Genomic DNA, 50774 nt, shown 5'->3' with positions numbered 1-50774 from the left:
CTCAAGCGGTTATTCCGCCTAAAAGGAATAGAAAGACGCAGCGGCATTATGACAAGCATCTGTATCAAGAGAGGCATTTAATCGAATGCTTTTTTCATAAGTTAAAGCAGTACCGGCATCTATGTTCTCGTTTTGACAAATTGGCCAGGAACTTCTTGAGTTTTCTCTATCTCGTCAGTGCTCTCTTTTGGCTCAAATGAAAGATCAACACAACCTAAGGAAAAAGTTTCATTCCCGCTTAAAAATGACTATGCGGATTGTCCTCGAACCCCAGGGTGCAGAACTTTAAGGTTCGGCAGTTTTCCGCTACCGTGCGCCTCACGCTCTCCGGTAAGCCTTCCGGTATTTCCGCGTCGATTTCCAGGGTAATTTTGACAGTGGCTCCTGGCAGATTGGTCAGGTGCCGGATGACCTCGTCGGCAAGGGTTGCAACATCTCTGTTGACCCGCAGGGGATCCATTTCCACCCTGCCGTAAAATCGCCTCGGCAACGCCGGCTGGGAAACTTGATTTCCTTGATTCGTAACTGGGGAATCCTCCTCGCCGGGGCCAGGAAGAGGCGGAGTGCTGTCTGGGAAGATGCAGGGCGCCTTTGGGGAAGGAACTTGAAGGGCTTCCAATTGACGGCGGGCAACCTCTGGCTTGACCAGCAGGCTGTTGGAACCGATGCTGGGCTTGACTATGGCTGCCACTTGCAAGCCGAGGTATTTGCCTTTGGACTCATCGAAGGCCTCTGCGTAGGCAAAGCTATCCTCCCAAGCAGTTGAGGCTACCCCGTCTTCTACAGCTCTTAGAAGAACGGATGGGTCTTTCAAGCGGGGTAGGTAGAGGTACTGGGCCAGGCATTCCCACAGTCGTTTGAGATCGATGTGATCAGCCTCGCGCCAGAGGAATCTATCCAGCGTATCCAGGCGGAGGGTGATGGCAGAGTAAGCGGTAACCAGATCCCCCTCGTGGACAGCTTTGCGGCTGGCTTGCAAAATGGGGGAATCTTGCCCCTGCAGTCGGCATTCTTTCCACTCTAGACTGCCTTGGGGATCAGGCTGGGCTGGGATCAGCAGCCATTGATAGGTTTCCCGCAGAGCAGCCTCAACAGCAGCCTCGGATTGGTGCAGCTTGGTATCGGCTTGGTCGGTTTGGAAGGCATCTAGGTTGAGGAGATCTTTGTCTTCCAGGATCCCTTTCCAAGCTAGGTATTGGGCGGTATTGCGTTCTAGGCTTTCCAGGCGGGTTTTGTCGGGCGCCAAAAACAGCAGCATGTTCCTGTAGTAGCGGAGGCCGCTGCCGCGACGCTGGAGGGCCTGCTCAGCCCAGACTCGCCCAGGGCTATCCTGGCTACCCCGGCTATGGGAATACTGAGGATGCAGGATCACCAGCCGCACGCCTAAAGTGGGATCGTCGGGAATATCGGCAGTGGAGTCGGGGGCAACGTGAACGGCGCTGAACTCACCGCGATTTCTGTCGGCTTTGAGGCGCCGGATGATCTCTTGGCAGAGGGTGTGGGGCTCGTCCCTCAACAGTTGCTCGGCTCGCTCCTGAGCAGTGCGGTTGACGTTGGGCTGGGTGGAAATCCAGTAGCGACTGCCATCTCCGTATAGGTAAGTTGCCTGGTCGGATAGCCGCCGCAGGGCATCGCCGAAGGTGATGGGGTGTTCTCCCGGTTGCACGCAGCCCAGCTTGATGCGGCGCTCCTCAATGCCGCGGTTGGCGGCCCGCAGGGTGGGGGCGGATCCCATGTAGATGGTGCGGGCAACCCGGCGACAGGCGGAATACCGGCCCAGGTTGGGGTGATCTCGGTCGAGAGTCAGGGGCAGGGAAGTGGGGCCATCCACGTCTTTGTCGATTACCGGCAGCCAGTTGTCGTCTAGGTAGCGGGTCAGCTCTGCTTGTACCTGTTGATCGTCCATGGGGATGTGGGCGGGCAGGATCATCAGGCTGCGGTCATTTCGCTCCCAGAGGGTGTGGATGACCCTGGCCATCAGCCGTAGCACACCGCGGGTGCGTTGAAACTTGTCGAGAGTAGACCAGTCGGAGTAAAGGCGGTCAAACAGCTCTGGGTGAATGGGATAAGCAGCCTTGAGGCGGCGTTCGTAGTCACTTTCTTTGCACTCGCTGGGAAATTCCTGGCTTTGGCTGCGATAGAGATCCATGAACGCTTTCACCACGGCATCCCGCTGCACAAATAGCTCGGGATTGGTGAGGGGCTGAAACAGGCGGCGGCGGACAATTTCAAAGCTTTCTTCAGCGCTCGCGGGCCGCCAAGGGGATTCCACCCGGCCAATGGCATTTCTCAGGCGAACCAGAGCTTCTTTGCCCCGCTCCCCGCCAATTTCGATATCCGAAGAAGGAAGGCTCACCACCAGCAGTGTATCTTTTGCGTTCTTGGCCGATTCGCTCAGGGTTTGGGCAAAGGTAAACTGGGTGTCGAAACTGCCGCCGGCTAGGTCAGGGCTGTCGTGGAGTTGGCGAGCATAGGCCACCCACTCATCGATTAGGATCAGGCAAGGGGCATAGCGGTTGAACAAGACTTTAAGCGCATCGCCGGGGTTGGTGGAAGTTGCGTCGGCCTGCTGCACCCGCGCATAGCCTTCGGCACCTCCCAGTTGCCAGGCCAACTCCCCCCAAAGGGTGCGGATCAGGGGGCGGTTTTGCTGGGCGTGCTCAGGCTTGTAGGAGGGAATGCCGCTGGGCTGGAGCTTGTTCCCCACCAGGACGGCTATCCTGACGTTTTGAGGTGGTCTCTGCAGGCCGACGGCTTGGAGAAGAGACTCTGTGCCGGGTAGGGGGCCCTCACCCCTAGCCCTTCTTCCAAAGAGGTGGTAGAGGGCAAGCATGGCGTGGGTTTTGCCGCCGCCAAAGTTGGTCTGCAACTCTATCACGGGATCCCCCCCTTGGCCGCTGAGGCGCTTCAGGGCATTGGTGAGCAGTTGTTGCAATCCCTCGGTAAGGTAGGTGCGGCGGTAGAACTCGACGGGATCCCGGTACTCATCCGAACCTTCGCCCAGGTAGACTTCCCAAAGATCGGCGGCAAATTCGGCTTGTTGGAAGCGACCTGAAGCCACATCGGGGTGGGGAGTGGCAACCTCGCGCCAGGGCTTGAGGCCAGCCTGGGGCTGACCTTCTGTAGGGGATCCCATAGCGCGACGGCTTTCCCGCTTGGCCTGTTCTTCGAAGCGCAGTCGCAGTAGCTCTTGTTTTTGTTTTTCAACTTCGGCAGCTTGGGGGGCAGCAATGGCGCTCAGCAGTCGGGCAACGCTATCGAGGGCGCGATAGGCATCGTCAAAACCAAAAGTGCAGGTGTGGGCCCAGGTGTTGCGGGTATTGCGCAGCTCGCTGACTAGGGTGCGCTCCGCTTGTCCCAGAGTTTGCCTGAAGACGGTGTTCCACTGCTCCCACATGAGAGTCAGCAGCGCCAAAACATCTTCCTCCAGGATCTGCTCAGGACTTTTGAATTTGGGAGAGCTCTCGGGCAGGTTGTCGGCGACAACTGTCAGCCACTTCTCTCCATGGAAGGCTTGCATCTCCCGCACGACAAAAGGATAAAGCCCCTGCCGCAGAAGGTTGAGGGCGCGTCCAACTCGTTCGTGGTTGCTGATAGCCATAAGTGATTGAATGAAGTTGAAGTTAGGGGGTGGGTCGATTATTTCCAGATTAAAGTGAGATCCACAACAAAGCCAGGGAGAACCGGATCCCCAGACAAGCTAGTAGGCCGCTCCAAAACTTGCACCAGCTGACCTGGGCGGTAGACGTAAACCCGCTGGCTTTCTGGATCGATCAGCCAGCCCAGTTGGGATCCGTTGTCTAGGTACTCCTGCAGCTTGGCCTGAAGGATAGCCAGCTCGTCAGTAGGAGACTTTAGTTCCAGCACAAAGTCAGGGCAAAGAGGAGCAAAGCGACGACGCTGCTCCGGGGTAAGCTGCTGCCAGCGCTCTTTGGCAATCCAAGCGGCATCGGGAGAGCGGATGGCCCCATTGGGCAGGGCAAAGCCCGCGGAAGAGTCAAAGACAAAACCTAAGTTCTTGCCTCGATTCCACTGCCACAGTTGGCCCAGCAGGTCGGCATTGCGGAATCCAGTTTCGCTGCCTGCAGGGGCCATGGCAATCAGTTCTCCTTGGGCGGTGCGTTCCAGGCGCAGCTCAGGATTTTGCCGGCAAAGCTGTTCGAAAACTTCATCGGTTAAATTCAAAGCCGGTTGCAGGTTGAGGGCAATCATGAGCTCATCCTGGTGGGCAGTTTTAGAGCGTGGGGAGCACTATTCCCAGATTAAGGTGAGATCCACCACAAAGCCAGGGAGAACGGGATCCCCAGACAAGCTGGTAGGTCGCTCCAAAACCTGTACCGGCTGACCTGGGCGATAGACGTAAACTTGGCCCTTTTCTGGGTCAATTAACCAGCCCAGTTGGGATCCGTTGTCTAGGTACTCCTGCAGCTTGGCCTGAAGGATAGCCAGCTCGTCAGTAGGAGACTTTAGTTCCAGCACAAAGTCAGGGCAAAGAGGAGCAAAGCGACGGCGCTGCTCTGGGGTGAGCTGCTGCCAGCGCTCTTTGGGCATCCAAGCGGCATCGGGAGAGCGAATGGCCCCATTGGGCAAGGCAAAACCGGCGGAAGAGTCAAAGGCCACACCAAGCTGAGTTTGCCGGTTCCACTGCCAGAGCTGGGCGCTGAGGCTCAAGTTTTGACGGCTGCTTTCGCTGCCTGCAGGGGCCATGGCAATCAGTTCTCCTTGGGCGGTGCGTTCCAGGCGCAGCTCAGGATTTTGCCGGCAAAGCTGTTCGAAAACTTCATCGGTTAAATTCAAAGCCGGTTGCAGGTTGAGGGCAAGCATCATCTTCTTTGGGCAAAACTCTCAGAGTACGTGGCCTATGGCTCGTATTAATTCCCTAAGATGGAGCGTATTTTTTGGCGAAGGGCACGAAGGGCTGGACTTCTACCCAGATCTCGACTTTGGGCCAAGACTTCTGGCACCCACTCTAAAATCGGTAGCTGAGGAAAGGTTGGGCTGGTGGCAGAAGCCTGATATTGGCCGGATTGCAGGATGTAGATGGTTAGCTGGTTGCCTTGATAAACCCAAAGTTCGGGCACTCCTAGGCGGGTGTAAGCCTCAATCTGGGTTTTGGAAGTAACATCCACTTCGATGGCCAGATCCGGAGGCGGGTCAACAGATAGATCCAGCCGATCTTTGCCAATCACGGCCTGGTGATTTTGGATATAGAAGCATTCATCAGGTTCGATCCCGTAGTTCATTGCTTGCTGTTTGAAGGTAGCTGACCCAAAACATTCGCAGTCAACTTCCAGTTCCTCTAGCAAGATTTTGACAATGTCTCCAATGATGGATTTTTCTCGCTCATGCTTGGGTGAGGGCATTCTGATTTCCAATATCCCATCGCTGTAGGCAATGCGGCTGGCTCGCTTTTCGCCCAGCTCATCTAGGATGGCTTCAAAGTCTAACCAATTCAGATTGTGAATCAGCAGGCGCTGGCCGGGTGGGATGGTGAGTTGTCGAAGCTGGAGGGTGACCATCGTCTGGTTGGGTGTAAGGATAGAAACTCTGAGGTCTTTTAGCTTATGGGGGTGTGGGGGTAGCTAAGCCCCGCACTGTACCCGTAGGGTCAGCGATGGGAGTATGTCACGCTTTGCTTCCCCCAGAGGTAGAAGGCTAAAGCAAGCTGGGCTGGAAAGGATCATGCTGCTTTTTCTTCATTTCGGATGCTAGCCGGTTAATTTCCGGCCAGGCAATGACGAGAGTGTTATAGGCTAGGGCTTCTTGAGTCCAGCCTTTCTTTTCGCAGAGGGTATAGAGCCGATAGGCCAGATCGCGGGCAACCGCACCTCTATCTCCCAAGGCAGCCAGGAGAGCGGCGGCTCCCATTTCCCCTTTCCGATCGAGGGTGTGGATGAGGGTCTGGGTGATGAGCCAGGCGGAGGAAGCAAGGAGCAAGGAGAGGGAATCTGCTCCCTTTTCTTTTCTCTGGGCTATTTCCTCTCTTCTCAACAACCGCACCTTGCCGGCCTTGGCTTCTAGGATCCCAAGTTCCTCAAGGGACTCAATGCTGACGTTTCTGGCCTTGCTGAGGACTTCTGCTTCCCCGTAGGGGCCTGGCTCAAATTGATATTGGGCAAACCAAGTGGTGGCCCAGCGGCTGCCCTCATCGAGTTCCCCTTCTTGTTCGCTGAGATATTCATCTAGGTACTGGTTGATCAGTTGCAGGGCCGTGCGGACGGTCAGGGGCGAGCCATCGCTTTCCAAAACTGCAGCGTAGCGGGAATAGATGGCCATGCCGGGGCCGATGCTGGCTTGGGCCAAGTCCACAGGCGCAATGCTGCCCTGCTGCAGAAGCTTGAGAGCCTCAGGCAGTTCGCGCTTCAGCTCGGCAAGGAATTGGCGACGGGTAGCCTTGGGCGCATCGGCGGGGCGGGGACGGCAAACCAAGACAATGGAAGAGGCAAGGGCAGATACATTTTTCTTCAAGTTTCCTGTAAGTTCAGTTCGCATGGGCCAAGTGCCGTTGATGGTTAAGCCGGATTGCATTAACCCTTCCAGCATGGTTTCCCAACCCGTAGAGGCTCTGCCCTCACCCCTCAACCCTCTCCCAGAACGGGAGAGGGGAACTAGATCGTCGATATCATCATCTTCTTCTCCCCATCGCCCCTTTTGGGAGAGGGGGCCGGGGGGTGAGGGGTCTTCCTCCTGTTGTTTGAATGCGTAGAAGATGGTAACGGGATAAGAGTCATGGCTGACGGCTCTCATGCGTGAGAAGGCTTGCTTAATTCCTTCTTCAAAAAAATCCTTAGCTTTTTTTTTGCTACCTTCAAAACGATAGGGATTGGAAACCAGTTCTTGGGTCTTCGGAACCAGTAAGGTAGTGAAAAGATTAGGGTACACACTGCCTAAGGAGCGACGCAACCAGACATAGAAAAAGTCGGACAGATCAGCATAACCAATATTGTCGCAGTTATGCACACAGCCCATCGCTGTAGTGTAGGAATGATCTACAGTTTCGAGATTGTAGACATAACCGATGTAGGGTTTACGCTCAACTTTGCGAATGGGGGCGAGATAGCCGTTGTTCCACCAATAGCCATGTTGGCTAAAGCGCTTTAGCGATAGCGATTCATGCTTGGGTTCACCAATATATTCTGCAAGTTTCAGTAAGGATGGTCCATTGACAGTGATGTTGTGTTGGGGATAACGGGGGATGACAGGGTTGCCGTTGACGATCGTACTCTTAACGGTTCGAGTGTGAAGGCAGGAGCGAATACACAGCTTTTGCAAAATGAGTTGAATTTGTCCGGCTAAAGCCGGAGAGACGGTAACGGCTTTGTAGCCATTGTTCGCGCGATAGCCATCGCCCCACCAATAGCCTTTGACCAGTTCTTCTAAAAATTCAGCAGGAAGCTCTAAAACCCATTGCGGTAAGCACTTGTGCCCCTCTTCTGTGTAAAACCATTTACGAAATAGGGTGGCGATGGGTTTGGAATAGAAGTTGAGACGGAAAGAGTTGTTGTTGTTTTTGCGATTATCCGTGGTTTTACCAGGCGCTAGGCCAAAGCAGGTTTGCATCAATTGGATAATGTCTGCTTTCAGATTTTGCTCTTCCCAATGTAGTGTGAACTGAATGGTGCCGCCATCGGATTCGAGTCTGGCATAGCCTTCGGCAACAAAGAATCCAACTAAACGACAAAGATTGGGGGTGATTTTGAGATGAGCTGGAATAGTGTATTGCCGATCTAGGCACACAGTAGCGGTTTGTTGTTCTCTGCGGCTAAGAGACTTAGAGGTGGCTTTTTGGTAGTGTAGTAAACCATCACGTTCAAGGTAGTTCTCTTCTGGCAACCAATCTTGTAGCGCAATGGATTGATCAAATTTCTCAGTGGTTAGGGTGGGGAGAAAGATTAAATCGCAAGGCTTAGCTTGTGAGGCGGGTATCCAGTCTAGTTGATAGTTAGCAAAGGCTTGGTGTCGGCAGTGTCCTTCGCTCTTGAGGTAGGAACAATCGGGATGGCAATAGCTAAACTGATAACCACAGGGATTCGTTTGAATGCCATAGATTGGATGTTCTCCAGTGATAATTAGAGGATGGTTAATCCCTGCAACGGTAAGGTGGTAAATCTCTCCCTCATACCAGCGTTTTGATGTGTTGATAACAGGCGAAAAGCGCCCTTCATGGGTTAAGACCAAATCACCAATTTGAATGTCTTGAATAGGAACATAGCCCTTTGAAGTCTGGATAAGAGTATCTGGAGCAAGGCAATAAGGCGGATCGGTGGAGATTATTTTTGGGATTGCATCGTCTGAGTGTGTAAGGGTAGCATCATGTTGATCAACTTTCCCATTATCGGGTACTGAATTTTCAAGAACTCTGATCAAATACTCAAGTTGTCCCAAAAAGTTTCCCGATGAGTTTGAAAATGGGTTGCCTTCTGTAAAGTCCCAATTCATAGGTATTGCTTGTCTTGCAAAAACTTGTTGTACTTTTTCCCCTTTGGTATCCCAAAAACATATACTTGAAGACCGGTTTGCCAATCGGCTTACATTCATCCCCAAATAAACGCTAATCGCCTCTCCATAAGCCCTAGCTCCTGTTCCCCCCTCAGCGAGGGGCACATCGTCATTGGGGAGTCCGGCGGCAATGGCATCGGCAATGGCTTTTTCCCGTGCTTCCGCCACCAAATCACTGAAGGTGGTGAGGGCAACCAGTTGCCGGGGGGTGAAGAGGTCGGCGTGTTTGGTCATGCCGTAATTTTGGACGCGAAACCCTAATGCTTCCTTGGGTAACTCGGTATCCGGTTTCCAGGTGGGTTGGGCGGCATGGGCAATGGCTTCCTGCTCTGCCGTGGGATCCAGGTACACTCTGCCGTTTGGCCCCTCTGCCACTATGGCCATCATCTGGGATCCCATGCGTCCGGCCTGACCTTCTTTGCGGATGTACTCCAGCGGCACAGGCGTTCCGCAGGCAATGCAGCGTGCTCCTTTGCGGCCTACGGTTCCCTCCGGCGCTTTGCCCTTACCTGACCTGACCACAAACCGGATTGAGGGAGCAGAAGCGTTCTCTCCCCCATTCACCACCACCGGCTCTACCCAAGCCTCTTTCCCCTTCTTCGTCGAAAGCTGAAACGATCGCACCAACGGCATCTGACAGCGGCAGGCTGGATTTGGACAGGTCACCGTCCGCGCCCACAACCAGGCAATCACCGTCAACTCCTCTGTGCCTAAGGGGTTTGAACAGGGAGGATAGAGATGTCCAATGCGCTCAAAGGCTTGTTCCCGCATCCAAGCCCCGTAATACCGGACATCTGCTGCCAATCCTTGGGCACCCCGCCAGGCTGAGATATGCTTCTTAGCCCGATCTTCAGGGTTGATGGGGGCTTTGTCCTTAAACTTCGGTGGAATCTCGATCAATGCCTTGTTGATCAGCACCGCCACCGGGTTGAGATCGCTGGCATGGGCCTCTAACCCCAAGCGCTGCGCTTCCAACGGGATGGATCCGCCACCGGCAAAGGGATCGTAAACGGGCGGCGCGTACTTGGCGATGTATTCTCTAACTGCTGCCGGATCCGTAGGGGGCTCTTCTCCTCGATCCCAGGCCAGACATCGGGCAATCTCTCGCTGCGCTGCCTCCAGCACGCCGGAGTTTGGATCGTTCACGTCATCCCAGGACACCAGACCCCGCACGACCCGCTTCCCCTGTTCGATCTCTATGCGGCCCAGGATGTTGAACAGCCGCTGCCGCTCTCGCTCTTGGTCGGCCTCGGTGGGGAACTTGTCCGGCCAACTGGAAGGGTCATCGACCAGGGAAGCCCAGAGCACTGCCCGACAGGCTGCTAGGGGTCGCCGCGCCCACCAGAGATGTAGGGTGCTGGGGTGACCATGGCGGATGGATTTCTCGCGAGCCGATTCCAGATTGATGGCTTCGAGGGGCAGGGCAACTTCAATCAGCTTCTTGCGGCGGCTCATTAGACAAGGATCGGTCGGGTTAAACAGGCTGCAGTTTAGAGTTTAGTCTGAGGGGAAGGCGGGCTCAACGAAGAGATGGCCCCAGTCTGTTCAAGAGCAACTGAGGCATCTTGATTTGGGACAAGCCATGTTGGGTGCCGATTGAGTTGCTACTTTTTCTGGACGACGACTGGATTTGTCCTTGTACCCATCGGCGGAATGCTTGAATTGCTTTGTTTCTACCTAAGACTTTGCTCTCCTGTAGGTAATGAGGGATAACTTGCTTTAGGTTTAAGCCTGGGAAAGTTGGGCTTTCATCAACTTCTTGGTAATTGCCAAATCGGAGTACATTAACTTGAAGAATGCCTTGATCAAATCGCCATAGCTCCGGTACCTGAAGTGCTGCGTAAAGATCAAGATGGGTTCGGGATGTGATATCAACTTCAATTGCAAGATCGGGTAGTGGATCGATCATGAGATCTATTCGTTTCTTGCCGCGAATTGCTAGCTCATTCTGAATATAAAAGCACTGGTTAGGCTCCAGGCCATAAGTTGTAGGCTTTCTTAAGGTCACCGAACCTAAACTGCGGAACTCAATATCCAGCTCTTCCAACAGCGCTTTAATTAAATCACCAATGATCTCTTTATCATCCTCATGCTCTAGAAGCGGCATCATGATCTCCAGCAAGCCATGATCGTAAGCCAACCGAGACCCTCGCTGGTTTCCCAATTCGCTCAGTATGGTTTCAAACTCTTGCCAAGAGATGCCCTGCAAGACAACTCTCTGACCTGCTGGAACATGGATTTGCCGCAATTCCAGTAGCATGAATTCATCCTACCAATGAAAGTTAGTATCTATTTGGGATCCCTTCCTCGATTCCACAATTCTTTCCAATCATAGTTGACGCTACTGGCCCCAAAATCCGGCTCCCGTTGAAAAGGCCGCCGCACATACCGCACCTGGCAGCCTTCGCCCGGCACGGTGTAGGTGCCTGCAGGGGTCTTTACCCTGAAGGCATCCCCTTCTGGAAAGGCGGGATCGGCTGGCACTTCTACCAAAGCCAGGATGAAATGGTCGGGTTTGTTGAGAGCTGTCAAGATTTCATTTTTGGTAACGGTTACCGTCTTTGCTCCCTCAACTCTGCCTTTGACTTCAATGAAGCGAAGGCCTTCCCTTCCAGCGGATTCGATATCATAGCCCAGGTTTTCAGCGCTGACATCACGAGGTTCGTAGCCCAACGCCCGCTCTATGGCCATAACGGCAGCCATTGCTGCTTGTTCTACTCGCCGGGTTTCGCGGGCAAAGGTGGTAGGGGTTGACCCTCGCTTGCCCTGTAGCCGCTGCAGCAGTCCGATGGGGATCACCAAGGCTTTCCCGGTTACCACCGGCGGCAAGGAGGATAGCTGGCGCTCCTGCTCCAACTCCGATAGGCGCTTCTGAAGGCGATCCGCCAACTCATCCGCCCGCTGCTGAGCCTTGGCAGAGTTGAGCTTGGCGTTGGGCCTGCCGGCTTGCTCTTGCAGCCGCAACTGTGCAGCTTGATGATCCCAGTAGTTAATTTCTCGGGTGAGGCGATCTTTAACAGCCAGCTCCGTCTTGTTGATCAATTCTTCCCGCTGAGCTTTGATTTCCTGGAAATGCTGGGGAACTAAACGCTCAATGGCGTAAGCGATGGCTTGGCTTTCTACCTCTGAAGCCGAGAGCTGGGGGATGTGGGATCCAGCTTTCGCTTTCACAAGGTCGCGCTCTGCGGGAGTTAGGGGCCGGTAGTCCAAGTAGGGAGCATAGCCGGCGCTTCTTACCCTGACGCTCTCTCCTCCTCCTAGCCCTTGGGGAGCGGGGAGAAAGATCTCCACATATTGCATCCGTCGGGAGATAACCCGTCGCTGGCCATTTCGGTCTAGGCGCCCATCCTGAAGGGCATGCTCTAGGTACACCAGTATCCGTGGTGTTTCGCCGGGATCGTTTTCATCGACGAGGATGGATCCCTGTCTGAGCAAATCTCGGTGTTGCTCCAAAACCAAGTCCAGAGTGGCATCCAGCAGGGGATGGCCTGGGCAGATGAACTCTGCCGGGGGCTTGTTGGGGACGCTGATGAGGTTTTTGTTAAAGGTAATCCGCTCGTATTTTTTTAAGATGGGTGCGCCCAACCCAATCTGGCGGTCGCGATTGCGAATTGCTGCCGGCACATGGGTAATTTCATAGCGTTTGGGTTCCCGCTCTCGAATGGTGCCACCCAAGCGTTGAAAAGCTTCTAGGAAGAAGGAGGCAATGAAATGAGGCTGGAGCTTGCGGGCCTCGGCTCGCTCCATTTCCGCCCGGATTTGCTGCACTTTGGTCGTATCCATCGAGTCGTGGGCCAGGGCGCGTTCTGCCAGGAGTTCCCTGAGCCGCTCGTGGTCTAGGCGATCTGCAATCACTTGATTGAGTCGGGCCTTGACCTCTGGACGATCCCCGTAGCGAATGGCCTCGATCAGCAGCTCTCGCAGTTCTTGACCGGCAATCGCTTTGCCCAGGACATCGAAGACCTTGCCCCCCAAGGCCCTTTGCTCGATTTCTATTTTTTTCAGCAAAGCCAAGTAGACATCTCCTTCCCGCGTTTCCTCGGCCACTAGGTTCCACAGGTGGCAGACCTCGGTTTGACCAATGCGGTGAATTCTCCCAAAGCGCTGCTCCAGGCGGTTGGGGTTCCAAGGCAGGTCGTAGTTCACCATCAGGTGGGCCCGTTGAAGGTTGATCCCTTCTCCCGCAGCATCGGTAGCAATGAGTACTTGAACGGCGGGATCCTGTTTAAAGGCTTCCTCGGCTTTTTTGCGCTCTTCTCGACCCATGCTGCCGTGAATGGTGATCACCGCTTCCGGTTGGCCCAGCAAGTTCCCCACTCGGTCAGCCAGATAGTTGAGGGTATCTCGATGTTCGGTGAAGATAACCAACTTGCGCCGATGTCCGCCGGCATCAAACATCTCCCCTTGATTTTGCAAGAGTTTCGATAGCTCCTCCCACTTGCGGTCTTTGCCGCTACGTCTCACTTGCAAGGCTAATTTTTCCAGCTCCTGCAGCCGCTGAATTTCTGCCTGCAGCTCGACAATTGTGCGGGCGGCAGTTGCCTGATCTACCAGCTCTTCTTCTCGCGGTTCCCGCTCTTCAGCAGGGCAGTCTTCAAAATCCTCATCCCAGCCTTCTTCGTCTAGCAGGGAAGTGGTAAAAGCAAGGTTGTCTCCCCGGCTGCGCAATTGTTCTTCCTTTAGCTTCCGCTGCAGTCTCTCTCGTCTTCGCAGCAAGGATTGGTAGATCGCTTCTGGAGAAGAGGCTAGCCGACGTTGCAGGATGGTTAAAGCAAAACCGACCGTCCTTTTGCGGCTACCTTGCTCTAAAGCTTCCGCGCGGTTAAACTCTTCGCGCACGTAATCGGTCACTTCCTTATAGAGCCTGGCTTCCAGGTCAGACAAGACGTACTGGACGGTGTAAGCTCGCCGTTCGGGAAAGAGAGGCTTGCCATCGAACTTGAGCAGGTCTTCTTTCACCAGCCGCCGCATCAAATCCGAGGCATCACAGGTATGAACTCCATCTCGGAATCTCCCCTCAAAGCGATCCCCATCCAGCAAAGCCAAAAAAAGCTGAAAGTCTTCTTCTCTACCGTTGTGGGGAGTGGCTGTCATCAGTAAAAAGTGGCGTGTTAGCTGCGAGAGCAACTTGCCCAGCTTGTAACGCTTGGTTTCTTTGATTTCTCCCCCAAAGAAGGATGCGGAGAGTTTGTGGGCCTCATCAACAATAACCAGATCCCAATCAGTTTGCCTCAGTTTCTCCTGCAGGGCCTCATCTCGGCTGAGCTTATCGAGGCGGGCAATGAGAAGAGGTATCTCCAGGAAAGGGTTGCCAGTTCGGGCGGCTTGAATGCGATCGTTGGTCAAGATCTCAAAGGGCAAATGAAACTTTTGCACCATCTCATCTTGCCACTGCAGCGTTAGACTCCCCGGGCAAACGATGAGACAGCGGTGCAAGTCACCTCGAATCAATAGCTCTCTAACCAAAAGCCCTGCCATGATGGTTTTGCCGGCACCTGGGTCATCGGCCAGCAAAAACCGCAGCGGCTGCCGCGTGAGCATTTCCCCATAGACGGCGCTGATCTGGTGGGGCAGGGGTTCTACCAGAGAGGTGTGAACGGCCAGCAAGGGATCAAACAGGTGCGCCAGCCGAATCCGATAGGCCTCTGAAGCTAGGCGAAATAAGGCGCCGTCTCCCTCGAAGTTGCCAAGGGATCCCTCGGCTACCACCTCTAGGGTTGGCTCTTTATCCCGAAACAGAAGCTCTGAATGGAGACGCCCCTGAGTGTCTTTGTAGATGGCCTCGATGGTGCTGCTGCCGTACCACCTCACACTCACGATGGCAACGGTTTGATTGGGCAGGATCCCTTTGACCTTGGCGCCAGGGGTGAGATCTTCCAGTCGAGCCATAAACTGCGGGTTTCCAGAGCTGCGAGCGGAGCCTGTTCCAGCTCCCCATTGCTATGTTGCGCTCACTTCCAGCTCTTTTCCCACAGCAAAAGTCCCCTTCTTCCATAAAAGGAGACAGCAGTTTGGAGTTGGCAAGCGGCTTCACGACGGTTTTAAGCCGGTTTTAAGTCCTGATACATTTACGCTGAACACTGCTGAACATCACTGTTCAACTATGCAGCGATAGCATTCTGTTTGTTTCCAACCAGAATGGCGGTATCCCGCAAAGCTTTGAGTAGAATACCCAAAGCGCAGTTTCCGTGTCGTCTTACTACCAATTTTCTGCTTTGCTTTGGCTACCATGTTGGCAGACTCGAAAGTAAACAGAAAGATCAACTGGTAGTAATCCGTACTGAACATATTATACATTATTTTCAGTATAGTTGAGCTTATTATTGACTAGAGTCATGCTCCTATCAGGGATCCCTGTGGGCAGCCAGAATGGCCTGAGCAGCCAGGTGGCCGGAGAGGGTGGCCCCTTCCATGCTGTCGATGTAGTCTTGGGCGGTGTAGCTGCCGGCAAAAAAGAAGTTGGGTATTGGGGTCTTTTGCTGCGGGCGATAGGGATCCATGCCCGGCGCTTCTCGATAGAGGGAGTGGGCCAGTTTCACCACGCTGTACCAGGTCATGTTCAGTTGCCGGGATGAAGGAAACAGCTCGTGGACTTGGTGCAACACGTGCTGGGCAATTTGCTCGTTGGGCATGGAAATGAAGGGATCCCCCGGCGTGAGCACGCATTGTAGCAGGGATCCCTGGCCCGGCTTGTAGTAGTCGGCGGGGCTGGTGAGGGCCAGATCGGCAAAACAGGAAAAATCGGCATCGGCGGTGTAGAGGAGATTGTCGATACCCAGAGCCTCTGGGTGTTCGCTGGCTCGCTTGGCCTGGCCTTGGGGGGCCAGCTCCGTCACCCAGCCATCGAAGCGCAATTGCACTGTTGCCACCGGTACGGATTCCAGCTTGTAGAGGTTGTCGAATTGTGGCCACTGCCGCCACACTTCCGGGATCAGCCGCTTGGCCCCTTCCACTGCCGTTGCACACACATACACATCTGCCTCCACCCGCTCTCCATTGGCCAAGAGCAAGCCGGTCACCGCGTAGGGAGGAGAGTCGTTCACTTCAATGCGGCTGACCCCTCTGCGGGTGTGGATCTGGCCCCCACGGGCTTGGATGTAGCGGACGATAGGCTGAGTGAGATAGGTGTCCGGGGATCCCTTGAGGAGATTGAGCTTGGAAGCCTCTGTTTTGCTGGCAAACATCTGAAAGATCGTCAGCATGCAGCGGGCAGAAATCTGTTCTGTATCGATAAAGCCCAAGGCATAGGCAATCGGGTTCCACATCCGCTTCAGGCTACCTTCGGATCCCCCATGCCGCCGAAACCAATCGGCAAAGCTCATCCGATCCAAGGCGCGAATTTGCCGCATTGCCCCTTCATAGTCCAGCAAGCCGCGAATCAAAGGGCTGGTGCCCAGCGCCAAGGCGTTGCGCAGCTTGTCCGCCCAAGAGAGCTGCTCGGTGGTGAAAAAAGCTTTGAGGCCGTTGAAAGGCGCCCCCAGGGGAAAGCGAAAATCCAGACTGGCCGTTTGCCCACCTCGGTTGACAAAGGTGTGGGTGTGTTGCTTGGGCAGCAGGTTCTCGTAGGCCCCCACCTTTTTCATCAGGGCAAACAAATTGCTGTAGTTGCAGAAAAAAACGTGCAGCCCCATCTCGATGTGGTTGCCATCGGCATCCTGCCAGGATCCCACCTTGCCGCCGACAAAAGGCCGCGCCTCGTAGAGCTGCACCTCGTGTCCTGCTTCAACCAAATCGACTGCCGTCACCAACCCGGCCAATCCGGCCCCAATAATGGCTACCCGCATAGCAATACCCTCAAACAGGCGCTGCCCGGGATCCCGCCCAGACTTTGCGCAACTGCAAAGAAAGATGAACTTCTCTCATTCTGGAACAAAATGCGCCAGGGATCCCTGACTTGACAAACCACCGCAAAACTTGCCATCATAAATTTCCCGACGCGGATGTAGCTCAGTGGTAGAGCTTCTCGTTGCCAACGAGACGGTCGCGCGTTCGAATCGCGTCATCCGCTCTTTGGGCCCTCACCCCCAGCCCCCCTCCCCTCAGAAGAAGGGAGTTGGCTAGCGCTTGTAAAAGGTCTCTAGGCTATGGCGGTCGCCCACAAAGCGCCAGTGCCAGGGCTCGTAGCTTACCCCCTGAGGGTTGTTTCTGGGGAAAGACAGCTCAAAGCCAAAGCGGGCCGCGTTGCTCTGCAGCCACTGGAAGGCCGGGGTGGTCTCAAAGGCTTCTTGAGTATCCCACTGCGGAAACCCGGCATCCCCAAGGTCGATGGCATAGCCAGTGTGGTGCTCGCTATAGCCAGGGGGAGCACTGACAGCAGCTCGTTCCTCGGGTCGCAAGGCTCGGGATTGAGCCAATTGAAAAAACAAGAATTCCTGATCCGCAATGGAGCGAAACCCGGAAATAGGGACAAGGCGGATCCCGGCAGCTTGAGCTGCTTCGCTCATGCGAAGGTAACTTTCGGCAGCCGCCTGGCGCAGGCGCACCTCTCGACCACGGTAGCTGCCCACCACCCGCAAGCTGTCTGCAGGGGCTTCGGAATAGGCATAGTGCCCCAACAGAGAAGGTCGCCCATTCTGCACAGTTGGCTGCGGCAGAGAGGGCTGACCGGCTTCCTCCAGAACTTGGGGATCCGCCGCCTGCTGGGATCCCGGTAACTTCTCTATCCCCCAACCCGCCAGGAGCACTAGCCCAACCAGCACCAGGCCCAAGACTAGACGGGACCTCAGGGCAGGCACCGAACTTTGCGCTTTTTTCGCCGGAGTGGACTGGCGACGGGCGACCGGAATGTCGTCGTTCATGCGCAAAGGCCGGGATCTAGCGAGGAGTACTGAAAAGAGGCAGCGTTTCTACAAACCCAAATCCGCCAAAATATCGCGGGCATGGGTTTCGGTATTGATGTTCTGGTAGACTTTGGCAATTTTGCCCTCGCCATCAATGACGTAGGTCACCCGCTTGGCATAGCCGCCCCCATCCACATCGTAGGCGCGGGTAATCACCCCACTGCTATCCACCAGTAGGGGGAAAGGCAAGTTGTACTTTTCGGTGAACTTTTGGTGAGAAGCTTGGTCGTCCATGCTCACCCCCAGCACCACCACGTCCTTGCTTTGGTAGTCGGCGTAGGCGTCGCGGAATCCACAGGCTTCTTTGGTACAGCCAGGGGTGTCGTCTTTGGGGTAAAAATAGAGGACAACGGTTTTGCCGGCAAAATCAGCCAGCGAAACCTGGTTGCCTTGGGTGTCAGTGGTGTTGAACCCAGGAGCAGGGGTGCCAACAGTGAGAACCATAGGTGCGTGACCCAAAAAGTGTGATGAATAGGGCTGCCCTCAGCATTTTCTTCAGCCCTGCTTGTCTCTGTCAAGGCATTACCGCTCCAGCTTGGCATTGCAACTCAGCCACCAGCTCTTGAAGCTCCGCCGATAGATTGCCGGGCAGCCGTCGCCTCAGAATCTCTGCCAACGATCGATAATACCACAGGGATCCCTCTTTTCCGGCGGAAAACCGCTGCCAGAGTTCATCCCCCAGTTGGCGAAAATCCCGCAAGATGCAGCGGGCGTTGTGCAGCTTGTCAGAGGCGGCCACCAACAAAACCGAGGCATTTGCCGTTTCCAGGTGCTTCAGGTAGGCGGTTTTGCGCTCTTTCCAGTTTTCTTTGGGCTCGCCTCGGGAGCCATCGCTTTCGGTATCCGTACATCCCAGGATGATCTGCAGCACCCGTTCTCCAAAGTGCTCCCGGATCTGTTGCTCAATCTGGGCCCGGGGCTCGCCTGTGTTGTGGGGGCCGTCCTCTAGGCTGTCGTGGAGCAGAGCGGCAATCGCTTCATCTTCATCCGCCCCATGCTCCAGGGCGATGGCTGCTACGGCCAACAGATGGCTGAGGTAAGGGATCCCGGTTCCCTTGCGGGTCTGAGAAGCATGCCAGCGATGGGCATAGTGCATTGCCTGCACAAACCGCTGTGTAAGTTGCGTTGACATCTGGACTCTCCAATTGGGGTTAAGTTGACTGCTGGGGCAAGGTTGATCCAAGCGAGTCTCAGGCGTTGAGACTGCAAATCAGAAAATGGGATGAGCACTTCTGATCACTTTAAACAAGGTTAAGACGCTGTGCCGCCTACCCTCACCCCCAGCCCCTCTCCCTGCCTTGGGAGAGGGGAGTCAGGGATCGATGTAACTGTGCTGAGTAACTGTGCTGAGATGGCAAGGTTTAGCCGGTGGCCGGAGTCTGTTTTGCAGGCAGCGGCACCAGCGTTCCTGTCCCCTGCCAAGCGCACAAATCCACGAACTGGTCGGCTATCCGAATTAACTCCGAGTTCGTGTCCGGCCTGTAGGCGGCTACCTCCAGCCGGCAGCCTTGGCGGCGGATATGCTCGAGGGCCGGCACAAAATCTCCATCCCCGCTCAGCAGCAGCATCGTCTCGTAGCGGGAGCACATCGCCATCATATCCACAATCAGCTTCCCATCCAGGTTGGCTTTGCGGCTGCCGTCGGCGTGGATCACCACCGGCTTGGTGACCACCCGATAGCCCTGTTTTCTCAACTCCTGCAGAAAGCGATGCTGAGCTAGGTTGCGGGGATCCACCCCACTGTAGACATGCACTTCCATTTCGGATCTGCCCTGGGCCAGCCAGCTGAGCAGACTGGGATAGTCGAGATGGGATCCCCACTGCTGGGCGCTGGCGTGGAGATTGGCCGCGTCGATGAACACCCCCAGGGCTTTGCGGGGAAAAGCAGGGTTCGGCTGGGATGCCACCAGCTGCTGCAGGTGTTGGAGTTGCGCCTGCACCAACTCCAGTTGCTCCAAAGTCACTTGGGGCTGGGATACCGGCAGAGCATTCAACCGCAGCTCCACGGCTTTTAACCGCTGCTGGATTTGCTGGATGGCCTGGGTGATGGGGGCCAGCTGTTGCCGCACGGACAGATGAGACGTGGGCCGAGCTTCGAGGGCGTCGATCCGCCCTTGTAATGTTTCCAGTTGGGCCGCCGTCTGCTGCTGCTGTACCCAGATGGGCTCCAAAACCTTTACTTTCTGCTCGAGCTCTTGAATGGCTTCAGCCGGGGAAGCCAAGGTCTGCTGCAGAAGGGACGGTTCAGCAGTGAGCCGAGCGTCCAGCACCTCGAAACGCGCTTGCAGGGTCTCCAGTTGGGTTGCTGTCTGTTGCTGCTGTGTCCAGGTCTGTTCCAGAACTTGGCCAAGCTGTTCTTCGCGGCGGCGGATGGCAGGGTAGGCTGCTGCCAAAGGTAAGAGCCCCCAGATCACTTGGCGGGTCACCAGGGCCGTCACCCCCAGGGCCAGGGATCCCGTCCACAGCCAGGTTAAGGGGAAGGCAGAAGCCCTATTCATACTCATACTCATAGTCAGCTCTCCTCAGTTTGGGTTATCGATCTGCTCGGTTGCCAGGATTTCACCTCACTCACATGGGCCACCTCAGGGATCCCTCTCGAAGATCGAGATGCCCAGAACTCCCAGAGGCATCGAAGAGGAGCAATTCAGCAACTGCAGTATGCCGGCTGTTGGAAGGGGGAGCTTCCAATCGTTGGACACACCCATTCCCCTTGGTATCAAACGGATCGGTTATCGAAAGCGGGCTTAAACTTGTTCCTCTTAGCCGACGGGCTCCGTGCTCAGCTTTGAGGGGCAGGAACCTCCGACGGAGCAAGCTCAGTTGGGGATCTCGATGGTTACATTGGCCAACTGCACATCGTCATGATCCACCCAGGCTCCACCGTGCCGGATGACTGTATCACCTCCCAGCGGCACCGAGATGTGCAGGGATCCCCCGAAAAGGGGAATGCTGATCGGCACTTGGGGACCACGGGTGACCAGGGGGGGCTGAATCAGGGTTTTGCCAGTGCGCAGGGTAACAGTGTTCAGGCCCAGGCGCAGAGGTTGCAGCGGCAGGGGAATCTGTAGGTTATCTCCCCCCAGGTGAATCTGTTCGACTTCCACTCCGTTCAGGATGACCTGCATGGGAGACATGTTGGCACTGGGGATCCGGGATTGACCGGCCCGATAGGCGGCAGCTGTATCCAACCCAATCAGGGATCCAATCCGCAAAACCGGTGGGCGCGAAGGCAGGCGTTGCAAAGTGAAAGAGCGGGTCATCTCCACCCCTTGGGCAGGGCCCAAAAATTGCCCGGCGGCAGCCGATTCCGGTGAGTACTGGTTATCCCCCAGGCGGATGACATTCGCCTCCAGTACCAAAGTTGTGTTGGGATCCCAGCGCTCCAACTGCAGTTGCCAAGGCCGATCCCCGCTGGCTTGACCGTTGCCTGTACTTTGGGAATAGGGCAAGTAATTTTCCAGCCGCGCCACCAAAATTTCTTCTGCCGGCAGCGGCCCTGGCAGGCGAAACCGACCCTGGGCATCGGTGCGCACCGAAATACCCGCCCCCGGAATGGCCACCTCCGCCCCGGCCAAGGGCTGCCCTGTCAGCCGATCCACCACCTGTCCCGAATAGGCGGAATCCAACTGCACCTGTCCTGTGGGCACATCCGTTGCTGCCTGAATGCGCTGCTGCAACACTTGCCAGTCGGCTTCTGTGATCCGTCCATCCTGGTCGACATCGGCAGCTCGGATCTGGTCGTCGGTCAATCCCCGTTCTCCCCGCAAGTAGGCCCCCAACAGGTTGAGATCCTGCACCGTCAAACGGCCATCCCCATCCAGGTCGCCCGCCTGAAAGGGCTGCGCGTGGGCAAAAGACACGCCTATCCAACCCAGGCCCAGGGATCCCAGTAGCAAGAGAGAATGAGCCAAACAGGAGACCCTAAACATGGCAACTCTCCTGGGAGTTGTTCATGTTCTAACGTAATTCACCTCCTCGCAGCAGGGCTAACCGAGCCGGTGTAGAGTACTCTTGAGCGCAATTCTGCCGGTTCGCCTTTGGCTGCAGGAGCCGAAAACTTGATGGTAGGATAACCGTGGTGACTTGCTTGTCCTATGGCTCGATACTCCTGCGTTACCCAGCTTGTGGGCTCAGCCGAGCAGCTCAGCGAGTCGATCCGCGCTGTTTTGGAGCGCTGCCAACTCAATATCCTCCACAACAGCCTTGATTATTGGGTGGCCGGCGAGCCTCCCGGAAAAAATCCCCACACCAAACTGGTGACGGTGGAAGTGTTTGTGGATCGCACCCGTCAGGCTGCCGACGGCTCTGTACAGGTGACCTGCATTGCCAAAAATGAAGAGCTGCCCCTAAAAAGCGTTAACCACTGCCAACAAACCTTTGACCGACTGAAGGCAGAGCTAGCCCAGTTGCAAAGTCAACTTCAGCTTGCTGCCCAACAAAAAGATGCCTTACGATAGCTAGGCTGAGTTTGCTTTGATCCCATGGCGCGTCGCTGCCAACTAACCAACAAGAAACGCAACAACGCTTTTGCCATCTCCCACTCCCACCGGCGCACCAAGCGTCTGCAGGAAGTCAATTTGCAGTGGAAGCGCATCTGGTGGGAAGAGGGTAAGCGGTTTGTTCGTCTGCGCCTTTCCACCAAGGCCCTGAAGACCCTCAAGGCCAAAGGGATAGGAGCCATGGCCCGGGAAGCTGGGATCGACCTCAGCCGGTTTTGAGCTTTCTCCTCAGCCCAGTTGTGTCTGACAGCTCCAACCTCACAGCAAGCCAAAAAGCTTACGCGACTTGGGCTGCAAACCCGCCAGCAAGGTGTTGAGGGTATCCCGTTGGGTAAGCTCGTTGGTGCCGCTGGCCCGCTCAATCAAGAGCTTGCGCATTTCGTCGGAGAGTTTGGCATCGGTAAAATCGGCTCCACTGAAGAGCGTATCTTCAATCTGAGCATCCTGTAGGTTGGCCCCCACCAAAATGGCCTGTTCCAGGTTGGCAAACTGAAGCTGGCAACTCACCAAGGCGGCCTGGGAGAGGTTGCAGCGAGATAGGTTAGCCTGGCGGAAGTCGGCGGCAAAGAAGTTCCCCTCCACTAGGTTGGCAGCCACCAAGCTGGCTTCGCGAAAGATGGCATGGCTGAAACGGCCCCCCTGAAAGCTGCTTTTGTCCAGTTTGGCGGCGGTAAAGTTGCTGTAGTCCCCCAGAGCCTGGCTAAAGCTGGATCCCCGTAGATCTGAGGCGGTAAAATTGGCCCGCTCTAGCTCAGCGCGGCGAAAGTTGCACAGACGTAGGTCGGCTTGCTGCAGGCTGATCGAGCGCAGGTTAGCCCGCGTCAAATTGGATTTGGGCATCTGAATGCGGTCGAACAGGCCCCGCGAGAGATAGGCATTCTCCAGGTTGGCACCCACCAGGGAGCGCCCCTCACGCAAGGCTTCCAGCAAGTCCCGCGTGGTTTCAATGCGAACCGGATTCGAGGGTTGAGAAGGGGGAGCACTCACGGATGGAGCATTCCTCACAGTTAGGCCAGAAACCCGGCCAACCCAGCCGTAAACTGGGGGCCAACAGGGATCCCACCTATCAAGCTAACGTTTGCGCCGCCTGCCGAGGTTAAGAGGATGTTAAAAAGACAACCCTGCATCGAGCTTTCCAGAGGGGGCCTTCTCTTGTGGAAACAGCCTACCGGGGGAGAGCCATCGGCTCCGATTTGTTGCATACTCGGGGCAGCCTTTCGTGAGTGAACCGCACCTCCCATGCAGGTAGCTTTCATTGTTGACCCGTTGCCCCAGTTGCAGGTGAGCCACGATACCAGCGTTGCCCTAATGGAAGCCCTGCAGAAACGGGGGCACCGCATTTTCTGCCTGGGCCTGGCGGATCTCTACTGGGATCAAGGGGAAACTTGGGGATCCCTTGAGGAAATCCGGTTGGATCTGCAAGCGGATCCCTGGTATGAGGTCAAAGACCAAAAACTGCTGCCCCTGAGCCAAATGCAGGCGGTGTGGATGCGCAAGGATCCGCCGGTAGATGCGGCCTATCTCTATGCCACTTACCTTTTGGATCGTCTCTCTCCCAGCCGCACACTGGTGCTCAATCATCCTGCCGGGATCCGCTCGGCCAACGAAAAGCTCTATGCCCTGCAATTCCAAGAGTGGATCCCGCGCACCCGCGTCAGCAGCAACAAGCGTCTGCTGCGTCAGTTTGTTGAACAGGAAGGACAGGCGGTGCTCAAGCCCTTGGGTGGCAAAGGTGGGGAAGGGATCCTGAGGGTCAATGCCGGGGATCCAAACCTCAACTCGTTGATTGAAATGAGCACCCAATTTGGTCGGCTGCCCGTGATGGTGCAAGAGTATTTGCCACAGGCGGCGGCAGGAGATAAACGCATTTTGTTGCTGGAAGGAGAACCTTTGGGCGCCGTCAATCGGATCCCTGGAGAGGGCGATTTTCGGGGCAATGTTGCTGCCGGCGGTCGAGTGGAAAAAACCAAGATTACCGAAAAAGAACGGGCTCTCTGCGGGGCTTTGGCACCGGTGCTCAGGCAGGAGAAGCTGTATTTTGTCGGGATTGATGTTATCGGGGAACGACTAACCGAAGTGAACGTGACCAGCCCAACAATGCTGCGAGAACTCTGTCAGTTGGAAGGAGTTGACCTGGCAGATCAAGTGGCTCAGTGGCTGGAAAAGAAGGTGCCCGTCAAGGGCTGAATGACTACCCACCAGGATGTTTCTGGGATCCGGCGCGTCTGTTGCCTGACGGGGTTCCCGTCTATTTAGGGAGTCTATAGAGATCAAATTATAGCTTGGAATGACCATAGTAGGTTGAGTTCAACTTTTTCCGGTCGGCAGATAGAAAATAAAAAGCCCCACAAGGGGGCTCTGCCGCGACCAGTCAGCGACTTATAAAACTCTAGAGCAATATAAAGAAAAGCTCCATGAATAGGCCGTATTGAACATCGCATTGAGCACAGTTTTTAGAATCTCAGAAAAAAGGCCAAATCCTCGGAGCTGTTATCTTTTTTTTAGATTTTCCGACCCGAGGCTAATCCCAGGCCCCTTCTGCTTTGCCGGAGCGGTCTTTAGAGTTGCTGCTCTTGCCCAGTGGGCTAGGAGTCTGCCGGTGGCCTTTCCCGACCCACCCGGCGCCAGATGGTGGGCAGCAGCACTGCCGCCAGTCCGCACTTCACCAAGTCTCCTGGGATAAAAGGGAAGACCCCTTTGTTGAGGACGGCCAAGATCGAGGTGGGCTCAACATTCTGGTTCAGCCACACCCCCAGCCAAGTGGCTCCCAGCAAAAAAATCAGAGCTGAGCAGGATAACATCGCCAGCGCCATCTTCCAGGGGTTGCGATCCACGCCCCAGCGCTCCACCAACCAGCCCATCAGCCCTGCAGCCAGGGGAAAAGCCAACAGGTAGCCCCCCGTCGCCCCGGCCAAGTGGCCAAGCCCGGATCTGCCACCGCTGAAGAAGGGCAATCCCAGGATCCCTTCCAGCAGGTACACCAGCAACGTGAGAAAGCCCAGCCGTGCCCCAAAGCCTGCCCCCACCAGCATTACTCCAAAGGTTTGTCCGGTAATCGGTACCGGCGTGAAGGGCAGAGGGATCCGCACCTGAGCCAGGGCAGCTACGAACAAACTTCCCCCCAAAATCAGCAGGAGATCCCGAGTTCGGGAAGGGCGAGGCAGAACAGTTTGCGCCAAGGGTGTGTGAACAAAGGTAGCAGTCATGAGAGGTTTGCACTCCTGTTTACCCGAAGACTGAGCTTAAGGCCCCGTCCCATCGCTGCGCGGAAGCAAGCCAGTAGGGCGGGGAGTATGTCAGGGTTTCAGAATACAAGAATTCGGTTACCGAAAAACTGGGTTTGAAGCCCCGCCCTTTAAAGCGGCTTTGTGCTACGCTGCCTGCAGTGCCAGGGTAGTCAGCCGCTCTCGCCCACAGCAGCACAGGGCGCATTGTTCGCGTAAACGGGCTGTAGGCCCTAAACCCGACAGCCTGACGGTTGGATCCGACCTCAGTGGGTTTTGTGGTTGTTGTTTACAACGGCACCTAAAGGCACTCGGGAACCACCCTGTGTGCTGGCGAGTACGTAGCGCTGGGGAGCTGCGTGGCAGCAACGTTGAGGTCGAGGATGATCCCACGCTGCTCATTTTGCACCCTGTGCATCGGAAAGAGCCATAAAGCCAAGCAGGGGCTAGATGGATTCTTGCGGCACTTCTGAGCCTTTTTCAGGTTGAGCAACACTGGGCCGGTTCTGGCGAGTTGCTTGTACAATCGCCACCGTAAGCAAATGGGAGAGCAGACCCACAGGCCCGGCAAACAAGCACAAAATCAGAGAATGGGTTGTCCATACTCGCTTATCCCACCCTTCCAAAAAGATCCAGCGGCCCACAAACAAATCCATGACGATGTAGTGGACCCATCCCGTCGCCATAACGGCGGGTTGACTGAATAGGTCGGTTAGGCTGGTCAGAGACAGTTGAGGGTTGGAAAATTCCTTGAGAACATCGGCATTAAACCCGGTGACCAAAAGATACAAATAAACCGCCGCCAGAAGAGCGATGGGCAAAAGCGATTCCATCACTTTGCGGGTTACCTTCCAACCCGGCAGCAGAATCATCAAGGCCCAAAAGGGCAGAGCAAACCAGTTGGCCCCGTTAAAGATCATCTCCAGCATGCTTGGAACCCCCAACGCTACCTGTCCATTATCGGCCCAATGCCCCCTGGGGATCCCTGCAGTAGCGGGTGGAAATGGATGGGAGTTATTCCTAACTTGCCCTGAAGTTTTTTTCTGGAGCCAGAGGGATCCCGGTCGCTATTCCGGTTGGCGGAGCCTAGCAGTCGCAATGGAGCTGACCGCACGGCCACTGTCGGTGGTGGCAGCAATGCAGGAAATCCGGGATCCAGTGTCGGTCATGGCCCAGAAGCTGCTGATGCTTTTGGCTGTAGAGGTGGGTTGAGCCGGGCCGATGGGGGATTCTACTGCCACAGAGTCTGGGGATTTCTCCTGAGAAGGGAGCAACACCACAGGTTCCTCACCCCGTTGAGCTACTGCAACTTTTGGGGCGGGATGTTCTGGTGTGGGCTCAGGGGCTTCTTCTTTGCGGGCGGCCTCTGCAGCAGGGACATTCCGGGGAGAGGGCTGCTGAACCAGCCTCTTGTCAAGGGGTGGTCGTGGCGCGGCAGCGGGGGGTGCAGGGGGGGCTTGGCCGGCGATCTTTCCCCATAAGGCTTTGAGGAGTTGCCACATGGCTGGGTTAACTTCTGAGCGATAGAGCAGTGAGGAATGGTGTTATCCTGCCATGCTCTGGCCTGAGAATCCATCCCCTCTGCCAGTCTTGATAGAGCAAAGTCATAACGAGTATGATTAAGTAGCTTGCTTAGGGAGAAAGTTCAACATGGCGCAGATTCGCGAGATTCCCCTTGCCCAAATTCGCCGCCCTTTGCCGCGGCAAACGGATCCGGATAAGGTGCAGGCGCTGATGGCTTCCATTGAAGCAGTCGGCCTACAGGAGCCCATTGAGGTTTTGGAAGTGGAAGGGGAGTACTACGGGTTCTCCGGCTGCCATCGCTACGAGGCATTTGTCCGCTTGGGCAAGGAGCGGATCCCCTGCCGGGTGCGAAAAGCGCCACGTGCTGTTTTGAGGCTACACCTGGCCTGAAAGGGATCCCTTCTGGCCCGGCTCCTCTTCGGCGGTGTAGCCCCGTTCGTAGGCAAAACGCACCAGTTGCGAGCGATTTTCCAAAGAAAGCTTGCTGAGAATGTTGGTCAGGTGAGTTTGCACGGTGCGCGGGCTGATGAACAGCTTCTCGCCGATTTGCTTGTTGGTGAAGCCGCGAATGACTTCCCGAAAGACCCGCTCCTCAGCAGGGGTCAGGGGCAATTCGGGTGGAGTGGGTCGGGGGGCCGCTTCCGGTTTTGGCTGGGACTGCTGTTGGATCAGCCGCAGAATTTCCGATTGGGTGCGGCGGGAGCGTTCAATCTGGGCCTCGATTTTGGCCACCAGTTCCAGGGGTTCAAAGGGCTTGATGATGTAGTCATCCGCCCCCCGCTCGTAGCCCTGAACTCGGTCATCGATCTCTCCCCGCGAAGAGAGAAAAATGAAGGGGACGAGCTCGCCGCCGCGCTGTTGGCGCAGCTGTCGGCAAAACTCGAAGCCGTCCATTTCCGGCATCACCACATCTGAAACCACCACATCCGGCTGCTCTTGGGCAAACAGACGCAACCCTTCTACACCCGAAGCGCCTGTACAAACCCGATAGCCATGCTGAGTCAGGTGGCGGCTCAGCACCTTCAGGGAGAGGGGATCGTCATCTACGACCAGTACACGCTTCATGAGGACTCGAGGAGGCTGTTAGGGAAAAGGGTAAAGCGCTATTCACCTGTTATCTGTCGCTATTTTAGGGAGACGGACAGGATTCGTCATTTGGCTGGGGTGCCTTGACCCATAATAGTGGTTTCAAGGGTGGCCTGGTTGAAAGCTGAACCTGGCCCTCTAAGCTCCCATTCCCGAGTACTGTTGCAAGCCTTTGCGCCACAACCAGCGGTTAGCCAGCCAAAGCAGGCCCGTCCAGGCCAGGCCCATGCCAAAGCCGCCCAGAATATCCACCGGGATCCCTGCCCAGAGGCTGGCGGGAAAATGCACCAGGTAGGGGAAGGGTGTCCAGGCCAAGACCTGGCGCACGGGGGGTGGGAACACCTCAAGAGGAGCAATCACCCCCGAGAAAAACAAGTACATCAAAAAATGGAACTGCTCCAAGGCCGTCACCCGCTCCACCCAAAAGGCCAGCAGCGCCAAGGTGTACTGCATGAGAAAGCGCAGGGCAAAAGCCAGGAGAATGGCCAGGGATCCCAGCCCCACCTGTGCCCAAGAGGGGATCCAAAAGGCACGGGGGTAGAGGACGAAGAAAAGGGCGATTAAAACCAGGGTAAAGGGGAGACGGGCCAAGCGCTCCATCAGGTGGCTGGCCACATGGTGCCAAGCGGGATCCAGAGGCTGCAACAGGAGGGGAGATAATCTGCCTTCGACCACCTCTCGCTCAAAGTCCCAGATGACCCAGACGATGGTGAACTGGCGCACCAGGAACACCGCCAGAAAGTAGCGGATGAACTCCAGAGCAGACAGCGAGAAGTCTCCTGAGCGGGCTGCCTCGCCCCACACCCCCATCATGATCAGGGGCAGGGATCCGGCCAACACCCACAGGATCAGCTCGGCCCGGTACTCCAGCATGTAGGCGTAGTAGGCGGAGAAGAGGGCACCCAACTTGCGAAAGAAGGCGTTCATGGAGATTCCGGTTGCGCAAGCGCTGCGGAGCAATACGAGACTGGCGGACGCAAAGTGGGCAACAAGCTGGCCAGGCTGACCACCGCTCCCACCACGACAATCGAGGGCGGTGCTACGGGTGAGGGCTGTCCAACCAGAGTCTCCAGACGGAGCAGATGAATCTCTTGCTCAGGGGTGGTGCCCCAGCGGATCAGGGCAACCGGGGTATCGGGAGCTTTCCCTCCGGCCAACAATTCGGCGGCAATGTGGCTGAGGTTGTGCATGCCCATGTAGATCACCAGGGTTTCCACCGCCCCGGCCAAAGCCCGCCAATTGACCTGAGGGCGGTATTTCCCTGCCGCCTCATGTCCGGTAACAAAAGCAACTGAGGAGCTGAGGTCGCGATGGGTGAGAGGGATCCCGGCATAGGCGCTGGCGGCAATGCCCGCCGTAATTCCCGGCACCACCTCCACTGGGATCCCGGCCTGCACCAGAGCCAACATCTCCTCGCCGCCTCGCCCAAAGATGAAGGGATCCCCCCCTTTGAGCCGCACCACCACGGCTGCCGTCCGAGCTTTCTCCATCAGCAAGGCTGTGATCTGCTCCTGGGGCAAGGTGTGAGCGCCGCAGTGTTTGCCAGCATAGATCCGTTCTGCCGTCGGCGGGATCAGCTCCAGGATGGAGGATCCCACCAGAGCATCGTAGATGACCACATCCGCGTGGGCGAGTAGCGCCTTTCCCTTCACCGTCAGCAGCCCTGGATCCCCAGGCCCTGCCCCCACCAAATACACTTTGCCCATCTCAAGTCCTGGTCGCGTCATTGCTGTTGGAAATATCCATTTTGAGGGAACGGGAAAGATTCGGCTATTCCAGCGCCGGGCTAAAAGCCTGGAGTGTCTCCACAATGGCCTGCATCAGTTGAGGATCCCGCCAGAGGGGCGGCTCCACCTGGATTTGGAGCAGAGGCCATTCCCGCTGTAATCGCTGAGCCTGTTCTTGTAGGGCGCGCAGCAGACCGCCTGGAAAGAGAAAAAACGGCAGCACCCGTAGACGGCACTGGCTAAGGCGCAAGCAATGGATCACGACCGCTTCTAAGGTGGGGGACTGGGCAGCAAAAGCCACATGCAAGGGGATCTCGGGCAAGCGCCGTTGCACAGTTTGGATCCCTGCTTGGAGCTGGGCGGCAAACCCCGGCAGACGGCTGCCATGGCCAAGCACAATCCAGGCATCTGCCCGTTCGCCGGATTGCCCGAGCGTTGCAGAGCAAGAGGGCTGTGGAGCCAGAATGCGAGCCACCAACAGATCCAGGAGGGCCGGGTGCTGGCCAATGGGGGGTGTTAACCGGATGGGCAGGCGCGGCCAGCGAGCTTGAACCTGCTTCACCGCAGCCGGTAAATCCTCTTCCACATGGGATCCCTCGCCCATAAACAGCGACAGCAGCACCACTTGATCGGGAGATCGGCCTGCGCCCAGCCAAGCTGCCAGCCGTCCTTGAATCTGTTCGGCCAGAGTGAGAGGCTGACCTTCCAACTGGGCCAGCTCCACCGGCTGGGGAGCCAGCTGCTGCTGCACCCGGGCCAACAAATCTGCCAAAGCCTGCTGATAATCGGGATCCCGGCTGCCGTGACAGACCAAAAACACCAGGGGATTGGAGGACATGGCAGAGGTCAGGGATCCGAGCGGAAGGGTTCCATTTTGCTACTTTAGGGGATCCCGCCAACTTCTCGCGTAGGATCTGCGCGTATGATTTGAAGAGTACACACCCTCTTTCCCAGCTTCGTCAGCCCTTTCCCAGGTTTTCATGTCATTTGAGAATCGTTCCACCGCCCCTGAACTCTTAATCCATGTCTTGCGGGAGGGGTTGACCGAATCTATCCATCATTGCCAAGCTGTCGTGGCCGATAGCCGCGGGCGTTCTCTGGCCATGGCCGGCAACAGCACCACCCCTGTTTTTGCCCGTTCTGCCCTCAAACCTTTCCAAGCACTGGCCATGCTCTCCACCGGCATCCGCGAGCGCTACCGCCTCAGCGAGAAAGATATTGCCATCATGTGCGGATCCCATCAGGGCACCACGGCTCATGCGCGGCAGGTGTTCAGTATACTGTGGCGGGCCGATCTGTCTCCCGATTTGCTGGTCTGCCCCACCCCACCCGGCAAGCCCAGCCCCCTGTGCCACAACTGCTCCGGCAAACATGCCGGCATGCTCGTGGCCAGCCGCGCCCAGAACTGGACTTTGCAGGACTACGCCCAGCGGCAACACCCCGTCCAGGCCCTGGTGCGGGCCAAGTTGGCCGACTTGTTGCAAATGCCCTCAGAAGAGTTTTTGTTTGCTCGTGACGACTGTGGCGTGCCCACCTACCAGCTACAACTCAACCACCTGGCTTCCCTATATGCCCAACTGACCGCCGGCGAGCGGCCGGACTTGGAGGCCATCGCCCGCGCCATGACCCACCACCCCGAAATGGTGGCTGGTGAGGGATGTTTCGACACCGAATTGATGCGGGCCACCCAGGGAGAGTTGGTCAGCAAGTCCGGCGCCGAAGGGATCCAGTGCATCGGGCGCGTCGGAGAGGGGATGGGCCTGGCCATCAAGGTACAAGACGGGGCCGCGCGGGCCAAATATGCCCTGGCCCTGCACCTGCTGCAGCGTATGGGCTGGATTCAGCCTGCTGCTGCCGAAATGTTAGGGGAGCGCTTCCTCTCCATTGGCCCTTACACCCGCCTTGAGGTGGAAGGGGAACTGCGTATGCCTTGAAGAGCCGGAGGTGGGAAGGCCTTGCACCCAAACTCTTGGTGATGCTAGTTTTCTAGAAGAAAAGGCCCAAAAACTAATGATTGAAGCCCTCTTCAAGACTCTTGACGACGAGCTAGGCAAGCTATTTGCCCTGACTAAGAAAGCAAAGGAGACCGCAGGGAAAGCCCAAGTCGCTTGTAAAGGAGGGCAAGTTCCAGCCCTGAGCCGCCAGCTACAAGGCTGTAGCTCTGTCCTCAGCGAGGCTCTTTCCCAGGTGGAGACGGTAAGACAAGCCCTTGAACAAACCCAGCAGGTTTTGGAGAGAACTTCTCTTGAAGAACTTGCTAGCGAGGTAGGGGAACGAGTCGGCCAGCCTTGGCTGCCTACGGAAAGCCCCCATGTCTTTGTAGCTTTCCCCGCCTTAGTGCGCTTTTCCAGGGAGGGAGTGCGCATAGATCGCAAGCTTCTACGCTCTCAACGGCCCAGTGCCATTGCAGAGAAGATTCTCCGAGCAAGAATGACCAAAGGGAAAGAAACTAATCCAGAGGTAGTTCTTGAACGCATCTGGAAAGCGGCAAAAATTGCAGCGGGTTACTTGAGAAAGTCAAGCGCAGAGCTGCCTCGTTCTCTTCAAGTACCTGCTCGCGATGTCTTCGAGGTGCTCCACCTCAACAACCCAGACTACACCGAAGTGGAGTTTACGCGGCATCTTTACCTCTTGGATCGAAATGGCACCAACCATGTGGAGGGCTACCGCTTGATCTTCTCCGCGTCTACAGGCACGCGCTCGGGTCGCTACTACCGCATTCGAGACGAAGCTGGGGTGGAGCACGCCTACTATCTTTTGGAGTTTGAGAAGCTATGAGCAAAGAGGGCCAGGGTCGGCTAGAGCCTGATTTGTGGCTGCGCTGTCTGGAAGAAGACTACTTGCGTTCTTTTATCCCTGAAGGTGGTGCCACTGTCAAGCTGGCCGTTGTTCCGAAAGATTCCTACTCTTGGGTGCGGAAAGCGCTGCTGGAAAAGCTTAACCAGTATTCCTTTCATATTTTTGATTTGACAGAGGAGTGCTTAAAGCTGCATTCAGTCGAACAGCTTTGGTTTGCCCTTGCTCAGAGAGTAGATTGGGAGACTTTTGCCAAAGATCTGCGCTTCAACATTCTCCAAAAAATTGGATACCCTCCCAGGCTAGATCTGCAGGACTGCACTTTAGAGCAGTTGGCCGAATTCTATCAGATTGAAGCCCGTGAGATCAAACTAGAGTTTCAGCGGGAAATTAAGAGAGGTATTTTTCTGGATTACTCACTAGCCCTTGACTTTCGCAAAGCCATAGTCCGACTTGTCTACGAACCCCTTCAAAGCCCAGGCACTCTGGAAGGTCTATGCTCTGCAATTCAAGAGTGGCTTAAAGGTACGCTGAGCTCTATCAGCCGGGTGCGTGAAGCGGCTATTTTTCGAAAGATTGACAGGACAAATGCTCGAGAGATTCTACTTTCTTTCTTAAGACTATTTACACGACGATCCGGCTTAGTAGCAGTCCTTGTCAGCTTGCTTCACTACTACGAGCGGACCCCCAGTGGACGCCCTAACTTTACCAGTCGACAAATCCTTGAGCTCTACGAGACTTTGCGTGAGTTTATCGATGCGGAGAGTGAACTAGAAAAAACTGTGTTAATTTTCTTAGCTCCTCCAGAGTTTATTGAATCTGAGCGTCTGTCTTATCATAGATATCGAGCTTTGCAAACTCGAATTGAGAATGAGGTTTCTTCTCTTCAAAAGCCTAATCCATGCACAGCTATGGTGCAGCTTCTATGAATGTAGCGATTGCAGCTAGGCGGGCCATTGAAGCCCTACGAAATGGCGTTCCTAACCGGTTCGCAGTTGCAGAACTTGGCTCTTGGCAGTATCAGATTGAGGAGCGTTTTCAAGAGCTGTGCAAGGGTGCTAGTTCAGGCCCTGCAGGAATGCTGATAAAGGGGGATTTTGGGACAGGCAAGTCCCATCTTCTACTAACCCTGCAGGAGCGAGCAAGGAAGAATAATTTTGCCACCTCCCTAGTTGTCGTCTCCAAAGAGTTGCCCCTCGGTAACCCCAATCGCCTGATTCCCCGCCTCCTTGCCCAGGTCGAGCTCCCTGACATGGTTGAGCGTGGGATCCAAGGCATGGCAGCCCGGCTACAGGACTCCTCGCCTTCTTTCCAGAAGTTCCAGCTTTGGGTTAACCAGTGGCAGTTTGGGTCAGACTGGTGGCCGGCCACCTTGGCTCTGTACCAAAGGTTAGGAGGCGATGACGAGAAGCTAGACGCCATTGTCCGCTTTTGGGCTGGTGAGCCCACTCTGAAGTCCTCAGAGGTAAGGCGAAGCCTACGGGATCACGGCTTGGCAGGTGCTTATCCCATTGGCAAGCTACCCCCTGCAGAAAGCCTACACTGGCAGCGCCTGGCCTTCTGTGCCCAGCTATGTCGGGCCATAGGGTTTGGGGGCTTGGTGGTTTTGGTGGATGAGATTGAGCTTATTGCCCAGTACAGTCTTCTTCAGCGGGTCAAGTCGTACCGCGTTCTTGGGCACTTGTTTGGTACAACAACCCTGCCTGAAGAAATAAAGAAAGCTCCGCTGGTTTTCGTAGGAGCAGTAACCCGCGATTTCGAGAGGGTCATTCTACAAGAAAAAGGAGATTGGGAGAAAGCACCTAAGATAGCTCTCCAGAAGCACATGTCTGAGGAAGTCGTAAAGGCCGGCATGGAGGCTATTAGCCAAGCTACCCCTCTCTGTTCCTGCTTAGAAGCCCGCGAGGCCATTCAATCCATGTGGCATAGGGTAGCGGATCTCTACCAGAAAGCTTATCCCGATTGGGTACGCCCATCGCTGCCACAGCTTCCTGAGCTCTACAGCACAACCACTGTGCGGTCAATTATTCGCCGCTGGATTACGGAGTGGGATGTGCGTCGGTATTACAGCCCCGATACAGAAATTGTGATTGTAGAAGATGAGGCGATCAAGTCTACCCCAACTGAGGAGCTTCCAGAGTTGGAAGAGGACGAAGAATAAGCCCAGTCAATCCCTAACTAGCTTTGAGAGGCCTCAGCGCTGGAAGGGGTTTTGGTAAGGATTGGGGTTGGAGCTCTGGCCTTTGTTGCGGTACTTGGGGTTGATGGTTAGAGTGCCGGATCCCAAACCCCGCTGCGCCAAGAACTCCAGGTTGCGGCGGCGCATGGTGGTGTCGTAGTCGTTCTTGACGCGATCTTCGAGGATGGCCACCTGCTGCAGCGCGCTCAGCAAGATAGCAGCAGCTTGCTCGGAGGTGTAGCCATTCTGGGAGGCATAGCGCACGGCAAACTCGTCGGCTGCTACCTGGGCCTTCTGGCCCTTCTCCGCTTTGCGCAACAGAAACACCGCTGACGCGGCCAAGCCTGCTGCTAAGCCAACGCCGAGGTTATCTCCCATCTGCAGCTCTACCAAAATGCCCATGCTGCCGGCCCCGATCAAGGCGGGATACAGCAACAACGCCGACCAGTTATCCCCCAAAGCCAGCTCTGTGGCCATCACCGCTTCTCGCAAGAAGTAGATCTTCTGCTGGTCAGGGCTCAGCTTCTGCCAACGGCTGAGGTCAATGGCAAAGCGAGAGTATTTCTGCCAGGGGAAGCGCCACAGCGGCTGCACAATCCGAGACTGGTCAGGGGTGCCGATCTCGATCTGCACTTCAGGGCGGATCTCCACTGGGAGAAACTGGATCAGGCGGTCAAAGTCGGAAATGGTATACATGCTGGCACAGTGCGGCTAAGGGAGCGGCTGGAGAGGATTACCCATAGTAAGGGATTCTAGCCTTCCTTGCAGGCCAGCTCCAAGCAAGCTTTTTGCAATAGGGCTGGCGGCAGAGCATGCCTCTAACCCCCAAAACCCTGAACTTTGCTGAATTTACTGAGCTTTAGGCGGTTTGGCAAAAGTCATTGAGAGGGATATAGTAGACCAAGTTTCCCCCTGATCCTTGAGTCCACCGCAACGGTTGCCGGGAAGTGAAGGGGGAAAGCGCTCGGGGGGTATTCCTCAGGGCTTTGCGGGATACCGCCTTCCTGCTCAGAGATACGCAGGATGCGATCGCTTCTTTCCTGAACCATGTTCAGGAGAGTTCAGCGTGAATGTATCAGGGACAAGCCTGAGCCTAGATGGAAAGGGGGTATGCCGCGTAACATACTCCCGACCCTGTAGCTAGCTTCCCGCAGGGTTGCTACGCATACAGCGCGGGGCTTCTCGGCGGTTTAGCTAAACCTGAGGTGAGCAATCTATTTGGCGGATTGCCCAAGGGACTGAATTTATCATCCCAGTCAAACCCTTGAGGACCAAGACAGCCGTTATCTTAGTTTGAAGAGGGATCCCTGCTGGAGTGTTTGAGATTGATCAAATCGTTGAGGCGGCGCAGGATCCCCCATCCCTGTAGGGCCTCCAGCAGGGCTTCCCGCACAACCGCTACCGTCTCTTGGTCGAGGGCCAACCGCAGATAATCCACCGCCAGCCGGGTTTGCTCGGGATCCAGGTGGGACATTAAGCTCTGCAAGCGGCGAACGCCCGCCAGCCGTCGGAAGGGATCGGGAGAAGCAATGTCGCTGAGGTCGCGCTCCAATTGAGACCGTTGCCGCTCTTGTCGGCCCCTGAGCCACTCCCCAAACAGCAGCGACAACAAGGCTAGAGTGGCCAATCCCTGTAGAATGGCACCGGTGGCCAGCCAGCGTTGGGTGGATTCTGCCCAGATGGAGATGAGGGTGTAGGTGCCCAAGGTGGCGGCTGCTCCCGAACCAATTGCCAGCAAAAGCCAGCGATCCGCCTGCCGAAACCAAGCTTGCCACTCCTGCCAGCGGCGGTTGAACTCAGGGCTGCGCACCCCCTGTAGCCCCAACATCACCAAGGTGCCCACCCCCAGAGAGAGCGCCAGCCGCCCATTCCAGAAGGCCAGCCCTGCCAACGCCAAGGCCGACAGAGCCAAAACCCGCCACTGTGGCCCCGATAGGATCCACAGAGCAACTTGGGATCCCGTCTCCACTGCCCCACGCCCCACCCGCTGCAGATATTCTGGCCAGGATCCCTGGCCGGAAGAAGGGCGACCCGATTGATGCTTCACCGATGGCAACTCCCAAAACTCGGCCCTATCTGGCCCTTTGCAAGCGGCAAGATAGATCAACGCTCCTTAAATTATGCTCTTATGCTTTATAGAGTCGAGGTAGGCTTTCCACCCTTGGGTTTGCAACTGGTCGTTTTTCTCCTGCACCGCCTGTTTTAGGCTTTCCCGATAGGCGATCACCCGCCGGAGCAGATCGGGATCCCCACTGGCTAGGATCTGCACCGCCAACAGACCCGCGTTGTAGCCGTTGCCAATGGCCACCGTGGCCACCGGGATCCCTTTGGGCATTTGCACAATCGAGTATAAGGAGTCGATCCCCTGCAGGGATGGGCTGAGCACCGGCACCCCGATCACCGGCAGAGGGGTGAGGGACGCCACCATCCCCGGCAAATGGGCTGCTCCCCCTGCCCCGGCAATGATGACGCGGATCCCTTGGGTATGGGCGCAGCGGGCAAACTCTACCATCGCCTCGGGAGTGCGATGGGCGCTGAGGATCTGCAATTGGTAAGGGATCCCAAACTCCTCACACACCTGGGCGGCAGGTGCAAGGGTGGGCAAATCGGAATCGCTACCCATTACGATGGCAACGAGGGGGGAGAGTTCCATATCGCTAAGCGACGCTAACGCGAAAGGCTGCTGGCCCGGCGTAGCCGATCCATCATCGCATAGCCCAACCCCGTCGAGATGGGTGGGGGCTCTGCCAGCAGGAGCGTAGCATCTCCCTCATCCAGTCGGCGCAGGCTGGCAAAGAGGGCGCGGGCGGCTGCCTTGGGATCCGAACCCAAACACTCCAAACTGAAAGTGATCCCCGGCCAATGGCGGGAGAGGGTGTTCAGCAGAGCCTGCGGATCCGTGGCAAAGCTGAGGATGCCCAGGTGGGAATGACCGGTTGTCAGGTGCTGCACCTGTTGCCAATCGCCGGGCTGAAGCTGGGCAAAAGGGGTGGGCAAAAGCCGGAGGGGCTTACTGGGGGCATAGTGGCTGCTCAGTCGTCCCGGCGCTTCTGGCGGGCCCGTTGTGCCATCCTTGGGGGCCTGTTCTGGGGGCAACCGGATGGGCAACCCCAGGTGGGCCTCCAGGGCTTCCAGTGGGATCCCTCCTGGGCGCAGCAGCGTTGGGATCCCTTCGGGGCTGAGCTTTAGCACGGTGGACTCCAGGCCCACAGCACACTCTCCCCCATCCAAGATGTAAGGGATCCGCCCTCCCAACTCTGCATAGACGGCCTGGGCTGAGGTGGGGCTGATGCGGCCAAAGCGATTGGCACTGGGGGCAGCCAGAGGGGTTTGCACCGCCTGCAACAAAGCTTGAGCCACCGGGTGAGCAGGCACCCGCAGGGCAACAGTAGGCAACCCGCTGCTCACCAGATCCGGCACGGTGGGACACTTGGGCAGCACCAAGGTTAGGGGCCCCGGCCAGAAGGTGTCGATCAGGGATCCCAGCAGAGCACGGGCGGCGGGAGTAAAAGCCGACACATCCACCAGCCACCCCTGCAGCTGCTCTAGGGTCACCCCAGCCGGCAGATGCAGGATCAGGGGATCGAAGCGGGGGCGCTCCTTGGCGGCAAAAATGTTTGCCACTGCCTGCTCATCCAAGCCATTGCCCGCCAGGCCGTAAACCGTCTCCGTGGGGATGGCCACCAACTGGCCCTGCAGCAAGGCCGCAGCCGCTACGGCAATGTGCTCAGGAGTGGGCGAAAGAATTTCCGTCTGCATCCATAACTCGGATTTGGGGTGGGGCTAGGGATCCCGTTCTGCAATCCATTTTTGCGCCTGGTAGAGGGCGATGTTGATTTGATCCCCAAACAGCAGCGCCAAGGAAGTGAGCCAAACCCAGAGCAGCAGCACAATAACTGCCCCCACCGCCCCGTAGACTTGGTTGAACTGCCCAAAGTGCTCCACGTAAATCCGCAGCCCCCAAGACACCCCAACCCACAGTAGGCTGGCCACGATGGCTCCCGGCCAAATCGGCATTTGGGGTCGGCGCAGGCTGGGGCCAAATCGATACAGCACCCAGCAGGAGAAGACGACCAGCCCCAAGGAAATTGGCCAAGTGAGGATCCCCCACAAGTTCAACCCCAGCTCTCGCAAGGGATCCAACTGAGTCGGCCCGCCAACCTCCTGGGCTAAGGATCTCGCTTTCATGGCCAAGAAGCGCAAAAGCTGGCACTGAACAAAAAGATCAAGCTGGCCAGTCCGGTCAACCCCAGGGTGGCGAGCATCCAAACCAGCGAGATCAGCTTGCGTCTCCAGAAGGGACGGCGCCTATCTTGAGGGATCTCATGGCTGAGATCCAAAGCTGTCATCACCGCCCCCATGGCTCCAGAAGCAGCCCACAGGGTGCCCAAAAAGCTGAGGGACAACAGCCCCCGTTCGCGTCAGCGGTGCGGATCACTTTTTTGCCCGAAGCGGAGCTCGCGCACATACCGATCCAAAAGCGCCAGAGCCTCATGGGGAGCAATTTGGCTCAACTGCTCCATCAAGCGCTCGAAGGCTTGCTCAGAGGAGCCGACAAACAGCCCAACCCCGGTCAGGAGCGTGAGGATGAAGGGGAACAGCGCCAACATCGAGCTATAGGCCATTTCAGAGGCCAGGCCAATCGCGTAAGCGGGACGGAGTCCTTACAGCCGGTAGCGCATCGCGTTTTCCCAGGCCAACCGCAGGGTTAGCCAGACCAACTCTCGCCGGGAACGCCGTCCTGACGACGCGAACGGGATCCCCAGCGCCCGCAGCTGCTCAACCAGTTGCTCCAACAGCCTCATGGTTCAGCACTTCAGCCCACTGCGGTAGGTACTGGGAAAAATCTTGCTTTTTGACAAACCGAAAAGGCCCGGATAGGGATCCCCAGATCACTTGATCGGTCTCCGGATCCCGACCTTGATCCAAGCTGTGAAAGTAGTCGGCTCCGATCTCAAACTCGCTGTACAAATAGGTGGTTCTGCCTTTGCGTTCAACAATACAGCCTTTGCCGGGCAGGCTGCGGCCCCGATAGCAGGATCCCGTCCATTCCACCTGGGTGACACAGCCGGGCAAGAGTTCCAACTCCGCTGCTGTCAGACCGGCCAATTTCCCCTTCGCGTAAGCGTTGCTTAGCAACAACTCCCGACCGGCGCACCTGTAGGAGTCAGGAGCTGTCAGAGCATAGTTTTGAATCCGGATCCCATCTGGAGTATCGAAGAGGTGGATCACCCGCTGTCGGTAAGGCTGCTCAGGATAAATGTCGTACAGTTGCTCCACGTAAAACCCCACCCCCTGCAACACCGACCAAGGCAAGGGGCATTGGTACACATGAATGTTGGCAAACCAGACGGGCTCTGCGAGCGCCTGCTGCAGGTTGTTGAAGTGCCCTGCCATCCAGGTGGCCAGTTGGGCCAGTTGGGGGGAAACAGACATAGGTTCAGATGGATTCAATGGATTGAAATCGAGAAGATTCAGATCGAGCGCTCCTGATCCTGCAGACTTTGTCCAACTGTCAGGGACTCCGTCCCGATGGCGCACTCCATAACACACTCTACAAAACTACACCAGGGAATAGCTTGGTAGCCCTGTACTTGAGTGCGGGGTGGAAAAGCCCTTGGGCAACTTGATTTAAGGGAATTTAAGGGATTTAAGAGAGCATTGTTGCTTACCGTCACCCGCCCTGTCTCTGGCGGAGTTGTTGCCATGGGCAGGGGAACCGCAACCCTGTGGCGACGAGGCCGTTCGCGCCACTCGGACGGAGTTCTTGAAGGGGATTGGGTTGCAGGGACAGGCTAGAGTAGAGGAGCCGGACTCCTGTGCCTGATACATTTACGCTGAACACTGCTGAACATCACTGTTCAACTATGCAGCGATAGCATTCTGCTTGTTTCCATTCGCGTTAGCGGGACGGAGTCCAAACAGAATGGCGGTATCCCGCAAAGCTTTGAGTAGAATACCCAAAGCGCAGTTTCCGTGTCGTCTTACTACCAATTTTCTGCTTTGCTTTGGCTACCATGTTGGCAGACTCGAAAGTAAACAGAAAGATCAACTGGTAGTAATCCGTACTGAACATATTATACATTATTTTCAGTATAGTTGAGCTTATTATTGACTAGAGTCATGCTCTTGAGATCTCGTCTAAGATGGTATTGATGTCGGCCCTACCCATTCCGCTGCTGGGGCAATCCTTGTCTGCTCTGAAAGACTGGGCGGTTGCCCAAGGACAGCCGGCCTATCGCGGGCAACAACTGCATGCTTGGATCTACCAAAAAGGGATCCGCTCCCTGGAACAGGTGACGGTGTTTCCTAGGGCTTGGCGAGAGGCGGTGCAAAGCTACCCAGTGGGACGCTCGCGCATTGTGCAGCGGACAGAGGCCCGCGATGGTACTGTGAAGTTTCTGCTGGGGTTGGCGGATGGGCAGTTGATCGAAACGGTAGGGATCCCAACGGCCAAGCGTCTGACGGTCTGTGTCTCTTCTCAGGTGGGCTGCCCGATGGCCTGCGATTTCTGTGCCACCGGCAAGATGGGCTACCGGCGCAACCTAGAGCTGCACGAGATTCTGGATCAGGTGTTGACGGTGCAGGAAGATTTTGGCCGTCGCGTCAGCCATGTGGTCTTTATGGGCATGGGGGAACCCCTGCTCAACCGCGATACGGTGGTGCAAGCCATCCGTAGCCTGAATCGAGATATCGGCATCGGCCAACGGCACATCACCCTCTCGACGGTGGGCGTACCCCGGCAAATTGCCTGGCTGGCGCAGCAGGATCTGCAAGTTACCCTGGCCGTCAGCTTGCATGCCCCCAATCAAGACCTGCGGCAACGGTTGATCCCTTCGGCAGCCCACTACCCTCTGGACACTCTGATCCAGGATTGCCGCGACTACATGCTGCGCACCGGGCGGCGAGTCAGTTTTGAATATACCCTGCTATCGGGGGTCAACGACCTGCCCATTCATGCCCGCCAACTGGCGCAATTGCTGCAGCAGGCCAGCCGGTCAGGGGTGCAACTGCACGTGAACCTGATCCCTTACAACCCTATCTCTGGAGCCGACTATCAACGCCCCCACCCGGCACGAGTCAAAGCGTTCGTCCGCCAGCTTGAGCAACACCAGGTGCGGGCCACCGTGCGCCAAACCCGTGGTTTGGATGGCAATGCCGCATGTGGTCAACTGCGGGGATCCTTCCTGCGTTCTTTGCCAGGGGATTTGTAATCGCCGCGCAACGCTTGCGCGAGTACATCAGCTCAGTCCGCAGGCGCGTCGTAACCAGGCGGCATCCTGTTCTGGCAAGGTGGCGTGGTGCATGGCGTAAACCTGCTGGTGATACTCGTCCAGCCAGGCTCGCTGCGCCTCGTTCAACAGTTCCCAATCGATTAAGCGCCCATCAAAAGGGATCCAAGTCAGGGAGCGAAAGCCCATCCAGCCCTCGGGCTCGGGAATGGCAATCACCTCGTAGAGGTTCTCCAGGCGGATCCCACCCCATCCCGGCTGGTAGTAGCCCGGCTCAATGCTGTTGATCATGCCCACTTTGAGAGGGGTGCTGGCGCGGCGGTGGATCCCGTTGGGCCCCTCGTGGACATTCAAAAAGGCGCCGACACCGTGGCCGGTGCCATGGCCGTAATCCAGCCCGGCCTGCCAAAGGGTGGAGCGGGCGATCCCATCCAACGAGACTCCATAGGTGTCGGGGGGGAAGATCTGGCGGGCGCATTGAATGTGGGCCTTGAGCACCTCGGTATAGCGCCGCTTGCACAAGGGATCCGCGGGTTGCGGGCTAATCCAAACGGTGCGGGTATCGTCGGTGGTGCCCCCCAAGTAGTGGGATCCGGAGTCCAACAAAAACAGTTCGCCCGGCTGCAGCAGCTTTTGGGGATCCGGAGTGCCGTAGTGGATGATGGAGCTGTTGGCTCCTGCCCCGGCAATGGTGTTAAAGCTCAGGCCCACCCACTCCCCTTCCTCCCGGTAATGGGCCTCCATGATGGCGGCCACATCGGCTTCGCTGATGGGGATCCCCTGTTGGATTTGCCGGTCGATCCAGGCCAGGGTACGGATCTTGGCCCGGCTGGCTTTGCGGTTGGCCAGGCGCATCTGTTCCAGCTCGGTGGGGTTTTTCACGGCCTTGAGGGCTTCTACTGGGTGCTCCAGCTCGCGGCAGCTCGCATCCTGCAGCAGCTCCTGGGTGCCCTGGGTGGTCTGCTTGGGATCCAAGCCCACCGGCGCATAGCTCTTGGCCCATTGGGGCAGTTGTTGGCTGTAGGTCTCGTAGGGCCAGAGTTCCACCCCGGCTTCTGCCAGAAATTGCCGAGATGGGGGACTGAGCCGCTCCAGATCTGTGAATAGAGCCGCTCTATCTAGGCTGACCAAAGCATAGGCCCAAAACACTGGGTTGTAGGGGATGTCGGATCCCCGCAGGTTAAACAGCCAGGCCACCTGATCCAATTTGGTCAGGGGCAACAGTCCCACCCGCTTGCGGCGCATCTCCTGCCGGACTTGGGCCAGCTTTTCTGCAGGGGTGGCCCCGCTTAGGTGGGTGGGTACCGAGTCAATGGGCCGGTCAAAGGGAGCGACAGGAGCGGATCCCTGAGCCAGCTTATCCACCAAGTTTTCCATGACCGGGATCAAGAGCACCCCTCCCGCTTGGGCATGGGCCTGCAACTGGCGATAGGTGGCCACCGCCACCGTAAAGGGATCCACCCCCAGGCGAAAGCCGGATCCCAGCTCTTCCACAATCTCCATCAGGCTGGGCTGATTCGGCAGACCTCCTTTGATCACTGTCAATAGATTGGGATCCACCTCCCGCTCCGCCTGTTCGTGATAGCGGGGATCCACCCACAGCCAAGCCCTGTCCCGGGTGATCAAGGCATCCCCCACCGAGCCGGTAAAGCCTGTGATCCACTGACGCCGCTTGCGATGTTCCGGCAAATACTCGTTGAGATGCTCATCGGCAGAGGGAACCCAAAAGCCATCCAGATCTTGTTCTCGCAGAAGCTGGCGCAACTGCTGCAAACGGGCAGCAACATCCAGGCGGGGCAGGGTTTGGAGCATGGCAGAGGGGTAAAGCTAAACGGCCAGGCTATCGCCATTCTAAACAAGGTTGGGCCGCCCCCACTTCCCGCCTTCAGTGGTCGGCCATTTCAGATAGCAGCCAGATAGCAGCCAATACCTCCCTCTTCCTATGGGTGAGGGAAGAAATCCGCCAGCTCTAGCGCTCCTCAGGAAAACCCGCTTCCCGCCAAGCCCGCATGCCCCCATCCATCGAGATCACCCGACGATAGCCCATTTTCTGTAGGTTATCGGCTGCCAACGCCGAACGAAACCCGCCGCCGCAGTACAGGACGATCTCCGCTTCTTTGTCGGGGATCACCCTCTCGATGTCCCGCTCAATGATCCCTTTGCTCAAATGGATGGCTCCGGCAGCGTGGCCGGCTTGCCACTCCGACTCTTCCCGCACATCCACAAAATAGAAGGGATCCCCTTGCAGTTGTTTTTGCCTGACCTGCTCGACTGTCAGTTCTTGGATGCGGCTTTTGGCCTCGTTGACCAGGGCCAAGAAAGCTGGAGAGTGCTGGGGAGCCATGGAGAACAGGCGCTATGAGCCAAAGCTTATTCCAATCGATCTTATCTGGTCTGGACTTTGGGATCCCAACTGCCCTAAGGCTAGACTGGGATCCAGATTTGCCGGCTGGAGGCCCATGGCTTGAAATCCCGATCTAACTTTCCGCAACTGCTTTGGCCCCTTGCTCTGGCCGTGAGCTGGAGCATCCCCCTTGGATTGACAGCCGGTCACGTCAGCCGGACGGAGTCCTCGGCTTGGGCCCAAGCTGCCCCGATGCCCCTAGAAAGTGGGATCCAGCGGCAAGTTTCCAGCCCACCGCCAGCCGCCCTGGTGGAGTGGCTAAGCCAGCAGGTGGCCGCCGCCAACCGGCGGGATTTGCCAGGGGTGATGGCCGGCTACAGCCCCGACTTCCGCCACCGAGATGGGCTAGACCGGGAAGAGGTGGAAGGTGCCATCCGCAAGCTGTGGAGCTCTCATCCCAAGCTCACCTATTCGGCCCAGATCCTCTCCTGGCGGCAGGTGGGCCCTGAGATTGTTGCCGATATTCTCAGCCAAGTAGAGGGATCCCAATCCTCGGTGCGGGGGGACTTTCAGGTAGAAGCCTCTGCCCTGGTGCGCAATCGCTATCGCCCGGATCCAGCCAATCCCGGACAACTGCTGTTGATTGACCAAGAAGTGCTGCGGGAGGCCAGCACCCTCACCTCTGGATCTGCCCCTCCCACCGTCACCTTGAACCTGCCGGAGGTGGTCAAACCGGGATCCACCTATTCGCTGCAGGCGATTGTGGCAGAGCCTCTCACCCACTCTTTGTTGTTGGGCGCCGTTGCCGAACAACCCGTTGCCGGGGCGGGCTACCCAGAGGTGACCTCGTTTGCTCTCGAACCTCTACAGGCCGGAGGGATCTTCCTACAGGCAGATGCTCCGCAAGAACCCCGTTCTGAGTGGATTTCTGTGATGTTGGTTAACCAAACCGGCATCACGCTGGAGAGTCGGCGTCTTATCGTCAGCGATCGCTTGGCTCTGGAGGGATCCCTGGCCATCCCCACCGTCCCTTAGGAAATCTTCAGGATGATGAGGAATGGCTCTGGGGTAATCTGGACAGGCAGTTGAGCTTGTTAAGATGGGAAACTATGCGCCCCTCAGCTTGTTTGCTTTCTGGTGCTGGCCCTATTTTTGAGCGGTTGCGATAGCGGCGACTCCCTTGGTGCTCCGGTGGTGGATCGCCCCACTCCTGCCAGCAATTGACCGAACAATCCCGAGGGGTCTCGAAAGGTTGGGTCGAGGTGTCTTGAAAGGACCCAACCTCAAGAAACATTGACATCTTTAGACGCCCGTCCATTCCAAGCCCCGCTACAGCTATCTGCAAAACTATCCGCTCTCTCCCACCCCCAAGGCAACAACAGGCGGTCAGGGAAAGAGCGGTCTAGCGGGCCTTCAACTGGAACCTGACTGCCGGGAGGAACTCCAAGCGAGCCAGAACGTGAAGACTCTTCAGCAGACTGAAGGATCTAAGTTCAGACCGTTAGAGAACAGCCCCGGCGCACAGCCGGCTGAACCCAACTTGACGACCCTTACAACTACTACTATCTGGCATCCGCAGGAACCTCCCTTACTAAACGACACCCTGAGACTAGCACAAATCTTTTCTTGTTTTCTCGATCAGGGAGTTCATGCGGTGGTTTGTTGGAGCCGTTTGAGAGCTCCAGGCGCTCTGGGTGACCGTGGGCTTCGGATCCCCTGTCCCACAAGAGGGGTGAGGGATGGACTGCTGAGGATAAGGCAACAGCGTAGGATAGAAGGACGCCCTCTAGTTGGCTCGAGTTGCCGTGGACTACAGCCGTGGACTACAAAAGTACCCTCAACCTGCCCCAAACTCAGTTTCCCATGCGGGCAGAGGCCGCCAAGAGAGAACCCGCCATTCAAGCCTTTTGGCAGGAAGAGCAAATCTACCAGCGCCTTGCCGACCACAATCCTGGGGATCCCTTTGTCCTGCACGATGGACCGCCCTACGCCAATGGCGATATCCACATGGGCACCACCCTCAACAAGATCCTCAAGGACATTGTGAACAAGTACCACATCTTGCAAGGGCGCAAGGTGCGCTACGTGCCCGGCTGGGATTGCCACGGCCTGCCCATCGAACTGAAAGTGTTGCAAAGCCTCACCCCGCAGGAGCGGGAAAACCTCACCCCTCTGCAGCTGCGACAAAAAGCCAAGGAGTACGCCCTGCACTACGTTGATGTGCAGCGGGCCAGTTTTCAGCGCCTGGGGGTATGGGGATCCTGGGATCGGCCCTACCTGACGCTGTCGCCGGAGTACGAAGCCGCACAGATTGAGGTGTTTGGACAAATGGCCCTCAAGGGCTACATCTACCGCGGCCTCAAACCCGTCCACTGGAGCCCCAGCTCCCAGACGGCTCTGGCGGAAGCGGAGCTGGAGTACCCCGACAACCACATCTCCCCCAGCATCTACGTGGCCTTTCCCCTGCAGAGCCTGAGCCCGGCGGCGCAGCCGGTTTTGGAGCCTTTCATGCCGGGCCTGCGGGCAGCCATCTGGACCACCACCCCTTGGACGATCCCGGCCAACCTGGCTCTCTGCTTTAACCCCAAGCTCACCTATGCAGTTGTGGAGTCTCCCCGCTTCGGCCTGCTGTTGATCGCCGCCGATCTGCGGGAGCGGCTGGAGAAGGTTCTGGAGACGCCTCTGGAGATCAAGGCCACCCTGCCGGGATCCGCCCTGGAATACAGTCAAGGACGGCACCCCCTCTTTGACCGCGCCAGCCTCTGCGTGCTGGGGGACTACGTCACCACCGAGTCCGGCACCGGCATTGTGCACACAGCTCCGGGGCATGGGGAAGATGACTTCAAAACCGGCCAAAAGTATGGTCTGCCCATTCTCAGCCCTGTGGACGATCAGGGGAGATTTACCGCCGAGGCCGGATCCCAGTTTGCCGGGTTGGATGTGCTCTCCAAGAAGCCGGAGACCAGCGGCAATGCTGCCGTGATCCAGGCTCTGCAGGCTGCGGGGGCTTTGCTCAAGGAAGAGCCCTACAACCACAAATATCCCTACGACTGGCGCACGAAAGAGCCAACGATTTTCCGGGCCACCGAGCAGTGGTTTGCGTCTGTAGCTGGCTTCCGGGAGCTGGCCCTGCAGGCCATTAAAACCGTGAAATGGATCCCGGCCATCGGGGAGAACCGCATCACTGCTATGGTGTCGGAGCGCTCGGATTGGTGTATTTCCCGCCAGCGGGCTTGGGGCGTGCCCATCCCCGTCTTTTACGACGAAGAAACCGGCGAGGTTCTGCTCACCGCCGAGACCCTCGACCACATCAAGGCCATTTTTGCCCAAGAGGGATCCGACGCCTGGTGGAAGCGCCCGGTGGAGGAGTTGCTGCCGGAGAAGTACCGCCACAATGGCCGCACCTACCGCAAAGGGATGGACACCATGGACGTGTGGTTTGACTCCGGCTCCTCCTGGGCGGCAGTGGCCAAGGCCCAAGGGCTGGGCTACCCGGTGGATCTGTATTTGGAAGGCTCCGACCAACACCGAGGCTGGTTCCAATCCAGTTTGCTTACCTCCGTGGCCGTCAACGGCCATGCCCCCTACAAGGCGGTGCTCACCCATGGGTTTGTGCTGGACGAGAAAGGCCAGAAAATGAGCAAGTCCCTGGGCAATGTCATCGATCCGCTGGTGTTAATTAACGGCGGCAAAGATCCCCAGACGGATCCCGCCTACGGGGCGGATGTGCTGCGCCTGTGGGTCTCCAGTGTGGACTACTCCGGGGATGTGCCGCTGGGTAAGACCATTCTTGGGCAAATGGCGGATGTATATCGCAAAATCCGCAACACAGCTCGCTTTTTGCTGAGCAACCTCTACGACTTCAATCCAACTCAGGATGCCGTTCCTTTTGAAGCCTTGACGGAGCTAGACCGCTACATTTTGCACCGCCTGCACGAGGTGGGATCCGAGATCGGCGAATCTTTTGCCAGCTATCAGTTCTACCGCTTTTTCCAGGCGATTCAGAACTTCTGTGTGGTGGATCTCTCCAACTTTTACCTGGATATTGCCAAGGATCGCCTCTACATTAGCCATGCCCAAAGTCTACGGCGGCGCCAATGTCAAACGGTGCTCTCCCTGTTGCTGGAGAACTTGGCCAAGGCCATCGCCCCCGTTCTCTCCCACCTGGCCGAAGAGATTTGGAGCCATCTGCCCTATCCCAAGCCCACCCGTTCGGTGTTTGAGGGGGGGTGGATGAAGCTGCCGGAGCACTGGCGGGATCCCCAGTTGGCGGCCATTTGGGAGCAGCTGCGAGAGGTGCGCCAAGAGGTGAACAAGGCTCTGGAGCAAGCCCGTACCGGTCGCGTTAGCGGGACGGAGTCCTTTAAGCCCATCGGCGCTTCCACCGAGGCCAAGGTAATCCTGAAGGTAGCGGATCCCAGCCTGTACGCTCTTTTGCAGGAGCGGTCTGCCGAGTTGCGCTACTTGTTCATCACCTCACAGGTGGAACTGGAGAAAACCTCAGGTCAAGGCTTGGAGGTCTCTGTTTTTCCGGCTGACGGCCAAAAGTGCGTGCGCTGCTGGAACTATTCCACCCGTGTGGGGGAATTTGCCGAACATCCAGAGCTGTGTGAGCGTTGTGTAGCCGCTCTGGCCGGGGAGTTTTGAATTTTTGAATTAAGGACTCTGTCCCACTGAGGCAAGCGGATCTCGGTCTTGATCATTATTTTTTTATTTTGAATTGGCTCTTTCTCCAAGCGGACTCTGTTCGCGCTAGCGGGACGGAGTCCTTAAACATCCGCCGGACAGGTCTTGTCGGCCTTCTTCGGGATCAAGGGGCAGAGCTGCGGGATGGGATCCCCTCGACATGGGTGTGCAACACCTTGCCGCACAGGGTTTTCTCCAGCCAGGGAGTCGCTGGCGATCGGGAGTGGAGGGTGGCAACAGAAACCGTCCAAGGGTGGGTGGGATCAAACAGCACCCAGTCGCTGTGGGGGGTAAGGGTGGGCGGATCTAGGTTTAGGCAGCGGGCCGGGTACAGGCTGAGGGCAGACCACAGTTGCAGCGCCGTCAGGGATCCCGTTTCTACCAAATGGTGCCACAGCAGCGGCAGAGCCAGCTCCAGGCCCATCGCCCCCGGCGGGGCATCGGCAAAGGGCAGGGTTTTCTCTTCATGGGTGTAGGGGTGGTGATCCGTAGCGATCCCCAAGTTGCCGGAACGGATCCCGGCGATCAGAGCCTCCCGGTCGCCAGCGCTGGGAAGAGGGGGCAGAAGGCGAAGGTGGGGATCGTAGCGGTGCTCAAAGACGGCCTCTTCGGACAAGATCAGGTGCATCCAAGTGGCGCTGGCGGTAACCGGCAGTCCTTCGGCTTGGGCCTGTTGGATCAGCTCCAGGCTGCGGGCTTGGCTCAGGCGCATAATATGCACAGGCGGAGGGGAAGGAACGCTCCTGATCACCTCCAAGAGACGGGCCAGAGCGGCAGTTTCGGCACTGGCAGGGATCCCTTTCAGCCCCAGGCGCAGCGCCCAGATCCCTTCGTAAAGGCTGCCTTGCCCGGCCAAGGTGGGATCCCAGGCCCAGAGCAGCAGGGGTTTATTCTCCAGCCGCAAATACTCCAGAGCCCGCCGCACCAAAGCCAAGGAGCGCAGTGGCTGAACCTCTGCAAAGCCAACTGCTCCCGCTTGCGCCAGTTCTCCCCAGGGGGTTGGGGTTTCTCCCTGGCCACCCACGCTCAGGGCAGCCCAGGGCAGCCAGCGGGGATCCCCACGTTGGCGGGGGTAGCGGTTCAGGTGTTCCGGGTGATCCAGCACCGGAAATAGGCCGGTTCCAGGAAGGGGGGTGGGCAGAAGCCCCACCTGGGTAAAGCCTCCCGCCAAAGCCGCTGCAGCCAAAGAGGTCAGGGTTTCCCGACTGTGGGCCAGAAAGTGCTCCGCACCGCTTACGCGACCGCTGCCAACCATCTCGCCGCTGTGGGCATACAGATCCAGCAAACCCGGCCCCACTACCCAACCTGAGCCATTGATGGTGGGGATATCGGCAGGGATCCCTGCCGGCTCGGTGGCCCGCAGACGACCCTCCTGCAACCACACATCGGTTACTTCATCCCGCTGGCGCCAAGGATCCAACAGGCGCACTCCCTGGAGATGCACATTTTGTCCTGTTAGTCGTCCTGTTAGCTCGCGGAGAGGAGAGGATCCCATCTTCACAAAGCTCCGGCAGTGGTGCAGTCCAGGATCTGGCCGGACAGATGGGTGGTGAGGTTCAACACCTTTAAAACCGGGGCACCCTCCTTGCCTTCTGGATAGTCGATCACCGTAATGGCGCCATTCCCCTGCTTGAAGATCCAAAAGGCTTGGGGGGAAAGGTCGAACAACTGACAGATGATCGCCTTGTTGATGGCATCGTGGGCAACAACAACCGCCGTGCCCTGAGGAAACTGGGCTGCGGTGATGGCCAAAAGCTCCTGCCAAGCGGAGCGAGTGCGCTCCCACACCTGGTGAAGGTTTTCCCCATTGGGCATCTGCACACTGGCGGGATCCCGTTGCCAGCGCTCCAGCTCGCCGGGGTATTCGGCTTCGACTTCGCTTTGCAGCTTGCCCTCCCAGTCGCCGTGGCAGATCTCTTGCAAGTCGGGCATTGGGCGCAAAATGAGGTTGCTGTGGTTGCTGCAGATGGCATCGGCTGTGGCCCAAGGGCGCTTCAGGGGGCTGGAGAAGGCCAGTTGCAGAGGTTGAGTGGCCAAAAATTCTGCCACCTTGGCTGCCTGTTCCTCCCCGGTGGCATTGAGGGGGATATCCCGCTGCCCTTGAAAACGGCGCTCTCGGTTCCATTGGGTTTCCCCAT

At 57.0% G+C, this 50774-nt stretch carries 44 protein-coding genes, 1 tRNA gene and 3 pseudogenes (1 of these 48 only partly in view); 14 read left to right on the top strand and 34 right to left on the bottom strand.

What is annotated here, in order from left to right; genetic code table 11:
* Positions 1-200, top strand: a 200-nt coding sequence (locus tag ACVW0B_RS04000) for a transposase (protein ID WP_457491001.1), incomplete at its 5' end; no start/stop codon positions are given.
* A gap of 38 nt (positions 201-238) precedes the next feature.
* On the opposite strand, the gene ACVW0B_RS03995 is transcribed toward ACVW0B_RS04000, so the two are convergent.
* From ACVW0B_RS03995 to zds, 9 genes and pseudogenes are all read right to left on the bottom strand, one after another.
* Complete coding sequence (locus ACVW0B_RS03995) at positions 239-3601, bottom strand: Swt1 family HEPN domain-containing protein (protein WP_457491000.1); 3363 nt, start codon at positions 3599-3601, stop codon at positions 239-241.
* A gap of 38 nt (positions 3602-3639) precedes the next feature.
* Entirely contained in the window at positions 3640-4212 is a 573-nt protein-coding gene (locus tag ACVW0B_RS03990; RefSeq protein ID WP_414329670.1) for a Uma2 family endonuclease, read from the bottom strand.
* A gap of 39 nt (positions 4213-4251) precedes the next feature.
* Positions 4252-4824 (bottom strand): Uma2 family endonuclease, encoded by a 573-nt coding sequence (locus ACVW0B_RS03985; RefSeq protein ID WP_457440664.1) that lies wholly within the window; start codon positions 4822-4824, stop codon positions 4252-4254.
* Between the two features lie 47 nt (positions 4825-4871).
* A complete protein-coding gene (locus tag ACVW0B_RS03980) occupies positions 4872-5519 on the bottom strand; it encodes a Uma2 family endonuclease (protein ID WP_414329080.1) in 648 nt (215 codons plus the stop codon).
* A gap of 136 nt (positions 5520-5655) precedes the next feature.
* A complete protein-coding gene (locus tag ACVW0B_RS03975; RefSeq protein ID WP_457490999.1) occupies positions 5656-9954 on the bottom strand; it encodes a DUF1156 domain-containing protein in 4299 nt (1432 codons plus the stop codon).
* Positions 9955-10018: 64 nt separating this feature from the next.
* Positions 10019-10759, bottom strand: a complete 741-nt coding sequence (locus tag ACVW0B_RS03970; protein WP_457490998.1) for a Uma2 family endonuclease — start codon at positions 10757-10759, stop codon at positions 10019-10021.
* 29 nt (positions 10760-10788) lie between these two features.
* Positions 10789-14388, bottom strand: coding sequence for a helicase-related protein (locus tag ACVW0B_RS03965; protein ID WP_414328702.1), 3600 nt, complete (start codon positions 14386-14388; stop codon positions 10789-10791).
* 212 nt (positions 14389-14600) lie between these two features.
* Positions 14601-14784, bottom strand: a pseudogene (locus ACVW0B_RS03960) (hypothetical protein); the annotation flags it as partial.
* A 59-nt stretch (positions 14785-14843) separates the two neighbouring features.
* A complete protein-coding gene (zds, locus tag ACVW0B_RS03955; protein WP_457490997.1) occupies positions 14844-16283 on the bottom strand; it encodes a 9,9'-di-cis-zeta-carotene desaturase in 1440 nt (479 codons plus the stop codon).
* A gap of 152 nt (positions 16284-16435) precedes the next feature.
* On the opposite strand from zds, the gene ACVW0B_RS03950 reads away from it, so the two are divergent.
* Positions 16436-16507, top strand: a tRNA-Gly gene (locus ACVW0B_RS03950).
* 49 nt (positions 16508-16556) lie between these two features.
* On the opposite strand, the gene ACVW0B_RS03945 is transcribed toward ACVW0B_RS03950, so the two are convergent.
* The 5 genes from ACVW0B_RS03945 to ACVW0B_RS03925 form a co-directional block, all read right to left on the bottom strand.
* Complete coding sequence (locus ACVW0B_RS03945) at positions 16557-17297, bottom strand: M15 family metallopeptidase (protein ID WP_457490996.1); 741 nt, start codon at positions 17295-17297, stop codon at positions 16557-16559.
* Positions 17298-17345: 48 nt separating this feature from the next.
* The gene (locus ACVW0B_RS03940) at positions 17346-17783 is read right to left on the bottom strand and encodes a peroxiredoxin (RefSeq protein ID WP_457490995.1); all 438 of its coding nucleotides are present in this window, start codon (positions 17781-17783) and stop codon (positions 17346-17348) included.
* 70 nt (positions 17784-17853) lie between these two features.
* Complete coding sequence (locus tag ACVW0B_RS03935; protein ID WP_011432688.1) at positions 17854-18471, bottom strand: HD domain-containing protein; 618 nt, start codon at positions 18469-18471, stop codon at positions 17854-17856.
* A 229-nt stretch (positions 18472-18700) separates the two neighbouring features.
* The gene (locus ACVW0B_RS03930; RefSeq protein WP_457490994.1) at positions 18701-19837 is read right to left on the bottom strand and encodes a LabA-like NYN domain-containing protein; all 1137 of its coding nucleotides are present in this window, start codon (positions 19835-19837) and stop codon (positions 18701-18703) included.
* A 318-nt stretch (positions 19838-20155) separates the two neighbouring features.
* Positions 20156-21268 (bottom strand): dockerin type I domain-containing protein, encoded by a 1113-nt coding sequence (locus ACVW0B_RS03925; protein ID WP_457490993.1) that lies wholly within the window; start codon positions 21266-21268, stop codon positions 20156-20158.
* A 165-nt stretch (positions 21269-21433) separates the two neighbouring features.
* Here ACVW0B_RS03925 and ACVW0B_RS03920 point away from each other — a divergent pair, with 165 nt between their 5' ends.
* Positions 21434-21796 carry a hypothetical protein gene (locus tag ACVW0B_RS03920; RefSeq protein WP_414344659.1) on the top strand — a complete coding sequence of 121 codons (363 nt, stop codon included), beginning with the start codon at positions 21434-21436 and terminating at the stop codon, positions 21794-21796.
* A 24-nt stretch (positions 21797-21820) separates the two neighbouring features.
* Positions 21821-22057 (top strand): 50S ribosomal protein L28, encoded by a 237-nt coding sequence (gene rpmB, locus ACVW0B_RS03915; RefSeq protein WP_414373986.1) that lies wholly within the window; start codon positions 21821-21823, stop codon positions 22055-22057.
* Between the two features lie 39 nt (positions 22058-22096).
* Here the strand turns inward: rpmB and ACVW0B_RS03910 are convergent, their stop codons facing one another.
* Positions 22097-22825 carry a pentapeptide repeat-containing protein gene (locus ACVW0B_RS03910; RefSeq protein ID WP_457490992.1) on the bottom strand — a complete coding sequence of 243 codons (729 nt, stop codon included), beginning with the start codon at positions 22823-22825 and terminating at the stop codon, positions 22097-22099.
* Positions 22826-23077: 252 nt separating this feature from the next.
* Between ACVW0B_RS03910 and gshB the strand changes: the two genes are divergently transcribed.
* Positions 23078-24025 (top strand): glutathione synthase, encoded by a 948-nt coding sequence (gshB, locus tag ACVW0B_RS03905; RefSeq protein WP_457490991.1) that lies wholly within the window; start codon positions 23078-23080, stop codon positions 24023-24025.
* Positions 24026-24423: 398 nt separating this feature from the next.
* On the opposite strand, the gene ACVW0B_RS03900 is transcribed toward gshB, so the two are convergent.
* The 3 genes from ACVW0B_RS03900 to ACVW0B_RS03890 form a co-directional block, all read right to left on the bottom strand.
* Positions 24424-25044, bottom strand: coding sequence for a biotin transporter BioY (locus tag ACVW0B_RS03900; protein ID WP_457490990.1), 621 nt, complete (start codon positions 25042-25044; stop codon positions 24424-24426).
* A gap of 464 nt (positions 25045-25508) precedes the next feature.
* Complete coding sequence (locus ACVW0B_RS03895; RefSeq protein WP_457384842.1) at positions 25509-25991, bottom strand: ABA4-like family protein; 483 nt, start codon at positions 25989-25991, stop codon at positions 25509-25511.
* Between the two features lie 138 nt (positions 25992-26129).
* Positions 26130-26564, bottom strand: coding sequence for a hypothetical protein (locus ACVW0B_RS03890; protein ID WP_457416265.1), 435 nt, complete (start codon positions 26562-26564; stop codon positions 26130-26132).
* 148 nt (positions 26565-26712) lie between these two features.
* On the opposite strand from ACVW0B_RS03890, the gene ACVW0B_RS03885 reads away from it, so the two are divergent.
* Entirely contained in the window at positions 26713-26976 is a 264-nt protein-coding gene (locus ACVW0B_RS03885; RefSeq protein WP_011432677.1) for a sulfiredoxin, read from the top strand.
* On the opposite strand, the gene ACVW0B_RS03880 is transcribed toward ACVW0B_RS03885, so the two are convergent.
* From ACVW0B_RS03880 to ACVW0B_RS03865, 4 genes are all read right to left on the bottom strand, one after another.
* The gene (locus ACVW0B_RS03880; protein WP_414389514.1) at positions 26962-27651 is read right to left on the bottom strand and encodes a response regulator transcription factor; all 690 of its coding nucleotides are present in this window, start codon (positions 27649-27651) and stop codon (positions 26962-26964) included. The two genes, ACVW0B_RS03885 and ACVW0B_RS03880, sit on opposite strands and share 15 nt — an antisense overlap.
* Positions 27652-27810: 159 nt before the next feature.
* Entirely contained in the window at positions 27811-28599 is a 789-nt protein-coding gene (locus ACVW0B_RS03875; RefSeq protein WP_457490989.1) for an ABC transporter permease, read from the bottom strand.
* Positions 28596-29378, bottom strand: a complete 783-nt coding sequence (gene cobA / locus ACVW0B_RS03870) for a uroporphyrinogen-III C-methyltransferase (RefSeq protein ID WP_457490988.1) — start codon at positions 29376-29378, stop codon at positions 28596-28598. The genes ACVW0B_RS03875 and cobA overlap by 4 nt, the downstream gene beginning before the upstream one ends.
* 64 nt (positions 29379-29442) lie before the next feature.
* Entirely contained in the window at positions 29443-30237 is a 795-nt protein-coding gene (locus ACVW0B_RS03865; protein ID WP_457490987.1) for a sirohydrochlorin chelatase, read from the bottom strand.
* A gap of 142 nt (positions 30238-30379) precedes the next feature.
* Here ACVW0B_RS03865 and ACVW0B_RS03860 point away from each other — a divergent pair, with 142 nt between their 5' ends.
* The 5 genes and pseudogenes from ACVW0B_RS03860 to ACVW0B_RS03840 all read left to right on the top strand — a co-directional run bounded on the left by ACVW0B_RS03860 (position 30380) and on the right by ACVW0B_RS03840 (position 34356).
* Positions 30380-31333, top strand: a complete 954-nt coding sequence (locus ACVW0B_RS03860) for an asparaginase (protein ID WP_457490986.1) — start codon at positions 30380-30382, stop codon at positions 31331-31333.
* A gap of 574 nt (positions 31334-31907) precedes the next feature.
* Positions 31908-32177 carry a hypothetical protein gene (locus tag ACVW0B_RS03855; protein WP_238376915.1) on the top strand — a complete coding sequence of 90 codons (270 nt, stop codon included), beginning with the start codon at positions 31908-31910 and terminating at the stop codon, positions 32175-32177.
* A complete protein-coding gene (locus ACVW0B_RS03850) occupies positions 32174-33124 on the top strand; it encodes a hypothetical protein (protein WP_457490985.1) in 951 nt (316 codons plus the stop codon). The genes ACVW0B_RS03855 and ACVW0B_RS03850 overlap by 4 nt, the downstream gene beginning before the upstream one ends.
* Positions 33097-33384: pseudogene (locus tag ACVW0B_RS03845) on the top strand (BREX system ATP-binding domain-containing protein); the annotation flags it as partial. The gene ACVW0B_RS03850 and the pseudogene ACVW0B_RS03845, both read left to right, overlap by 28 nt.
* An 87-nt stretch (positions 33385-33471) precedes the next feature.
* Positions 33472-34356 (top strand): hypothetical protein, encoded by an 885-nt coding sequence (locus ACVW0B_RS03840; protein ID WP_457491006.1) that lies wholly within the window; start codon positions 33472-33474, stop codon positions 34354-34356.
* A gap of 33 nt (positions 34357-34389) precedes the next feature.
* On the opposite strand, the gene ACVW0B_RS03835 is transcribed toward ACVW0B_RS03840, so the two are convergent.
* The 8 genes and pseudogenes from ACVW0B_RS03835 to ACVW0B_RS03800 all read right to left on the bottom strand — a co-directional run bounded on the left by ACVW0B_RS03835 (position 34390) and on the right by ACVW0B_RS03800 (position 39810).
* A complete protein-coding gene (locus tag ACVW0B_RS03835) occupies positions 34390-35070 on the bottom strand; it encodes a DUF3318 domain-containing protein (RefSeq protein ID WP_414408053.1) in 681 nt (226 codons plus the stop codon).
* Positions 35071-35662: 592 nt separating this feature from the next.
* Positions 35663-36421: a hypothetical protein gene (locus ACVW0B_RS03830; RefSeq protein WP_457490984.1), complete on the bottom strand. Its 759-nt coding sequence runs from the start codon at positions 36419-36421 to the stop codon at positions 35663-35665.
* Between the two features lie 66 nt (positions 36422-36487).
* Complete coding sequence (purE, locus tag ACVW0B_RS03825; protein WP_414384463.1) at positions 36488-37027, bottom strand: 5-(carboxyamino)imidazole ribonucleotide mutase; 540 nt, start codon at positions 37025-37027, stop codon at positions 36488-36490.
* A gap of 14 nt (positions 37028-37041) precedes the next feature.
* On the bottom strand, positions 37042-38133 hold the full coding sequence (locus ACVW0B_RS03820) for an L-threonylcarbamoyladenylate synthase (protein ID WP_457411255.1): 1092 nt from the start codon (positions 38131-38133) through the stop codon (positions 37042-37044).
* Positions 38134-38157: 24 nt separating this feature from the next.
* The gene (locus ACVW0B_RS03815; protein WP_457388213.1) at positions 38158-38562 is read right to left on the bottom strand and encodes a YihY/virulence factor BrkB family protein; all 405 of its coding nucleotides are present in this window, start codon (positions 38560-38562) and stop codon (positions 38158-38160) included.
* A pseudogene (locus ACVW0B_RS03810) lies at positions 38559-38984 on the bottom strand (YihY/virulence factor BrkB family protein). The gene ACVW0B_RS03815 and the pseudogene ACVW0B_RS03810 overlap by 4 nt, the downstream one beginning before the upstream one ends.
* A gap of 54 nt (positions 38985-39038) precedes the next feature.
* Positions 39039-39179: a hypothetical protein gene (locus tag ACVW0B_RS03805; RefSeq protein WP_414412508.1), complete on the bottom strand. Its 141-nt coding sequence runs from the start codon at positions 39177-39179 to the stop codon at positions 39039-39041.
* The gene (locus ACVW0B_RS03800; protein WP_457402255.1) at positions 39154-39810 is read right to left on the bottom strand and encodes a CpcT/CpeT family chromophore lyase; all 657 of its coding nucleotides are present in this window, start codon (positions 39808-39810) and stop codon (positions 39154-39156) included. Before ACVW0B_RS03800 ends, ACVW0B_RS03805 begins: the two co-directional genes overlap by 26 nt.
* 719 nt (positions 39811-40529) lie before the next feature.
* Between ACVW0B_RS03800 and rlmN the strand changes: the two genes are divergently transcribed.
* A complete protein-coding gene (gene rlmN, locus ACVW0B_RS03795; protein WP_457490983.1) occupies positions 40530-41588 on the top strand; it encodes a 23S rRNA (adenine(2503)-C(2))-methyltransferase RlmN in 1059 nt (352 codons plus the stop codon).
* 27 nt (positions 41589-41615) lie between these two features.
* Here the strand turns inward: rlmN and ACVW0B_RS03790 are convergent, their stop codons facing one another.
* The gene (locus ACVW0B_RS03790) at positions 41616-43418 is read right to left on the bottom strand and encodes an aminopeptidase P family protein (protein WP_457490982.1); all 1803 of its coding nucleotides are present in this window, start codon (positions 43416-43418) and stop codon (positions 41616-41618) included.
* Positions 43419-43575: 157 nt separating this feature from the next.
* Positions 43576-43950, bottom strand: a complete 375-nt coding sequence (locus ACVW0B_RS03785) for a rhodanese-like domain-containing protein (protein WP_011432658.1) — start codon at positions 43948-43950, stop codon at positions 43576-43578.
* Positions 43951-44070: 120 nt separating this feature from the next.
* Between ACVW0B_RS03785 and ACVW0B_RS03780 the strand changes: the two genes are divergently transcribed.
* Complete coding sequence (locus ACVW0B_RS03780) at positions 44071-44985, top strand: Cif family virulence factor (RefSeq protein WP_414330578.1); 915 nt, start codon at positions 44071-44073, stop codon at positions 44983-44985.
* 828 nt (positions 44986-45813) lie between these two features.
* The gene (gene ileS / locus ACVW0B_RS03775) at positions 45814-48597 is read left to right on the top strand and encodes an isoleucine--tRNA ligase (protein WP_457491005.1); all 2784 of its coding nucleotides are present in this window, start codon (positions 45814-45816) and stop codon (positions 48595-48597) included.
* A gap of 163 nt (positions 48598-48760) precedes the next feature.
* On the opposite strand, the gene ACVW0B_RS03770 is transcribed toward ileS, so the two are convergent.
* Together ACVW0B_RS03770 and ACVW0B_RS03765 are read right to left on the bottom strand one after the other, a co-directional pair.
* Complete coding sequence (locus ACVW0B_RS03770; protein ID WP_457490981.1) at positions 48761-50131, bottom strand: dihydroorotase; 1371 nt, start codon at positions 50129-50131, stop codon at positions 48761-48763.
* A 2-nt stretch (positions 50132-50133) separates the two neighbouring features.
* Positions 50134-50774 carry the final stretch of a histidine phosphatase family protein gene (locus ACVW0B_RS03765; RefSeq protein ID WP_457466326.1) on the bottom strand. Its footprint extends 751 nt past the window's final position, so the window shows 641 of its 1392 coding nt (coding positions 752-1392); its start codon lies off the right edge, out of view; its stop codon occupies positions 50134-50136.

The sequence above is a fragment of the Thermostichus sp. MS-CIW-23 genome, from assembly GCF_054059455.1.
The sequence above is the reverse complement of the archived record's forward strand: the minus strand, read 5'-3'. Positions and strand labels throughout refer to the sequence as shown.

What these genes read in the sequence shown, in the direction of transcription:
- zds (WP_457490997.1), bottom strand. Translation starts at nt 16,283, where the DNA reads ATGCGGGTAGCCATTATTGGGGCCGGATTGGCCGGGTTGGTGACGGCA.
- ACVW0B_RS03990 (WP_414329670.1), bottom strand. Translation starts at nt 4,212, where the DNA reads ATGATTGCCCTCAACCTGCAACCGGCTTTGAATTTAACCGATGAAGTT.
- ACVW0B_RS03835 (WP_414408053.1), bottom strand. Translation starts at nt 35,070, where the DNA reads ATGTATACCATTTCCGACTTTGACCGCCTGATCCAGTTTCTCCCAGTG.
- ACVW0B_RS03995 (WP_457491000.1), bottom strand. Translation starts at nt 3,601, where the DNA reads ATGGCTATCAGCAACCACGAACGAGTTGGACGCGCCCTCAACCTTCTG.
- ACVW0B_RS03880 (WP_414389514.1), bottom strand. Translation starts at nt 27,651, where the DNA reads ATGAAGCGTGTACTGGTCGTAGATGACGATCCCCTCTCCCTGAAGGTG.
- rpmB (WP_414373986.1), top strand. Translation starts at nt 21,821, where the DNA reads ATGGCGCGTCGCTGCCAACTAACCAACAAGAAACGCAACAACGCTTTT.
- ACVW0B_RS03900 (WP_457490990.1), bottom strand. Translation starts at nt 25,044, where the DNA reads ATGACTGCTACCTTTGTTCACACACCCTTGGCGCAAACTGTTCTGCCT.
- ACVW0B_RS03975 (WP_457490999.1), bottom strand. Translation starts at nt 9,954, where the DNA reads ATGAGCCGCCGCAAGAAGCTGATTGAAGTTGCCCTGCCCCTCGAAGCC.
- ACVW0B_RS03860 (WP_457490986.1), top strand. Translation starts at nt 30,380, where the DNA reads ATGTCATTTGAGAATCGTTCCACCGCCCCTGAACTCTTAATCCATGTC.
- ACVW0B_RS03875 (WP_457490989.1), bottom strand. Translation starts at nt 28,599, where the DNA reads ATGAACGCCTTCTTTCGCAAGTTGGGTGCCCTCTTCTCCGCCTACTAC.
- ACVW0B_RS03965 (WP_414328702.1), bottom strand. Translation starts at nt 14,388, where the DNA reads ATGGCTCGACTGGAAGATCTCACCCCTGGCGCCAAGGTCAAAGGGATC.
- ACVW0B_RS03865 (WP_457490987.1), bottom strand. Translation starts at nt 30,237, where the DNA reads ATGTCCTCCAATCCCCTGGTGTTTTTGGTCTGTCACGGCAGCCGGGAT.
- ACVW0B_RS03800 (WP_457402255.1), bottom strand. Translation starts at nt 39,810, where the DNA reads ATGTCTGTTTCCCCCCAACTGGCCCAACTGGCCACCTGGATGGCAGGG.
- ACVW0B_RS03985 (WP_457440664.1), bottom strand. Translation starts at nt 4,824, where the DNA reads ATGCTTGCCCTCAACCTGCAACCGGCTTTGAATTTAACCGATGAAGTT.
- cobA (WP_457490988.1), bottom strand. Translation starts at nt 29,378, where the DNA reads ATGGGCAAAGTGTATTTGGTGGGGGCAGGGCCTGGGGATCCAGGGCTG.
- ACVW0B_RS03935 (WP_011432688.1), bottom strand. Translation starts at nt 18,471, where the DNA reads ATGTCAACGCAACTTACACAGCGGTTTGTGCAGGCAATGCACTATGCC.
- purE (WP_414384463.1), bottom strand. Translation starts at nt 37,027, where the DNA reads ATGGAACTCTCCCCCCTCGTTGCCATCGTAATGGGTAGCGATTCCGAT.
- ACVW0B_RS03785 (WP_011432658.1), bottom strand. Translation starts at nt 43,950, where the DNA reads ATGGCTCCCCAGCACTCTCCAGCTTTCTTGGCCCTGGTCAACGAGGCC.
- ACVW0B_RS03925 (WP_457490993.1), bottom strand. Translation starts at nt 21,268, where the DNA reads ATGTTTAGGGTCTCCTGTTTGGCTCATTCTCTCTTGCTACTGGGATCC.
- ACVW0B_RS03805 (WP_414412508.1), bottom strand. Translation starts at nt 39,179, where the DNA reads ATGAGGCTGTTGGAGCAACTGGTTGAGCAGCTGCGGGCGCTGGGGATC.
- ACVW0B_RS03885 (WP_011432677.1), top strand. Translation starts at nt 26,713, where the DNA reads ATGGCGCAGATTCGCGAGATTCCCCTTGCCCAAATTCGCCGCCCTTTG.
- ACVW0B_RS03980 (WP_414329080.1), bottom strand. Translation starts at nt 5,519, where the DNA reads ATGGTCACCCTCCAGCTTCGACAACTCACCATCCCACCCGGCCAGCGC.
- rlmN (WP_457490983.1), top strand. Translation starts at nt 40,530, where the DNA reads ATGTCGGCCCTACCCATTCCGCTGCTGGGGCAATCCTTGTCTGCTCTG.
- ACVW0B_RS03770 (WP_457490981.1), bottom strand. Translation starts at nt 50,131, where the DNA reads ATGGGATCCTCTCCTCTCCGCGAGCTAACAGGACGACTAACAGGACAA.
- gshB (WP_457490991.1), top strand. Translation starts at nt 23,078, where the DNA reads ATGCAGGTAGCTTTCATTGTTGACCCGTTGCCCCAGTTGCAGGTGAGC.
- ACVW0B_RS03820 (WP_457411255.1), bottom strand. Translation starts at nt 38,133, where the DNA reads ATGCAGACGGAAATTCTTTCGCCCACTCCTGAGCACATTGCCGTAGCG.
- ACVW0B_RS03840 (WP_457491006.1), top strand. Translation starts at nt 33,472, where the DNA reads ATGGCAGCCCGGCTACAGGACTCCTCGCCTTCTTTCCAGAAGTTCCAG.
- ACVW0B_RS03850 (WP_457490985.1), top strand. Translation starts at nt 32,174, where the DNA reads ATGAGCAAAGAGGGCCAGGGTCGGCTAGAGCCTGATTTGTGGCTGCGC.
- ACVW0B_RS03920 (WP_414344659.1), top strand. Translation starts at nt 21,434, where the DNA reads ATGGCTCGATACTCCTGCGTTACCCAGCTTGTGGGCTCAGCCGAGCAG.
- ACVW0B_RS03940 (WP_457490995.1), bottom strand. Translation starts at nt 17,783, where the DNA reads ATGGTTCTCACTGTTGGCACCCCTGCTCCTGGGTTCAACACCACTGAC.
- ACVW0B_RS03790 (WP_457490982.1), bottom strand. Translation starts at nt 43,418, where the DNA reads ATGCTCCAAACCCTGCCCCGCCTGGATGTTGCTGCCCGTTTGCAGCAG.
- ileS (WP_457491005.1), top strand. Translation starts at nt 45,814, where the DNA reads ATGCGGGCAGAGGCCGCCAAGAGAGAACCCGCCATTCAAGCCTTTTGG.
- ACVW0B_RS03890 (WP_457416265.1), bottom strand. Translation starts at nt 26,564, where the DNA reads ATGTGGCAACTCCTCAAAGCCTTATGGGGAAAGATCGCCGGCCAAGCC.
- ACVW0B_RS03930 (WP_457490994.1), bottom strand. Translation starts at nt 19,837, where the DNA reads ATGAATAGGGCTTCTGCCTTCCCCTTAACCTGGCTGTGGACGGGATCC.
- ACVW0B_RS03895 (WP_457384842.1), bottom strand. Translation starts at nt 25,991, where the DNA reads ATGCTGGAGATGATCTTTAACGGGGCCAACTGGTTTGCTCTGCCCTTT.
- ACVW0B_RS03945 (WP_457490996.1), bottom strand. Translation starts at nt 17,297, where the DNA reads ATGAACGACGACATTCCGGTCGCCCGTCGCCAGTCCACTCCGGCGAAA.
- ACVW0B_RS03970 (WP_457490998.1), bottom strand. Translation starts at nt 10,759, where the DNA reads ATGCTACTGGAATTGCGGCAAATCCATGTTCCAGCAGGTCAGAGAGTT.
- ACVW0B_RS03815 (WP_457388213.1), bottom strand. Translation starts at nt 38,562, where the DNA reads ATGAAAGCGAGATCCTTAGCCCAGGAGGTTGGCGGGCCGACTCAGTTG.